A 57671-nucleotide genomic window follows, 5' to 3' on the forward strand; every position below is an offset into this window, starting at 1 on the left:
GCTGTCTCTTGATCACAAGTCTGACTCAAGAGATTTTGCTAAATCGTAGCCTTCCAGGATGGCTTGTAACTTAAGCCATCCTTGCCATAACACTTTCACAGATGCACGCCCTGTGCGCTTGGTATCTTTCCAGCCTCCTAACTTTGCCAGTTCCTGATACGCCCATGACATATTTGGAGCAGTTTCAGGCAATGGTGTTTTTATTCTCTTTAACCACAATAACTTCCATGCTTTGGGAGATAACAGTTGTTCACAACTTGGAGAATCAGGCTGCTCATTGGTGAACTTTAGTTGCAATATTCGCGTCGCAATAAAGCCATTAATCGTCACCAATCTTTCCATGTTATCTTGGCTTTGAAGGCGTAAACTTTCGATATCCGTACCATCACTTTTCCAGACTTTATGGTATTCCTCTACAAGCCAACGGTGCTCATAGTAGGTGATGATAGCTAAAGCGTCTTCTTTGCTGGTGACTGGTTCACTGGTTAATAGGTGCCAGCTTAAGCCGTTCTCAGCGTTTCCTCGCTCTGCACAGCCGACATAGTAAACTGGGAGGGAGTGTCCTTTCTTATTGTAAGGCGCTTTGAGTGTCACTGGCGCATAGGTGATATCCAGTGTTGCGCTTCGGGCTTTTCTTCCTCCTTTTTGTGCAATGTGGATGTGTTTGGTGCCTGCACTCATCAGCTCGCTTGCAAACGCATAGAGCTTATCCTCACCTTCTTCAATATGACGACTTTGCATCGAGCGTACGACGAATCGTTGCTGCTCGCTCAGTTTATACTGCAAGTATTCGTAGATGTCCGCTTCGCGGTCACACACCGATATCACGTTCGCCATTTGTCCTTGCAGCCGCTCTGCCATCGCTCGTGACGCTGACTCCCACTTGTAACTTTCTTTTTCTTCGTAAGAAGTCGTCGCGTGTTTTTCTCTTTTTCCAATCGTGTTGATATCACGACTCCAGCGAGACTGTTCAATTAATCCCACAACTTGCTTTGTGTCTGGCGCAAACAGTAATACGCTATGAGCTAACAAGCCTCGTTGTTTTGCTCCTCGTCCGACATGACCCAAATCATCTCGAATGGAGGAATGTTTATAAATTAGTGTGGTCGTGTCTTCTAATGCGAGTAATAAGTTATGACTTTTTGCTTGTTCAACCGTGGCTTTAAAGCCTGACTCTGCTATAGCCGTTGCGTCAATATTCTCGTTGCGAATAAAGCGGTAGGCACCTTCCATATCGGCGGGGGATTGAGTGATGTTCACAAGTGGTTTTCCTGGTTCATTTGCAAGCGTTGATGCTAACTTTACCAGACGCGCTGTTCTTCTTGGATCACCTAAGTCCGATTTACCGAATTGTTGTTTTGCCCAATGAGTATGTTCGTTAATCATAATGTGCCCTCAAACAAGATTTGAAGATCTGATCATGACATTGAGATTTAGTTCAAAAAAATCCCCGCTAATTTCTTAGCAGGGATTTGTGTATAAGAGACAGCTTACTAAGCGCCTTTTTGTTTATTTAGTTCTTTTATTTAGTCTTCGTGTTTGCTTTGCGTGCTCACTAAGCTCAGTTAAACCTAATTGGTCGTAACTTTTTTCCATCATTTCAAGCGCGGGATCCAAGTAACTGCTTTGTGAGTAGTGTTCAACAACAAACTTACCTCTATTAGCAGCAGCTAAATAAGCTTCACGCTCATAATAGTAAGTGGCTACTTTTAATTCATAACGTGCCATACGATTTAAAAGCCATACTAAACGACGCTTAGCTTCAGGCGCGTAATCACTTTTCGGAAAGCGTTTTACTAGTGTCGATAAATCGGTAAATGCAACACGTGTACGGTTAGCATCTCTATCAGCTCTATCTACACCAAAGTACTCTTGGAACGCATTTTTATCTGCTTTAATGTTTACTAAACCACGCATGTAATACATGTAATCTAGGTCTTTATGGTTTGGATTTAAGCGGATAAAGCGGTCAATGGTTGCAAGTGCTTGTTCAGTATTACCTGATTGGTAATGTGCATACACTAAGTCCATTTGTACTTGTTTAGAGAATGGGCCAAACGGGTAGCGAGAATCTATTGCACTCAAAAGTTCAATTGCGCGAGCATATAAACCAGAATCTAGTGTTTCTTTTGCGTCTTCATATAAAGCGTGTGCAGACTTATTCGGTACACGTTGAATGTCTTCTTGGTCTGGAGCAGACGAACAAGCGCCTAAACTAAGTACAGAAACTGAAAAAACAATGGCAAATGCACGTTTCCCTATTTTATTTATCATTTTATTTGTTACCTTCGATGTCTTCGGCTAGGCCAAGTCGGTAAAACCGAGTAAACTATGCGTATTATATTATGCTTTTATTAAAAGCGATTCTAACCCAGTCGAGCAAAGCTTGCACTGGTAAATTGGGTAAAGTTACTAATGTCAGAGCAAATTTCTCTTCAAGCCGACGTTCCAACCGAATTAGGTGGTAAACGTCTAGACCAAGTATTAGCACAATTGTTCCCTGATTATTCACGTTCTCGTATAAAAACGTGGATATTGGATGATAAAATCACCGTAGACGGTGAAATTTTCAACACTCCACGCGAAAAGCTACTAGGTGGTGAAGTTGTAAGTGTTGAAACAACAATTGAAGCACCACGCGAATACGAAGCACAAGATATCAAATTAAACATTGTTTATGAAGACGATGATATTTTGGTAATTAATAAACCAATGGGCCTAGTGGTTCACCCTGGTGCGGGTAATCCTAATGGAACAGTGCTAAACGCATTACTACATTACTACCCTGAAATAATTAACGTACCACGCGCGGGTATTGTGCATCGTTTAGATAAAGACACGACCGGTTTAATGGTTGTAGCTAAAACGATTCCAGCACAAACGCATTTAGTGACAGCGCTGCAAAAGCGTGAAAACTTTACGCGTGAATATGAAGCACTGTGTAATGGTACTATGACCGCAGGTGGTATGGTTGAAAAAGCAATTGGCCGCCATCCGACTCAGCGTACGCATATGGCAGTACATGAACTGGGTAAACCGGCAATTACACATTACCGTGTTGCTGAAAAATTCCGTGCTCATACTCGTTTACGCCTGCGCTTAGAAACAGGTCGTACGCATCAAATTCGCGTGCACATGGCACATTTAAATCACCCGCTAATTGGCGATCAATCTTATGGCGGCCGTCCGCGTCCACCTAAAGGTGCAACACCTGAGTTATTTGAGTTACTTCGTAGCTTTAGACGCCAAGCACTACATGCTGTAAAATTGAGTATTGCGCATCCAATCACGGGTGAAATGATGACATGGCAAGCACCTATCCCAGACGATATGGTTGCTATGACACTCGCATTACGTGAAGATACCAAAGCTAATCCTGATATCGATAGATAATGCACTTATTGTCAGCGACATGGCAAAACCTTCATAAAGTAGGAACGTTAAGTACTACTTGTGGAGGTGGTGTTTCAAAAATCCCATTTAAAAGTTTTAATTTGGGATTCCATGTTGGTGATAATCAAAATCATGTATCAAAAAACCGCTCATTATTAACAAACCTCCTACCTAAACCTGCCGTGTGGCTAAATCAAATTCATAGCTCTAATGTTGTTATTGTTGATGAACATTTTGATTTTGATGAGTTACACGATGCTGATGCGCTTTATACTCAGTTATTAAATCAGCCTTTGGCTATAATGACCGCCGATTGTTTACCTATTTTATTAGTCAGTGATGATGAAAAGGAAGTTGCAGCTATACATGGCGGCTGGCGAGGGCTTGAGCAGGGAATTATTAAAAATACATTAGAGTGCTTTAGTACAAAGTGTGAAAATATAAATGCGTGGCTAGGGCCTGCAATTGGGCCAACTCGATTTGAGGTTGGGGCTGAAGTGTTTGAGTTATTTCAAAAAAGGTCCCCTTTATTTATTCAAGCATTTACACTACAAACTAATGGTAAATATCTTGCTGATATCTATGGTATTGCGCGTACTTTACTTACCCAGCAAGGCGTTAAAAATATTACGGGTGGCGACTATTGCACAGTCTCTCAAAGTGACTTGTTTTTTTCTTATCGACGAGATGGACAAACTGGACGTATGGCTAGTTTGATCTGGCGCAAGTAATTCACATCTTTAATCATTATATTTCCCCCTACACCTTGAACAAACACCTAAACATACCCATTAATTAAGCAATTAGATTATTTAATAGGTAACACCATGCGTTTAGATAGATTTACAAGTAAATTTCAATCTGCGCTTTCTGATGCGCAATCGCTAGCCCTTGGTCGCGATCATCAATTTATTGAACCCGTACATTTAATGTATTCATTGCTAAAGCAAAGTGGCTCTAGTGTACGTGCATTATTTGCACAAACGGGTGTCAGCGCTGACGAACTCAACACCAAGCTTTCACAAGAAATAGAAAAATTATTTAAAGTAGAAGGTGTAGGTGGCGACGTCCAGCTATCAAACAATATGGCATCACTTATTAATCTATGTGATAAGTACGCGCAAAAACGCAAAGACAAATATATTTCAAGTGAATTATTTGTACTGGCGGCATGCGATGATAAAGGTCCACTTGGCGATATATTTAGGTCGTTAAATATTACCGCAACTAAAATTGAAACTGCAATTAAAGCGATTCGCGGCGGTCAAAAAGTTGATGACCCAAATGCTGAAGAAACACGTCAAGCGCTTGAAAAATTCACGATTGATCTAACTGAGCGAGCAGAGCAAGGTAAGCTTGACCCCGTTATTGGTCGCGATGACGAAATTCGCCGCACGATTCAGGTACTACAACGCCGCACTAAAAATAACCCTGTATTAATCGGTGAACCAGGTGTTGGTAAAACAGCAATCGCTGAGGGGTTAGCACAGCGTATTATTAATGGTGAAGTACCTGAAGGATTAAAAAATAAACGCGTACTATCACTTGATTTAGGGGCGTTAGTTGCGGGTGCTAAATACCGTGGCGAATTTGAAGAACGTTTAAAATCAGTATTAAACGAATTGGCTAAAGAAGAAGGCCAAGTCATTTTATTTATTGATGAAATACATACTATTGTAGGTGCAGGAAAAAGTGACGGTGCCATGGATGCAGGCAATATGTTAAAGCCAGCATTAGCACGCGGTGAATTACACTGTGTTGGCGCAACCACGCTTGATGAATACCGTAAATATATAGAAAAAGACGCAGCTCTTGAGCGTCGATTCCAAAAGGTACTTATTGAAGAGCCATCTGTTGAAGATACCATTGCAATATTACGTGGCTTAAAAGAGCGATATGAGTTACATCATTCAGTAGAAATTACTGACCCCGCGATTGTTGCTGCGGCGCAGTTATCTCATCGTTACATTAGTGACCGTCAATTACCCGATAAAGCGATTGATTTAATAGATGAAGCGGGTTCTTCAATTCGATTACAAATTGATTCAAAACCAGAGTCATTAGATAAACTCGAACGTCGTATTATCCAATTAAAACTTGAAGATAACGCACTAGCGAAAGAAAAAGACGAAGCAAGTCAAAAACGCAGAGCTGAAATGCAAGAGTTGATCACCGACCTTGATGGGCAATATCGTGAGCTAGACGAGATATGGAATGCTGAAAAAGCATCACTTCAAGGCACGCAAGTAATTAAAGCCGAGCTTGAACAAGCAAGATTAGATTTAGATGTAGCGCGAAGAGCAAGTGATTTACAGCGTATGTCAGAGCTGCAATATGGGCGAATTCCAGAGCTTGAACGAAAACTTGATTTAGCCTCACAAGCCGAAATGCAAGAAATGACCCTGCTTAAAAACCAAGTAGGTGAGGATGAAATTGCTGAAATACTGTCTCGCTGGACAGGTATTCCTGTTGCAAGAATGCTACAAGGTGAGCGTGAAAAGCTGCTGCAAATGGAAGATAAGTTACACAGTAAAGTAATAGGGCAAGATGAAGCGGTTGTTGCTGTTTCTAACGCAATACGACGCTCACGTGCCGGGCTTGCAGATCCTAATCGTCCTATTGGTTCTTTCTTATTTTTAGGTCCAACTGGTGTGGGTAAAACAGAGCTGACAAAAGCACTGGCTGGTTTTATGTTTGATACCGAAGATGCCATGGTGCGTATTGACATGTCTGAGTTCATGGAAAAGCATTCAGTTGCACGTTTAGTAGGGGCACCTCCAGGTTACGTGGGCTACGAAGAGGGCGGTTATTTAACCGAGGCAGTACGTCGTAAACCTTACTCAGTGATATTGCTTGATGAAATAGAAAAGGCGCATCCTGATGTGTTTAATATTTTACTGCAAGTATTAGATGATGGCCGATTAACTGACGGGCAGGGTAGAACCGTTGATTTTAAAAATACTGTTATTATCATGACCTCAAATTTAGGCTCAGATATTATCCAAGAGCAAGCGGGTAATAATGATTACACGACCCTTAAAGCTAAAGTAATGGAAGTATTAATTAATGAGTTTAGGCCTGAATTTATTAACCGTATAGACGAGACTGTCGTGTTCCACCCGTTAGCAAACGAGCATATAAAAGAAATAGCTGATATTCAGTTAATGAAATTACGTGAGCGTTTAACTGAGATGGGATATCTGCTTGAAATAAGCGATGCTGCTCTTGAGCGAATTGCAGCAAGTGGGTTTGATCCTGTGTACGGTGCACGTCCGCTTAAGCGTGCTATTCAACAAACGATTGAAAACCCGCTGGCACAAAAGTTACTTAATGGAGACTACTTACCAGGTTGCGTGATCGTTATTGATGCAAATGACGACTCTCTGGTATTTTCCAAGCGTTAATTGTAAATAATTAAACTCAAAAGCCGCTAAAATAGCGGCTTTTTTATGTTTGTTAAACTTTAAAAGTTAGTAATAAATCGTTCACCCTACGTGAACCTTCAACAAGTTCAGCTGCTCCTTTTGCCACATTAAAGCTTAAGCTTAAGTTGTTATCTCCAAAGTCTTTAATTTGCGAAACATTATTACTAATATCATTACTAACCATTTGTTGCTCTTCTGCAGCAGATGATATTTGTATTGCTAAATGAGATATTTCACTGATTTGGATAAAAATCCCCTCTAATTCAACTTGAGTTTTATCGGTTGTCAGCACACAATTATCGGCTTGTGCTTTAGTGCTTTGCATTACTTTAGACCAGCTAAATAAAGTATCTTGTATTTCTTTAATAGAACTGTGGATTTGTGTTGTAGCATTTTGAGTACGTGACGAAAGGGTCCTTACCTCGTCGGCGACTACAGCAAAGCCTCGACCATGTTCTCCCGCTCTAGCTGCTTCAATCGCTGCATTAAGAGCAAGTAAGTTAGTTTGATCGGCAATTCCCTCTATTTCACTCATTACCTTGCCAATCTTATCTGCTTCAGAGGCTAAGCTGGTGGCTGTGGTTGCAGCCTTTTCTACTTGAAAAGCTAAATCAGATACCATTTTACTATTATCTGCAATATGGTCTTTTATCTCAGAGCAACTTTGATGAGTGTTATTCACTTTATCAGCTGTTTGAGCCGTGTTTACTGATATTTCACCAATGGTAGAGCTCATTTGAGTCATCGCTGATGCAATTTGTTCTAAACGCTCACCTTGCGAAGAAATGCCTTTTTCAGTAAGTGCTGATTGTTTATCTAGATCAGTCGCGATGCCATTAAAGCTTAATGTGGAATCTTTCATACGGCCAAGAACCGTGCGCAATTTTGCGTTTAGCATTTGCTCTCTATAATCACTTACGCTATGCGGTGTGTGGCCGCTGTAAATATAGCGAGAGATTGAATCGGCTCTTGCTTTTTGTTCGCGTAATATTTTAGGGGTAACAATCAGTTCATCATAATTTAGCGCAATAACCAAAACGCAAATAAGTAGGCTAATTACAGCTATAGAGATTGATCCCGTAACAGCAATAAAAATCAGCCAAAGTAATAGGCATATAAAAGTAATGCCTTGTCTTATTGTGGTGTGTTCTCGCAGATTAAATGATGACTTGTTGGTATTTATTTTGTTGTAAAGAGCGTGTGCACGTTGCTTAAGGTGAGAGCTTGCTTTAGTTCTTACTGATTGATAACCAACAAGTCGGTTATGCTCAAAAATAGGAGTTACAAAGGCATCTACCCAATAATAACGGCCATCTTTACAGCGGTTTTTAACCATGCCGCGCCACGAGTGTTCTTGTTTTAATGTTGCCCACATTTCTTTAAAGGCCGCTTTTGGCATATCAGGGTGACGAACAATATTATGATGCTGACCGATAAGCTCTTGTACGCTATAACCTGCTACAGAGCAAAACTCTTGATTGACGTATGTTATTACACCCTTGAGGTCGGTAGTAGAAACAAGCTCTTGTGACTCATCAAAGTATACTTCTTCATTTTTTAAGCTTTTATCATTGTGCATTATGTTTATTATCATCCTTTATTGTTGCTGTCATTATATTGGTTACACACTACAAAGCAAAAAATAGCGTCTTTCCTTTTATGCTCATAAGGCAAATAATTGTTTTTATTGATCTAGATCAAATTTAAATATCGAGTAGCTAAGTTGAACTCATTTTAAATAAGTTCCGGTCTATTATTTTAGGCTTATATTTTGCGTATTTAATTTATACTTAAATACGCATTTAAAGCATTTGTATAATGCCCAGAGCAATGGCAATATTACGACTTAATATAATGATGTTGGTCATATTGAGCGCATGTATAGAGTGGGTAAATAATTATTAACTTAGAAAAATTATATTGTTCTAGCAATTTATACCAGTTGCATTAAATAAGTGACCAATTATAGCGCTAAGAAAATAGCACAATAACAAGGCGAAAATTATGACATGTAGTTGTTCTATATGAATAATTTTTAACGCAGTGAGTGCGCTATTTAATGCGATAGAATGATCATATTTTCAATAAAATTGGTATTAATCTTGAGTCTAAGTAATTAGCCCCCATAACCTTATGATTAAGCCACGTGGCCCGAGGAAAGATTTTTTGACAACACATGATTTAGCTAACGCACTTGAAGCGTTATCAGTAAATGAGCACCAACATGCAGTTAAAGGCATTAAACGTGGCATAGAGCGAGAGTCGCTAAGAATACAAGATAATGGTGCAATATCACCTCAAGGTCACCCAAAAGGTGTGGGCAGTGCGTTAACTAACGGCCATATTACAACTGATTTTTCTGAGTCTTTACTTGAATTTATTACTCCAGTTAGTGAATCGTCAACGCAAACGCTTAAGCAATTAAAAGACCTTCAAAAGTTCACTCTAGAAAAAATGGGCGATGAACTACTTTGGCCCATTAGCATGCCGTGTTTTATTGAGCACCAAGACGATATAGTGTTAGCTCAATTTGGTAGTTCAAATACTGGTCAAATGAAAACACTATACCGTGAAGGATTAAAAAATCGCTACGGTAGTATGATGCAAGCAATTGCAGGTGTTCACTTTAATATTTCATTCCCAGATACGCTTTGGCAGTCACTTCATTCTTTACAAAAAAGCAATGCAAGCCTTCAAGATTTTATTTCAGAAGGCTACTTATCGCTTATTCGTAACTTTAAACGCGAACTATGGCTAATAAGTTACATGTTCGGCGCATCGCCAGCATTGTGTAACTCATTTTTGCAAGGTCGAAAAACTGACTTACCATTTAAAAAACTAGGTAAAGGCACGCTTTACTTAGAAGTTGGTACAGCACTGCGTTTAGGTAATTTAGGTTATACAAATAGCGCTCAGTCGTCACTACGCGTAATGTATAACTCGTTAGATGAATATGTAGCGGGCCTTAAAAAAGCAATCAACACACCATCAGAAATTTATGGTGATCTTGATGACTACAAGAGTGAAAACCCTAAGCAGTTAAATAAAAATATTCTGCAGATTGAAAACGAATTTTACTCGCCAATTCGTCCTAAGCGTAATGCGAAAAGTGGCGAAACGCCAACGGATGCATTGCTTCGAGCAGGCATTGAATACGTAGAAATTCGCGCATTAGACGTTAACCCGTTTAGCGAAGTTGGTATTGATATTGAGCAAATTCACTTTTTAGATGTGTTTTTAACGTATTGTTTATTAAAAGATTCAGCTCCAATGGATTGGAAAGAACAAGCACGTAGTACTGAAAATCTCGACACAGTAGTAAACCAAGGTCGAGAAGAAGGGCTAATGCTTAACTTTAATAACACACAGCGTAGCCTTCAGTCGTGGGGCGATGAAATATTTACCCAGCTTACAGATGTCGCTAAATGGATGGATAATGCTTATGGTGTTAACTATTACTCAGATACTATAAAGCGCATGGCAACGTGGATACATAATCCAGAGCTTACTTACTCTGGACGTTACGTGTCACAATTAAAAGAGTCTGGTTTAGACAACGGCCACTTTGCACTAGCATTGGCTAGTGAATATAAGCAAAGCCACGCAGATACTGACTACAGCGAGTTTTTAAAGCCTTGGCTGGAACAACAAGTTGTAGAGTCTAACGAAGCACAAGCTGCAATTGAGCAAGCAGATACCCAGTCATTTACCGCGTTTTTAGATGCGTATTTTGACGGTAAATAACCTTGGTATTTAGCAACATTTAAGCAAAAAAAAACGCAGCCTAAGTTGGCTGCGTAAATATATTCAGGGATGAATTAATGCTGTACTGCTGCATTCATTGAGTCAGACCCACACTTTATAAAAAAGTTCTGTGAGATCTTAGAAAAATGAAAAAAAATGCAATTATCCTATCTCTCGCCATTACTTTAGCCGGTTGTGCTACAGCACCTCCAAAGCAGCCTAACGATTTATGTAAAATCTTTGAAGAAAAGCCAGATTGGTATTTCGACGCAAAAGATGCACAAGAAAAATGGGGTTCTCCCAAGCATGTACTCATGAGTATGATGTACCAAGAAAGCTCATTTAAGCATGATGCCGCTCCGCCTATGGAGTACTTCTTATGGATAATTCCTACCGGTCGCGCAAGTGATGCCTATGGTTACTCGCAAGCTAAAACACCAACATGGTCTGATTATATTCGTGAAACAGGCAACAACGGTGCTGATAGAGATGACTTTGACGATGCAATCGACTTTATGGCGTGGTTTGTTTATAAAACGCATAAAGTAAATAAAATATCTAAATGGGATGCTTACGCACAATACCTTAATTATCATGAAGGTTGGGGTGGGTATAAGCGTGGCACGTACAAAAAGAAAAAGTGGCTAATGGGTGTTGCGAACAAAGTTAAGCACAGAGCAAGCCGTTATGGTGCGCAATTAAAACACTGCGAAGAAGAGCTTGATAAAGGTTGGTTTGAACGTCTTATATTTGGCTAGATAGTTATTAATGGATATAAAAAAGGAGCCAATTGGCTCCTTTTTTATTTAGCGAGAACGCTTATTCGGCAGTATCTTCACTTGTTTTATCATATTTTCTTTTACTTCGAGTACTTCAATAGGATATCCCGCGATACGCAGACTAATATTTGCATCAGGAATATTCTCCAAATATTCAACAATTAAACCACTCAGAGTTTTAGGTCCATCGAGCGGGAAATCCCAACCCATTTCTTTATTTAAATCGCGTACGTTAGCGCCGCCATCCACAATACATGAGCCATCAGTTTGTGTTTCTACTTCTTCGCTCGGCGTACGAGTTTGCGTAGTTGTAAAATCGCCAACAACTTCTTCTAAAATATCTTCTAGGGTCACTAGGCCTTGGATGTCGCCATACTCATCTACCACTAAGCCTATGCGTTCTTTAGATTGCTGAAACTTTAATAGCTGAGTATTTAGTGATGTCCCTTCAGGGATAAAGTAAATTTCACGTACAGCTCGTAGCAAAGATGGTTTATCAAATTGCTCTTTTGTAAGTAGACGAAGCGCATCACGTGAGTGAATAAAGCCTACTGCATCATCTATATTATCGCGATACAACAACACACGAGTATGTTGCGCATGGGTAAGCTGGCGACTAATTAGCTTCCAATCGTCATTAATATCAATGGCCACAATTTCGTTTCGTGGGATCATAATATCTTCAACGGTTACTTGTTCTAAATCTAAAATTGAAGTCAGCATACTTTGATGACGAGCAGGAATAAGTGCGCCTGACTCATTGAGTACTGTTTTTAATTCTTCTTTACTCATGCTGTGTTCGTCGATTTGAGCAGCACTAATACCAAATAACCGCAGTATACCGTTTGTCATCCAGTTAATAACCACGACAAAAGGGAACAGAATTTTTAGTAATCCCTTAAGTATTATTGAACTTGGAAAAGCAACTTTTTCAGGGTAGAGGGCAGCAAGGGTTTTAGGTGTTACTTCTGCAAATATAAGCACAACTAGAGTTAACACGCCCGTTGCTATAGCAATACCTAGGTCACCGTAAAGGCGAATACCTATAATGGTTGCAACTTGGGCTGCTGCTATATTAACAAGATTATTACCGATTAAAATTAAACCGATGAGCCTATCTGGACGGCTAAGTAATTTACTGACTCGTTTAGCTGCACGATGATCCTCTTTAGCGAGGTGTCGCAGGCGTATACGATTGATTGACATAATTCCGGTTTCTGAACCAGAAAAATAAGCAGAAAAAAGCACCAAAAAACCTAAAATGATAAATAGGGTACTTGTCGATATGTCGTCCAACGATGGATCCTTTTCTTATAAATCAATGCGTATTAAGCTAGAGTGAGCAAGCAGAGTCAAGTTAAAACTTATTTAGTATCACTTCTTGTATGAAACGGCTGCCAAAATAAGCGAGTGTGAGGACAAATGCAGCGACCATGATTGTAATAACCACCGGTTTACCGCGCCAACCCTTTTTCATATGACCAATAGCAACAACGGCAAAAATAGCCCACGCAACTAACGATAATATTGTTTTATGAATGAACTCTTTAGCGAACATTCCATCAAGAAATACAAACCCTGAAAGTAATGCAAATGTGAGTAATATAGTGCCTAAATTAAGAAGTTGGTAAAGCTGGCGCTCCACAACCATTAAAGGCGGAAGATGGCTATGCACAATTGCTAAATCTTTACGTTTTAAACGTTTATCAATAAAGTAAAACTGTACACCATATAAAGTAGCGATAATTAAAATACAGTAGGCTAACAAAGATAAAGAGATGTGCGTTACTAAACCCACCTCAATATTAATACTTTGCAATAAAATATGATGAGGAATAAATAAACTGGCAATGGTTAGTAAGGCACCAAAACCATAAACAACGGGCAACAATAAAGTTGCAGGGAATTTTAGCGAGACAGCCGTCACCGAGACCACAATCACCCAGCACGTCAAAAGAGCGACGTTTACGATACTTAAATCTTGACCGTCGGCTCTAAAAACAGAGTTAACTAACAGCAGCATGTGCGCCACTATAGCAACCGTGCTTAAAATAACAGTTACTTTTTGGCTTGGGCCTTGTTGATGAAACAGGCGTGAAAGCACGTGAGACGTTGCTAACACATAAAATAAACTGGCAATAATAGTTAAACTAATAATCAGCATTGTGCTTGGGCCACTTAATTTGAGACAAAATAAACCTTGTTGTTATATAGCCATTGTATTTTATAGCAAAGCAAATGCATAGACCTTAAAAAAAGAAACTCATCAAGGTGCACTTGAACACTATATTGTAAGACGCCATATACGGTATACTACTTTTAATTGAAACTTAATAAGTCAATCTAGGTTAATTGAAAAATCAAATTAATCGTAAAATTTAAATGGATTGATATAAACGTCTTATCGGAACCGTTACATGTTTGAGAACCTCCAAGAACGATTAGGTAAAACCTTAAAAAATATCAGTGGCCGTGGCCGTCTGACGGAAGACAACATAAAAGACACACTTCGCGAAGTGCGTATGGCATTTTTAGAAGCCGATGTGGCATTGCCTGTTGTTCGCGACTTTGTAAAACAAGTTAAAGAACGCGCAGTTGGGGTTGAAGTTACAAAAAGCTTAAGCCCAGGCCAAGTATTTATAAAAATAGTGCGTGAAGAACTAGAAAAAGCAATGGGCGAGGCTAATGAAGAGCTAAGTCTAAATGCGCAACCGCCAGCCGTTGTAATGGTAGCGGGTCTACAAGGTGCGGGTAAAACCACCAGTGTAGCTAAGCTTGCTAAGTTTTTAAAAGAGCGAAAAAAGAAATCAGTACTTGTAGTAAGTGCCGATGTTTATCGTCCTGCGGCGATTAAACAGCTAGAAACGCTTGCAGCAGAAGTTGATGTTGATTTCTTCCCAAGTGATATTTCGCAAAAGCCAGTTGATATTGCAACCGCTGCAATTTCTCATGCTAAAAAGAAATTTATAGATGTAGTACTTGTTGATACTGCAGGTCGTCTACATGTTGATAGCAACATGATGGATGAAATTAAAGATCTTCATAAAGCAATCAACCCAATTGAAACCTTGTTTGTTGTTGATGCAATGACAGGTCAAGATGCGGCGAATACAGCTAAAGCATTCGACGAAGCATTACCACTTACCGGTGTTATATTAACAAAAACCGATGGTGATGCGCGTGGTGGTGCTGCTTTATCTATACGTCACATCACTGGCAAGCCTATTAAGTTTATGGGTGTGGGTGAGCGCACTGACGCACTTGAACCTTTCCACCCAGACCGTATAGCGTCGCGTATTTTAGGCATGGGTGACGTACTTTCATTAATCGAAGAAGTCGAGATGAAAGTAGATAAAGAGCAAGCTGCTAGAGTTGCTGAAAAAGTATTTAAAGGCGCAGGTTTTACTCTTGATGATTTTGCTGACCAATTAAAGCAAATGAAAAGCATGGGTGGCATGATGTCAATGCTTGATAAGCTCCCTGGTATGTCTAACTTACCAGATGCTGTTAAAGGTCAAATGGGTGATAAAACATTTATCCAAATGGAAGCTATTATTAGCTCTATGACTAAAAAAGAGCGTGCACGCCCAGAAATCATTAAAGGTTCGCGTAAAAAACGCATAGCAGCTGGCTCTGGTACACAAGTGCAAGAGATTAATAAGTTGCTTAAGCAGTTTACGCAAATGCAAAAAATGATGAAAAAAATGAAAGGTAAAGGCGGCATGACTAAAATGATGCGCGGTATGAAAGGCATGTTACCACCTGGAATGATGGGCGGCGGCGGTCCTAAATTTTAAAAAGTACCATTAAGTTACTTTTTAAAATAATAGCGAATCATATTTAAAGGAGCAAATAGCTCCTTTTTTGTTGAATAAATTATGCATGTAATACACCTTTAACTCTTATTTGTCGTTGAGATCACGGTTTAACCTACTAAACTGCCTTTTTGGTTCACTTCTTACTTGCGTTATTGCCAAAAACTCGTACAATTCCCCAGCTCCCCATTCTGGGGAGTAAATCTTATTAATGAAAACAGTCAATCTTTATAGAGGACGGTATGGTAACTATTCGTTTGCAACGTGGTGGCGCTAAAAAACGCCCTTTCTATCAAATTGTGGTTGCGGATAGCCGTTTCTCGCGTGACGGTCGCTTCATCGAGAAAGTAGGCTTTTTTAACCCAATTGCTTCAGGTCAAGAAGAAAAAATTCGTTTAGATTTACCACGTGTTGAACACTGGGTAGGTCAGGGCGCATCTCTTTCAGATCGCGTAGCTAAGTTAGTAAAAGACGCTCGTAAAGCGGCTTAATAGGCGTAAGTGTAACCATGAGTCAAGAGAACACCTCATCAATAATTGTCGTAGGAAAGCTCGGTGCCCCATATGGTATAAAGGGCTGGCTTAAGGTACATTCATTTACTGATGATCCCGTAGGGATCTTCGATTTCAGCCCGTGGTTGATAGGGCAGCAAGGTAAATGGCAGTCCTTAGAAGTGGTCGACTGGCGTCGCCACAACAAAGGCTTTATCGCTAAATTTGCGCAGGTAAACGACCGAGACGAAGCAATGGCTTATACCCATGCAGAAATTTCAATGGATGCAGCGCATTTACCAGAACTCCCGCAAGGTGAGTTCTATTGGCGAGATCTCATTGGCATGTCTGTTGTAACCGATAAAGGTTATAGCTTAGGCATTGTTGATGACCTGATGGAGACAGGATCAAATGACGTACTGGTTGTTAAAGCAAACAGTAAAGACGCATTTGGTCAAGCTGAGCGTTTGATTCCTTTTTTAACTGATTCAGTTATTAAAGAAGTTAAATACGACGCAAGAGAAATTACCGTAGACTGGGATCCTGGTTTTTAATGACGCAAACTAGTTCATTATGGGTAGGGGTGATAAGCCTTTTTCCAGACATGTTTGACGCTATTACAGACCAAGGTGTTACCGGTCGCGCAGTAAAAAATGGCTTAATTGATTTTAACTGCTGGAATCCGCGAGACTACGCTTTAGATAAGCATAGAACCGTAGATGACCGTCCTTACGGGGGCGGACCTGGTATGTTAATGATGGTTGAGCCATTAAAAAAAGCGATTGCCGAAGCTAAAAAAGCAGCTGGTGATGGTGCTAAAGTAATTTATATGTCCCCGCAAGGGCGCAAACTTGATCAGCAAGGTGCTAGCGAACTCGCTAACTCTAAAAAACTGATTTTGATTGCCGGTCGCTATGAAGGTATAGATGAGAGAATAATAGAGTCATATGTTGACGAAGAATGGTCAATTGGTGATTTTATTTTGAGTGGTGGTGAACTACCTGCCATGACATTAATTGACGCAGTAGCGCGATTAGTGCCAGGTGTGTTAGGTCATAACCAGTCAGCGGAACAAGATTCATTTTCAGATGGCTTGTTAGATTGTCCACACTATACACGACCAGAAACATTGGACGACAAACAGGTTCCTGCTGTATTACTCAGTGGTAACCACCAAGAGATAGCAAAATGGCGGCTTATGCAGTCATTAGGCAGAACTTGGTTACGACGTCCTGACTTGTTGCATAACCTAGCTCTGACTGAGGAGCAAGCGGTATTACTCGCGAAATTTCAGCAAGAGTACCAAAAAGCTTGTGGCTAGAAGACAGTTACACCTAGGAAAGTGAGAAACATAATGGCAAAAGTAAACCAAAATATTATTAAAGCGCTTGAAGATGAGCAGCTTAAAACAGACGTACCTGCATTTGGCCCTGGTGATACAGTGGTTGTACAGGTAAAAGTAAAAGAAGGTGCTAAAGAGCGTCTACAGGCCTTTGAAGGTGTTGTAATCGCTAAGCGTAATCGTGGTCTTCACTCAGCATTCACAGTTCGTAAAATCTCGAACGGTGAAGGCGTTGAGCGTGTATTCCAAACGCACAGCCCTCTTATTGATAGCGTAACAGTTAAGCGTCGCGGTGCAGTTCGCCGTGCTAAGCTTTACTATCTACGTGAGCGTTCTGGTAAATCTGCACGTATTAGAGAAAAACTTAACTAATACGCGCTGTTTATCAACGCAAAAAAACGGGTTGCATCCTTCGGGTTGCAACCCGTTTTGGTTTTAGAATATTATTTTCTCAATTCTCAATTCTCAATTCCTCATTAGTAAAATTTCCTCTTTAGCCTTTTCTCAGTTAGCTGATCCTGTTAGTATTTATCGTATTGATTAGTTTACTTTTATGTAAATTTATATTTACGTTATTTGGTTTTTTAAGGTGGGACGAACGTGGCTGACATAAGTGATTTAGCACAGCTAAGAGAAGGTATAGATGAATGCGATGCACAACTTGTTGCCTTACTCGCTAAACGTAATGGTATTACGCAAAGAATTGGTGAGATAAAACAACAAACAGGCGCGCCTTTACATGCACCTTCCCGTGAAGCAGAGCTATTAGCGGCAAGACGACAAGAAGCAATAAATCAAAATGTAAGCCCAGATCTCGTTGAAGATATACTAAGACGTATGATGCGAGAAGCCTATCAAAACCAACAAGCAAAACTTGCATGCGCAGCGCCAGAGCTTTCGCCAATTGTGATTGTGGGTGGTCAAGGTGCCATGGGCCAGTTATTTGCACAGCAGTTTATTCGCTCAGGTTACGAAGTTAAAATCTTAGATAAAGATCAGCAAAACGATGCTAAAAGTATTTTAAAAGGTGCCAAGCTGGTAATGATTAGCGTACCTATTAATGCATTGGACGCTGTAGTTGCTAAGTTACCTAAACTAGATGAAGACTGTTTACTAGTTGATATTACATCGGTAAAGCAATCGCCTATTAAAGCACTAAAAGCTGCGCACAGTGGCCCTGTGGTTGGTTTGCACCCTATGTTTGGGCCTGATATATCACACTGGGTAAAACAAACAGTTGTTGTATGTGAAGGACGAGAGCACCAAGCGGCAAAAGGTTTGTTACAGCAGTTACAAGTATGGGGTTGTCAGCTTGTTGAGCTTGATGCTAAAAAGCATGATGAAGCAATGCAAATTATTCAGGTAATGCGCCATTTAACGACATTTGTGTACGGACAATTTTTAGCAAAACAAAGTCATACACTAGAAGAATTACGTAGCTGCTCGTCACCTATATATCAATTAGAACTGATGATGGTAGGGCGTTTATTTGCGCAGTCGCCTGAGCTTTACTCAGATATTATGCTAGCACAATTCGATGATGTAGAAACCTTACTTGCACAGTACCAAGATACCTTCGCAAGTACATTAGCAAAATTAAAAGCGGGAGATAAAGCAGCGCTTATTGATTCTTTTGCGCAGGCTAAAGTTTACTTTTCTGACTCGACAGAACACTTTTTAACGCAAAGTAGAAGCTTATTAAATAAAGCGAATGATTCAAAAGTTTTAGATTAATATTTGTTATACCGTTTGCTTAAGTATGGGGATTTAATTCGTTAAATTGCTAAAATATTTATGCAGACTGGTACTAGTTAACGAAAAAGGGCCGATATCGGCCCTTTTTTGATTTGTAAAATTGCTTATTAAGTATTAACGCTTACTGCCTGTAGTGACTCGCTTTGGTAGCATCCTAAAATACGTACATATTGGGTGTGCTCTTTAAGTTCTTCTAGCGCTTCTTTTACTTGGCTTTCAGCTAAGTTTGCTTCTAGGTCAACATAAAAAACTTCTTCCCACGGATTGCCCGGAGTAGGGCGAGATTCAAGTTTTACTAAATTAATCTTATGCTGCTTAAAAATCATTAACGCATCGGCTAGTGAGCCCGCTTGTTGTTTTGTCGACATGATCAAACTAGTTTTAGTTGGAATTTGGTTAGACACTTGTAGAGGCTTACGTGCAACAACAATAAAGCGGCTATGGTTTTCGCTTTGATTAGCTAGGTTTGATTTAATAACCTCAAGCCCGACGTTTTTCCCCGCTTGTGCAGAGCCAATTGCAGCACTGTATGGTGTGTTCAGAGCTGATTGTAGCGCGCTTGATGTTGAGTCACATGTTTCGTGTTGTAAATCACCTAAGCCCTGTAAAAAGCGGCTGCACTGCGCAAATGGTTGTGGGTGTGCAAATATTTTTGTTAGTTGACTAAGTTCAGTATCAGGGTTGGCGAGTAAGCAATGCTCTACACTGTGAGTTACTTCTCCAACAATAGACACTTGCGCGTGCTGTAATAAGTCAAACACCTCGTTAATACTGCCAGAGCTTGTGTTTTCAATGGGTAATAAACCAAAATCAGCTTGTCCGTTTTCTACTTTACCTGTTATTTCGTCAAACGATGTACAGCCAATTTCAACTAATTTACCCGGGCGGCGGCTAAAATATTTATGGCATGCTAGTTGGCTATAAGAACCCTGACCACCTAAGTAAGTTACACGGTGTGTTTCACTAAGGGCATCTGGATTCAGGTTTTTTTGTAGCATTGCTTGTTGGTGTAAAACTGAGTCTTCCAAAATAGTTTGAAAAACATTATTCACGTAGTAAGCATCTAAACCTAGTGATTTACCATAACCAATCAGTTTCTCTAAAAGTGCGAGTTCACGTGCTTCATCGCGAATTGGCTTGTTGTTGGCGATTTTATATTCAACCACACCGTGGCTAATACGACGACGTTTAGCTAATAATACGAGTAAGTCGGAGTCTATTTCATTTATATCGTGTCTTAGTGCATTTAATACATCATTTGTCATTTTGGTATCCTCATTCCAAAAGTAAGCTGTTATTACACAGCAAAAACAAAAAAGCCTCCCGGTTGGGAGGCTTTACTATTCGATTGATTTTATCTCACAAACAGGGAAGCCTCTTCTATATAAAGAAGCTAAAAAACGAAAAAAAAGTGCGAGAGATAAATATGTTCATGCAGTTAATGTATGGAGAGTTGCTACCAATGTCAATAAAGATCTAAATAAGCTTAGAGTACTATTTATTTCCCTATATTAGTTTTTATAGAAAGTTTACAAATAATTTATATATATGAATGCGGATCTGGTATATTTCGTTAACTGGTTCAAATAATAACAATTATTAATAATTAAGGTTGACCCGTGGTTTACAGACGCCCTCCATCGCGTTTTGGATTGAATTCTTTAAGTGTAAAACTATCGCTACTCATATCCGCTATTTGCTTAATAGCTGGGGTATGTGCGGCTGCCTTAATGCTTAAATCTGAAGAGAAGCAACTCGTTTTTGAAGAACACGAAGTTTTAAAAAGCTCGACAGACTTATTAGTGAAGCAATTTAATGAGCGCATTAAAACAAAAGTAAATATTGCTCAACAAGCTAATAACGTAGTAACACAACAACTTTTTCAACCCAATTCACCAATTAATTTAAGCAATAAATCACAGTTACAATTTAATAGTGACGGTACGATTCGCAGTGCCTCGGCTGATGGTTTATCAGCAGCATTTTTACCACAGCAAAATTACTCTCCTTTTTATAAACGCCTATTTAATGATTCTGAGATGCTGTGGCGTATAATTTCTCCTACACTGGTACACGACTTTTTTAACTTTTATCTAATAACAGATGATGATTTTATTCGTGTTTCTCCCCCTAATTGGGCATTAAACGCACCTGCCGACTTTAGAGCAACGAATGGCTCAACTTATAAATCGATTAAAAGCACGCTTGAAACAGTAAGAGAGCCTGCATGGTCAAAAGTCTATTACGATACAGTATGGCGCAAATGGGTTATTAGCTTACTAGTGCCAGTTTATGTCGATAATGAGTTTTTAGGTGTGACAGGGAGCGATATTTCCCTCAACAAACTTATTTCATTTTTACCTGTCGGTGATAAAGAAAAACACCTACTTGTGTTTGATAGTAAAGGGCAATTGTTAGCACACCCAGATTTAAATCCGACCTTACTAGCCGACTATGGTAGTGATAATAAAGCACTCGCTACTAACGAATTTGTAAACCCAGCGCTGCAGTCGATTATTGATGATGTAATTGCGGTGAAATTACCTGAATACGCAAATTCGTTTGAAAAAAATGACGAAGCTCATATTATCAATATTCGTAAGATTGATGACTTAGATTGGTACATAGGGGTATATAAAAAGCGTTCATCGACGTTATCTGCATTACAAGATTTAAAACTGAAGTTTTTTGGTCTCTTTATTTTATACGCAATATTAGTTGCCTTATTGCTGCATCAAGCGCTTTATCAACTAGTCCTTCGCCGTTTACATACTTTGGTTTATGCAGTTACAAGTTTTGGCAAAGGTCAATTAACTACAGAATTTCCACCAGAAAACAAAGATGAAATTGGTACGCTTAATGGCTCATTTAGAGACATGACGGTAGAAATTCGCAAACTTATCGATGGCTTAAACCAGAGAATTACAGAAAAAGAAATTGCTGAAAAAGCAGCTAACCGTTTATCTAAAGCGGTAGCATTCTCGGGCACTGGCGTTGTGATCACCGATGAGAATTTTGTAATTGAATACGTGAATCCAAAAATGCTCGAAATGACAGGCTACCCAGAAAGTCATTTTAATAGAGCACCATTACTTAATATTATTGCCTCAGAAATGTCTATTTTAGTTGAAGATATAGACATAGATCTACGCAGCCGTAATTACTGGCGCGGTGATACATTAATTCAAGGCTTGAATAAAGAGCCAATTTGGGTGTCTTTAAGTGTTTCGCCAATTCGTGAAGAGGGCGGTGAAATAACCAGCTATGTAGCATCTGCACAAGATATTTCGTTTGTAAAAGAAAGCCAGCGTAAAATGGAGCAGCTTGCTTACTTTGACACCCTTACGGGCCTTGCCAACAGAACGTTTTTTAGAATGCAATTGCGTAAATCAATGGCATTAGCAGAACGAGGGCACTATGCATTTGCATTGTTTTACTTTGATTTAGACGAATTTAAACGTATTAACGATACATTAGGTCACGATGCCGGCGATCAATTATTAATTGAAGTGGCAAACAGACTTAAAAAACGTTTACGAGCCGAGGACACCATAGCGCGCTTAGGTGGTGATGAATTTGCAGTATTACTCAGTGGTATAGAAAGCCAAGCTCACGCGACTGATGTTGCCAATACAATTCAAAAAACACTGAATGTGCCTATAAAACTAGGTAGTAATGAAGTTATTGTGAGCGCGAGTATTGGTATTACAATGGCTCCGTACGATAGCCTAGAAGAAGATCAGTTATTAAAACATGCTGACTTAGCAATGTATGAGGCAAAAGCAAAAGGGCGTAATACATTCCATTTTTATAGCCAAGAATTGAACGCAGCTGCTAATGAGCGTTTATTTATTGAAAATGAGCTACGTATAGGACTAAAAGAAAAACAGTTTGTAGTTTACTACCAACCTCAAGTTGATAGTCGTACTCATCAGGTCATTGGCTATGAAGCGTTATTAAGATGGTTCCACCCAACTGAAGGCGCAATCCCTCCAGATAAATTTATTCCTATTGCAGAAGCGACAGGCCTTATAGTTGAATTAGGCGAATGGGTGCTTCAAGAGTCTTGTGATTTTGCCGTAAGATTAACAAAGCAAGGCTTAGAAAATAATATATCGATAAACTTATCGGCTCGCCAGTTCAAAGACTCAAGCTTAGTCTCAACACTGAGTAAAATGATAATTAGGACGGGTGTTTCGGCTAAGCGCCTTCACTTAGAGCTGACTGAAAGTATGCTAATGGGAAATGTAGAAGCTGCAATTACACAACTCCACGAGCTTAAAGCCTTAGGTATATCTATTTCTATTGATGATTTTGGTACTGGCTATTCGTCACTCAGTTACTTAAAACGATTCCCGGTTGATATATTGAAAATTGACCGTTCATTTGTAAAAGATATCCCTGAGGATACAAATGATATGGAAATCACTGCCGCTATTATTGCCATGGCGCAAAAGTTAAAGCTAGACGTGGTCGCAGAAGGGGTTGAGACAATAGAGCAGATGCAGTTTTTACAAAATAATAATTGTTTCATTGTACAAGGCTATTATTTTAGTAAACCAATTGCTGAGCACGAACTACCAAAATTGTATGAAAGGTTAAATGAACTCTCAAATAGCGAAGTAAGTAGTTAATAAAATTGCGGGTTAACCACCCGCAATTTTAACTTTAAATTTTAACGCTTCTAAAATGGCTTTTAGTTTATCGCGGTCATCACCTTGCACTTCAATAATGCCTTCTTTTACTGCGCCGCCTTGGCCCATTTTGCTTTTTATAGTTTTAGCTAACTTTTTTAAATCATGATCTTTTGGATCAATGCCTACAACTAACATTACGCCTTTGCCTTTACGTCCTTTTGTTTGACGCTCAATGCGAATAAAACCATCTTTAAAAAGCTTAGCTTCTAACTCTTTTTCTGGTTTTGGCTGGTCAATACGCCCCGTACTTGTTGAATATACTAAGTGACTATCACTCATACCTTACCTTTATGGATAAAAATTAATTAAATATTGGCGTAAATGATAGCAAATTTGAAGTTGTGTGTTTTTCTTTTTGCTAAATACTTTTAACAGGTTATATTTAGTTCAAAGGAAATATTATTGGAGTTTAATATGAGTTTAACTAAGAATGAATCAGTCGATGGCACTACATTAACAATACAAATCAAAGGTAAATTTGACTTTAATTTAGTGCAATCTTTTCGCCAAGCTTATGCCCAAATGAGCGAAAAAACAGTAAAGGTTATTATCGATTTAAGAGAGACTGACTACATGGATAGCTCAGCACTTGGCATGTTACTTAACATGAAAAAAACCATTGATAGCCAAGTGAAAACTATTGAAATAAGCAATTGCCAACCACAGCTTAGAAAAATTCTACAAATTTCACGTTTTGATAAAAAGTTTGATATTAGCTAATGATACATGTGTTAATTGTGGATGATCAGGCGCTCAATCGCATTTTACTAAGTAAAATGCTTGAGCAAGAGGGTTATAAAATATCAGTGGCTTATAACGGGCTAGATGCACTTAATGTACTTAAAAGAGAGCAAATAGACGTTGTTTTACTTGATGTTTTAATGCCTGTAATGGATGGTTTTGAAGCTGCTGAAAAAATAAAGCAGCAGTATAGTGAAGTCTACTTACCGATTATTTTTATAACCTCCTTAGAAGATCAAGCAAGTTTTGAGCGCTGCCTCGAAGTGGGTGGCGATGACTTTATTCATAAACCATTTGAAAAAGTTATTCTGCATGCAAAAATTAAAGCACATATTCGCACCAGAGAGCTGAGTAAAAAAGCAAACCAACAAAAGAAACTACTTGAATATCATCATAATCAAATTGAACGTGAACACGAAATAATTGAGCATATTTTTAATAACTCATTAGAAAACCAAGGTAAGTTTAAAGAGTATTTAGATTTTAATTTATCACCTGCCTCTATGTTTAACGGCGATATGTTTTTAGTAGCGCAAAGCCCAATCGGTAATTTGTATTGCATGTTGGGCGATTTTACGGGGCACGGCCTAGCTGCGGCTATTGGTGCATTACCAACTTCTCGTGTGTTTTATACTATGGTACAAAAAGGCATGGCGGTTAACGATATTGCCAGCGAGCTAAATACACTACTGTACAACCTCCTACCTGGGCATATGTTTTGTGCTGCAACCATTATAGAGCTTAGTGCATCAGGTAAAAGTGTTTCTGCATGGATGGGCGGCCTTCCAGATGCGTACCTAATAGATAAAGACGGTAATGTAAAACAAACATTAGAATCGCAGCATATGGCGCTGGGGATTTTAGATGAACAAGAATTTGAATATGAAGTTATCCATTTTGAAACAAATAGTAATACACGCCTAGTATTAGCAACCGACGGTATTATAGAAACAGCAAACAAAGAGGATATATTTTTTGGGGAAGAGCGTTTTTTACAAACCTTAAAAAGTAAATCGATGATTAGTAGTGAAGACATAGTTGCTAATGTTACTAAGTTTGCAGATGGTACTAAGCAGCAAGACGATTTAAGCATTGTTTTACTAAACTGCCTGCCTTTAATTCCTGAGGAACAAGAGCGAGAAGCATTTTCTACTTTGGCTTTTAATTTGTCTTTGAGCTTAAACTCAGAGCAAATAAAAAAAACAGACCCCGTTTACGACGTCGTTAATATTTTAAGCAGTGTTGAGGGTCTAAATACTCATCGTTCTAATATATTTTTACTGTTGTCTGAGGCTTATAACAATGCGCTTGATCATGGTGTATTAGGACTTAACTCAGAAATTAAAAAACAAGAGGACGGCTTTTTTCGATATTACGAGTTGAGAGAGGCAGCCCTTGCTAAACTTACAGATGCCATGATTATTATTGATATGCGCTATTGCCCCGACACGCTCAGTTTATACTTTATTATTTGTGATTCAGGTCGAGGGTTTAGTAGTAAGCACGATGAGTTGGCAAAGGCTAATAACGAATTTGGCAGAGGGGTGTCTTTATTAGAAGAAATAGCCGAAAAAGTCACTTATAACGCCAGTGGTAACCAAGTTGAAATGTGCTACAAGTTGAGCTAGCTCTGTAAAAATATCCATGCTATTATTCTCGAAACTTTAGATGTATGGATGGCCAAATGATTTCTTCTTACTTAAAACAAGCACAACTTAGTGCTAATCCAGCTTTGATTTCAACAGAGCTTGAAAAGCTTGATCTACATTTAGCAAACACTGCTTTGCCTGATGTGTGTTGGGAGTATCAAATACCTGAGCTTGGCGAGGGCGGTGCATGTAGTTTATTTGGTTACTTACAAGATGAGCCATTCAAATTAACTGACTATATTAAAAATGATGAGCAAACACAGTTTAAGCTGGCTACTTTACAAAGTATTGTAAGCTACATTGAGCAGCAAACGGGCGTTGATTGGTATGGTATTTATCAATCAACTAATACCCCTGAAGGTAATCAACTATTAAAATTGGCTTATCATGGAGCGCCTAGTCGTCCGTTGTTTCCTTTAACGCAAGCATTTGCGGCTGGCAGTAACAACGTACAGGTTGCGCTATCTCACAAGGGCCGCATTATTAATAACGTTGAGGCGTATTTATCACAAGGTGGTGAATACTACACATGCGATCCTAAAGTTAAATCAGAAACCTGCCTACCTTTATTTAATGCACAAAATGAATGCGTTGGTATTGTAGATGCAGAAGCCTTTAAAAATGATTTTTTTGATGAAAAGACACTTGCCGTTTTAATTGCATGTTGTATTAAAATTCCTCACTTTCTAGTGTAAATAACGCTAGTCAATATGATGTGCTTTTATGTTAAGCTTAACTTAACAGCTAACCCCTAAATAACGATAAGAGATAGCCAATGTTCTCAGTATTAAAACCATTACCAACAGATCCTATTCTTGGCCTTATGGCGGCCTATAAACAAGATACAAACCCTAATAAAATTGATTTAGGTGTAGGTGTCTACAAAGATGAGCAAGGCAATACACCGGTTCTTAAAGCGGTTAAAAAAGCTGAAGCGTTTCGTCTTGAAAACGAAATGAGCAAATCTTACATTGGGTTAGCGGGTAATTTAGATTACTGCCAAAAAATGGAGCAGTTACTATTAGGTGAGCATCAAGTATTACTAGCTAACCGCGTACGTACTGCGCAAGCTCCTGGTGGTACGGGTGCACTTCGTGTTGCAGCTGAATTTATTAAGCGTTGTAATACAGACGCGACTGTTTGGGTAACTAACCCAACATGGGCTAACCATATTAGCTTGTTTGAAGCTGCAGGCTTAACAGTAAAAGAATACCCATATTACGATTACGAAAATAAAGATTTATTGTTTGATGAAATGATCAACACACTTAAACAAGTGCCTAAAGGTGATGTGGTTTTACTGCATGCATGTTGTCATAACCCAAGCGGTATGGATTTAAACGAAACACAGTGGAACACGGTTGCCGAACTGGCAAAAGAAGTTGGCTTTACACCACTTGTTGATATTGCATACCAAGGCTTTGGTGCTTCACTTGAAGAAGATGCACGTGGCTTACGTATTTTAGCCGATGCAGTAGAAGAGCTAATTATTTGTTCTTCATGTTCTAAAAACTTTGGCTTATACCGCGAGCGTATTGGTGCATGTTCACTAATTGCAAAAGACAGCGCAACAGCAGATATTTCAAACTCTGTAATGCTAAGCGTTGTACGTAGTATTTACTCAATGCCGCCAGCGCATGGTGCTGACATTGTTAATACTATTTTAAGCAGTACAGAGCTTACACAATTGTGGCATTCTGAGCTTGATGAAATGCGTAGTCGTATAAATGGCTTACGTAGCTTAATTAAAGAAAGCTTAGCAACTAAAGATATTGCTCAAGACTTCTCATTTATTGAACGCCAAAACGGTATGTTTTCTTTCTTAGGTATTAATAAAGAGCAAATTGCTCGCCTACAAAAAGAATACGGCATTTACATAGTTGGCTCTAGCCGCGTAAATGTTGCAGGTGTTAGTCATTCAAATATTGAATACTTTTCAAATGCTGTAGCTGACGTTTGTAAATAAACGCAGTTAATATAAAAAACCGCACATCATTACTAATGATGTGCGGTTTTTTATTATCTAAATTTAAACAATTAGCAGCAACCTTTAACCGATAGCAGGAATAAGCCCCGCCATTTGCATAAACTGCGCAGCAATAATAGTTATGCCACATATAGCTGCTATACCAAGCCCAACATTCCCACTTTTAACTTGGTAGCCTGTTTTATTTGATGTTGTACGCTGTTTATAAACCATTGCTACAGGCAAAAATATTGCCAGTACAACAAGTGCTATTGCTGCGTACCCTAAGGCCATAATAAAGCCTTGAGGATAAAACAATGCAAAGCCAAGTGGCGGAATAAACGTAATTAAAGCCGTTTTAATTCGGTCTGTTTTATTGTCACCCTTTTTAAATGCATCAGCAAAAAAATCAAATAACCCTAAACTCACCCCTAAAAATGATGTCGCAAGTGCTAAATCAGCAAATAACTTAACGGCCGTTGCCACACTTGGGTTATGCGCAATACTTGCCACGCTAGATACAAACCCATTAAGACCTTGGCTGTTGAGTAAATCAGCTTGGCTCATAATACCTTGGCTAAGTAGTTGCCAAAAAATATAAATGACTAAAGGTAGGGCGGCTCCAGCAATCATTACTTTGCGCAGTACTTTTATTTCAACACCAACATATTTAACAATAGAGGGGATAGATCCATGAAAGCCAAACGAAGTAAATATAACCGGTATAGCTGAAAGGATTAACCCTTGCTCCACAGGCATCTCTAATAAATGCTTACCTTGCACATAAGGGGTAAGCATGTAAAACAAACTAGCTAATACAATAATTTTTATTGTAAATAACACTCTGTTTAGTTTATCTACCTTGCTAGTGCCTAGCGTTACTACACTTGCAATAATAACAGCGAGGATTACAGAGCCAAACTGTGGGGCTATATTTACATTAAAGCCTATATTTATACGCGCTTGGAGTTGTGCACCACCACCTGCAATATAAGCAGCGCATAAAGCGTAAAATAAAAAAACCATCGAAAAATTCGCAATATATTGTCCGCGTTTTCCAAGCCATAATTTAGCCAATGTATTTAATGTAGCATCGCGTGGTGCATATTGGTGTAGCTCTAACATGAGTAGTGCGGTGTAGGTCATTAGTAACCAGCTAGCAATTATTAATGCAAGTGCAGTACTAAACCCAAGCCCGGCAGATGCAATTGGCAATGCCAACATACCCGCACCAATAGTGGTGCCTGCAACAATTAACATGCTTCCAGTTGTTTTATTTTTAAGCACTTAATTACCTTAATTATTATTAATATTGATGCACCATATAACTAGTTGCTCAAATCTCAAATAGTTTTGTAATAAAAGAGCGGTATTAAAATGTAACTTACAATTTACAACTGTATTTATTAAGGACTTTAGTGTTTAAAAAGTACTAAAACACAGTAGTGAGCGTATAATTTATTCTTTGTTTTATTCATTCATATAAAGCGTAGGGATGGCACGTGCCAGTTAAAGTATCGTATTTTTTAATGGTTCTTATATGGTCTACTACACCACTGGGTATAGTGTGGAGTAGTGAAACTGTATCGCCAACACTTGCTGTGTTAATGCGGATGCTGGTGGGACTATTGTTAGGTGGCTTAATTGTTGCTATTACAAATATTAGAGTGCCTTGGAGCAAAAATGCATGCTTACTTTATTTTTATTCGAGTATAGGTATTTTTGGCGGTATGTTGTTGAGCTATATGGCAGCTAAAACAGTCCCTTCTGGTATTATTTCGCTTATGTTTGGCCTTGCACCTATTTTGTCGGGGTTGCTTGCTCAGCAATTATTAAATGAACCTAAATTTAGCCCGATTAAATTAGTTGCGTTAGCGTGCGCCTTAATCGGCTTATATTTTGTTAGTTATAACCAAGTACAAAACTCGCAAACTCAAGGGCTCGGGTTGCTTTATGTGTTTATGGCTGTCTGCTTTTTTAGTTTAAGTGGTGTGATGATCAAGCGTGTACAGATTGCGATTCATCCTATGGCAACAACATTTGGTGCCTTAGTTTTTGTAACCCCACTCTTTTTTATTGCTTGGTGGTTATTAGATGGTGAGTTGCATATACAAAACTGGAGTGCAAAATCATTGTGGGCTATTGGTTATCTAGGAATATTTGGATCTTTAGTAGGGGCTTTGGCGTATTTTCATGTGCTGCAAAACCTAAATGCAAGCACGGTATCACTTACTACACTTATAACTCCTAGCTTTGCGTTAGGTTTGGGAGCTTGGCTAAATAATGAGTCATTAAGCCAAGAACTAATAATTGGTGCGGTTATTATTTTAATTAGTCTAGGTTTTTTCCAATTTGGTGATAAGTTTTTAAAGCGAAAGAAAGTAAACACAAATTAGCTTTACTACATTTTTTCTATTTGAATAATTAAACGACGGTTTTTGTCTCGGCTTAAAATGTTATCGTTATTATCAACAAAGCGTTTTTCGCCTAAGCCGGTTGTTTGTACTTTTGCTTCATCAACACCCAAGCTCACCATATAATCTTTTATAGTTTTGGCGCGCTTGCGCGATAAATCTAAGTTATTCCAGCGTCCGCCATAACTATCTGTGTATGAGTCAATACTAATGGACTCTATGCTTGCATCATTTTTTAAATACTCAGCAATCTTATCAAGACGTTGTTGCGAGGATTTAGTTAATTTACTGCTGTTAGATTGATAGTTCATTATAGTAAACGAAATATCTTCAAAGCTGTAAGGGAGTAGCTCATCACGGCATTGTAAAAAAGCCCAGTAAGCTTGTTTAAAGTTTACGCTCGATATACCAACGGCAATTTTATCGGCACTGTTTTGCCAGTCTTGATAATAAAAAGTAGGGTAGTAGCCTTTTTCAAGCTCGGTAAGCATTTCCCATGCGGTTTTATTGCCTAGCTCGCCATCAAACTTTTTAAGTAATTTCATATTTGCAATATCGCGAGCGGGCAACCCTGCACGCCATGTAGGTGGCACTGCTTTTAAACCTGCAATTGCGTAGTTATCTGGGCGTACAACCATATCTAAATTAAATGTTAAGTTTTTATTTTTACTTGCTGAAGCTTTAAATATAGCTTCACCGTAATAAGGAACCTCATGATTTAACTGGCATTGTAAGCGCGTTGTTTTAACGACTTCCCAGTTGGAGTTGTCTTGGGTTGCTGTGTATTGGCGCATAGCAGCTTGCGAGTGAGCACTGCAAAGCACCGCACTTATACTAAGGCTAATAAATAACAACTTATACTTCATGGTGCTCTCCAGCTATCCGGGAATGCCAATAATTTGGCAAATTAACGACTGCAATGATTAGTTTGTTCTCTGTATAACTAACTTATAAGTTAAAGCAAGTTATGTGCCTACAATTTTAAAGCAATAAATACTTAAATCCCCTAGCCTAGGGGGCATCAATTTTGACATAATAGTCAGCTTACACGTATAAACAAAGAAGACTATGGCAAATACTGAGCAAACACCTTTCGCAAAACGCTTTCGTGGATTTTTTCCTGTTGTTATTGATGTTGAAACTGCAGGTTTTAACAAAGAAACAGATGCCTTGTTAGAAATAGCAGCCTCTGTTTTAAAAATGGATGACGAAGGACTGCTCAGCATAGATCATACTGTTCATTTTCATGTTCAGCCATTCGAAGGCGCTAATATAGAACAAGCAGCCATCGACTTTAACGGTATAGACCCGTTTTCACCATTACGTGGCGCAGTACCTGAAGATGAAGTAATTAAAGAAATATGTAAAGTAGTACGCAAAGCGCAAAAGGCTGCTGGGTGCCAACGCTCAGTTATTGTGGCGCATAATGCCGCATTCGATCATGGCTTTTTAAATGCAGCAATAGAGCGTAATAACATTAAGCGTACGCCATTTCACCCGTTCGTAAGCTTTGATACAACATCTTTAGCAGGTTTAGCGTTAGGGCAAACTGTATTAGCAAAAGCATGTAGAGCGGCTGGTATAGAGTTTGATAACAGCCAAGCGCACTCAGCACTTTACGACACAGAACGTACAGCTGAGCTTTATTGTTTAATAGTAAACCGCTGGCAGCAATTAGGTGGTTGGCCATTAGCGCCACTAGATGACGCTGATGCTGAAGTTGAAACTGAAAATGACGAAGAAACTAAAACGTCTGAGTAATTTTACCCTCAGTTAGCTTAACTAGGTGGGGCGGATAAATACGCGAAAATTGTTTAGAATCTTTCGCTATTTTAAGCTCCACACCAGGGTGCATTAATTCATTTACTTTTAAACGGCTACTGGCAAGTAATTGCACTATTTTTTGCTTAATAAGTAGTTTTTGACGATGAATATGCGCAGAGCGTATTTTTATATGCTTTTCATTTTCAGTTATTTTATTCATGAATTGCTGGCGCTGAGCAGCCCCCGCAATTTTACTCGCTTTTTCGCGAGCCTGTTGTAAAGCGGTTACTTTAGTCGCAAGTACTTTTTCAAAATCGGTGATTTGTATTTGCTTTTGGCGAAGCTCAAACCAGAGCTGCGCTAAAAATACGCGTGTTTTAGTACCGGCTGGCGCGCCTAGTTCACCCGTTTCAATGCGCATAGCATCTAAAATATTACCGCCAATAATTTTACCTCGCGGGTCATTTGCTTTACCTACACGTATTAATCGCCTAGCACTTAAATCACAATGCAGAGCTTGGCGTTCAATAAATAAATCTTGTTCGGATTTAATGTTGCAGTACTGGGCATAACCAATCGAAATAGTTCGCTGAGCGGTTATACAGCACGTAAATGCTTCCTCGCCTTCACGTTTTCGGCCAATTGCGCCAAGCATTATGGTTACCGCACTTTTACTTTCAACAGTTCCTGATTCTACAAAACCAAGTACCGTAATATCACCGTTGGCTTTTACACGCATGCCGTCTTTAATATCACCAGTAATAATTACGCTACCATCAAAATCAACATGGCCAGTACTTACATCTACGTTATCAAAGCATAAAACGTCATCTACACGCATACCACGGGGTAGGGCAACGGGCACACCTTTGCAGTCGGCAATAAGCATATTAGGATTATTAGGATCTACTTTTGTACCTTCGAAAGGCTGGAGTTGGTGATCTTTACCTGGTTTTGCACTAATTGAATCGCCAAATACCGTATAGCCTTCTTCTCCAGGTGTAGCTGCAATACGCTGCATTAAGGGAGTGCCAGGTTTTACGGTGATAATAGCGCCAAGGTTTTTCATATCAACCTTACCGCCTTCTTTAGCTTGTGGGCTAAGTACTCGGTCTTGAGCTGTTGAGCATAAACGTACAAATTTGGCATCGCTGCCTTCTTTTGGATTGCGCCCATGTGCAATTATGGCACTGTAAGAGCTTCCTGCTGGTTGCTCAAACTGCTGGCCTAAAAAGGTATCAAGCGCACGAGGGCTTATTCCTTTTTTAACACCTGCATCAGCAAGTGCTTTTTGCGCGCCTTCCATAGACAAAAGTGCGCCACCTTTAGCGGTAGTTAATGTTGCTTCTGCGACCATGTTTTTTTCATCAATATTAATGATAAGCGACGCATCTACAGCTTTAGCAACGACAAGCGATACTTCCTGATAGTTTTTAGTTGGCGCAAAAAGCTTTCCAATATTGGCAATGACAGCTTCGTACTCACTAAACTCAGATTGCTCTAGCATTTGCGTTAACTGAGTACTTGTAACAGGAAAACCACTATCAATAGGGTGACTTTCTAAAGAGACAAACCCTGTACTTTTATCAAATGAAAAAACCGACATTTATTAATTCCCTACTCTATGCCTGTTATTATTTTTATTTTTTACAACTAAAGGTTTAGAAATAGCAAAAACCTTAACTCCTCATTTGAACACAGGTTAAACACATTGTTAAGTAAATGTTTATATAGGCTTGCATGAACTAAATTTTGGTTACTTAACACGCGATTGGCACATACAATTAAAATAAAGCGTTACTAGGCCTTGAGTATCAGTACTTTACTCAGTTATACTGTTTGCACGCTCTGAATTGAGTTACTAATTCAGGGGCTGATTAGGATTCGACGGAATTCAAGAAGCCCAAGGTGCATGTCGAGGTGCGGTTTGCCTCGTTAAACAGCCGCAACCTAAAGTAATCGCAAACGACGATAACTACTCTCTAGCAGCTTAGGCTGGCTAGCGCTCCTTCCATGTATTCTTGTGGACTGGATTTTGGAGTGTCACCCTAACACCTGATCGCGACGGAAACCCTGGCCGGGGTTGAAGCGCTAAAACTAAGCGGCCTCGCCTTTATTTACCGTGTTTGTCCGGGACTTAAAGGTTAATTAAATGACAATACTAAACATGTAGTACCGACGGTCGAGGCTTTTCGGACGGGGGTTCAAATCCCCCCAGCTCCACCAATAAAGGTTTTTGAACTCGTTATTCGAAAACCATAAGAAACCCGCAAATTTGTTAATCCAAATTTGCGGGTTTTTTTATGGAATTTATAAAGTAAAAGTAAAGTTTAAAAATGTCTTATAGCGCGTAGCTTCATTTTTATTGCAATCACAAGCAGGCTAAATAATGACAGCATACTTATTAACAACGTTAGATTAAGTATAGGGTTACTTGGCTCGTAGGTAGCGACAGGAGAGTTGTTTGTAGTTTGCGAGTTTTGATGTTGCCTAATATAGCTTTGGCTGATCCAATCTACCGCGTTTATCCATTGTACTTTGGCGGGATCAGTGTTGTTTAGCATCCCTATTGCGTGCTTATCGTTATCTAAGCTTTTTGAAAGTTGTATCAGTTGCTGCCAAAATTCATTTTTAGGGCCTAGGTCGTCTATTTCTTGTAGGTGCAGTTGTAATTTATCACCCCCCATCGTTTTTATATCAGCTTGTCCTGTACTTTGCGCGTAGCTATTTATTAGTGATGAAAGGCGACTAAAGTGCTCATTACTTTTTTGCTGTGTAGGGTTAGTTGTTCGCTCGTTTGTTACTTTTTGTGTTGGTTGATTTAGGCTATTTTGATCAATCAAATATTGTTTATAGTTTTGGTAACTTAAGTTGTTTGTAGTTGTGTTATTTGTAGTTTCATTATTTAGAGTGCCAAAGTTGTTTTTAAGTGCATTAACACTGAGCACTACGCCTATTATGGTAATAATACAAAGTGCGCAATAGCAAAAGTACAATGCGCTTTTTAAAGTGTTACGCAGTAGTTTATATTTATTATAACTTTGCTTAATAGCTGCAGCTGTATTAGGGGCTTCGTCTGTATCTAGGCGTTCGTTTTGTATTGAAATACTTTTGCCGTTAGTACTTTCACTAATGTGTTTATCTGTATTTTTACTGTGCTCAGTGAGTGCTATTTGATTATTTTGAGATTGAGATTGAGAAGTTACAGAAATGAGCTGAGGTTCTACTTTAGTAATCAAACCTAGCTTTTTAAGTGAGGATTCTGTTTTAACAGCATCAATACTCGATAAGTCTTTTTTTAAAGCGTAAGCTTTTCCATCAAATAACTGAATAACAATATTATGAGGAATATTAAGAAGTTGGCTGAGTTGTTCTTGGGCAGAGGTAAGGTCAGTATTTTGATATAACTGACCATTAAAAACAATTTTAAATGTAGCGCTCACGTTAGTACCTTGCTTGTGTAATTCCATTTTTGGAATTTTATTTTTATTATTTGATACACAAAGCTAACTTAACAGATAAAGGGTATGCTTTCTAATGATTTGCGATTAAAAAAGCCTTAACAAACAGCGTTAAGGCTTTGGCGTGTAGCTGTTACTTTATCGTTTAGCGAGTGATTTTACAGATTGCTTTTGATCACTTGCTGGTTGGGTTGCTTTGTCTATTAATGTTTCAAGTGGTTTATTTCGAACGCACATAAGTACTTTGTTCATTGCTTGGCATGTGCCTGTCGCTTTTTTATCATGGCTTGTGTAGCTGCAATCTTCATTAATGGCTTTTGCTTCACATGCTTCCCAAGGCGCATTTGAGCCGTGGCCTGCATGACTTAGCGCTGAGCATGAGGCAGCAAGTAAAAAGCCAGTGGTTAGTGCTTTTATCACGTTAAATATTTTCATTAATATCTCAGTTAATTATTTGGCCAGAATGCGAGTTATCTTGCGGTAGCACCTTTAAAACAACCAATAAACATGTTTTCAGATACATCGGCTGCATGGTAGTGGTATCCGCGTGTATCGTCGGTGTGGCCTCTACATTCGTCTAAATCAGTGGGTTCTAATCCATCTTCGTTAAGCATGCCAAATATACCAAATCCATCGAGTGCATAACCCATCATGGCGGCATGACCGTCTGATTGAATTTGTGTTTGGCTACAACCTGCTTCACCGTGGTAGTGATAGCCTGCTACTAAGTTAATATGGCCAGCGCAATCATCAAAGGCTGCAATAGTGTATGCGCCTAAAATAGCCTCAACAGGCGCGGGTGCAGCAAGTACAACACCATTGAGAGCAACACCCACATTAGCGTTACCAATACTGCTATTTTGAGTGGTTGCAACAGGCGTTATTGGAATTAAAAATGATTCTGATATACCGCCATCAACATAATCAATAGAGCATTCTACGCAGTGGTTTTGGTATTGTTCTTCTACGTTTGGACGTGCAGCGCCATCACACGATTCTTGTGTGTCGGTTACATTTACAAGGCCTGTACCTTCGTCGTATAGCTGCCAATGACTATCGTTATATAATGTAGGTAGATTTAAAATAAAGTCTCCGGTTATATCGTAAACCTCACCGGTGCCATCAAACCAAATACCGGCTTCGTCTGCTGTTGAGGTGATATTTTGAGGGCAAAATACACCAATCTCGTAATTTGAAGGCGCACCTGCAATATCAATTTTGTAGCATGAGGCTTCATCGCCATTACTTAGCGTACATGTTTGAGTGGTAATTGATGAAATGAGCGCATCGCTTTCAAAGTTAAAAGGGTCAACTTCTACAACAAAATCGGTTGAAGTATCTGTTGTAGTTCCCTCATCGGTGGTTGTTTCAGTTACGACGGTACTTTCAGCATCGCTACCGTTACAGGCGGCTAAACTCAGTGCAAGTATACACACTGCAAGCGGTGTCAAAATTGGTGTGTTAAATCTTCTCATCAAAAATATCCGGTAATGAAGTTGAATGTATAATATTTGTTAAATGTGCAAACAAAGTGCAAAAACAACGCAACATAGTACATAGCACGAGATAGAAGCTGATAAAGTTGCTATAAATTTGTTTAGTACCTTTTTTACTATTTAAATACTGCGACTTAAAAGTACTTAAATAGGCAGTGGAGTTTTATGGATTTTTTATTTCCCGACAGCATGTCTTTATTTTTGTTTTTATTGTTAATGGTCACCGCTGGCTTTACTTCTTTTATATCTGCTGCATTTGGTGCTGGTGGCGGATTAATGCTGCTTGTTGTTATGGCGTCGTTTATGCCAATGGCAGTTGTTGTGCCTGTGCATGGTTTAGTACAGCTTGGCTCTAATGCAAATAGGTTTTTACTCAGCTTTAAGCATATTGATAAAAGCATGTTTGTATATTTTGCGTTAGGCGGCTTAGTAGGGGCGGGGTTATCAAGTTTTGTTATTGATGATATATCGCTTGATGCTATGAAGTTAGTGGTCGCTATTTTTGTTATTTATTTACTGTGGGGTAAAACGCCACCTATAAAATTAACCTCTAAGGTGTGGCGTATGGTCGCCGGTGGAATAACTACTTTTATTTCTATGTTTGTGGGGGCAAGTGGCCCATTAGTTGGTAGCTGTTTATATATAAATAATTACGAGAAGTTAAAATTTACGGCAACGTTTTCGAGCATTATGAGTGTGCAGCATTTATTAAAAGCGATAATTTATGGCGCTGTTGGCTTTAGTTTTTGGCAATGGATACCGCTTGTAATTGCCATGGTAATAAGTGGCGCTGTAGGAACTTGGTTCGGAATTAAATTACTTAAAAGGATGTCTGGGGATAAATTTAAGCATATTTTTAGGATAGTTTTAACGTTATTAACGCTACAACTTGGTTGGCAAGGTATAAAAATATTACTCCACTAATTTGCTTAGTGGAGTAAATTTAATTTTATTAAACATAAATTATTTAAGAGGATTAAATAATTCATTGCGCCAAAAAGTTACTGATATAGAGCGACTATACTGTAATTTTTTGCCTTATCGATGAATTGCATATTCTTTGTAATAATTGTTCATATGTTTAATTAAATTGGTATTAAAGCTTATTTAACAGCGGCTTTAATTGGCTTGTCGCCATCAAACAACTTAAAAATGCGGTTACTAATAAATGAGTTGGTCGCAATATGTAATAATGCATTGGCTACGTTTTCGCGGCTAATTTTAGCTTCTGAACGATCACTTGGTTGCTGCGTAGTTACTTGCATTGAAGCACTATCGTCAGTCAATGTACCAGGGCGAACAATGGTATAATTTAAACCACTATTTATTAGGTGCTCGTCAGCCATGTGCTTAGCAACTAAGTAAGGTTTTAAATCACCTTGAATCGAATCTGGATCGTCAGCACCAATCGAACTGACCATAATAAAGTGGTTAACGCCGTGCTCTTTAGCGAATGTAGCTGCTTTTGTTGCAGCCCATAAATCAATGAGTACAGTTTTATCATCGCCTGTACTTCCACCAGAACCAGCAGCAAAAATCACTTGGTCACAGCCTTTCATTGCATCACCAAAATCGCCTTCAAGATCTTGCTCAACAATAGTTAAAAAAGAGCTGTTTAAATCGCTTAACTTATTTTTGTCACGCACTAATGCCACAACATTTTGCTCATTTTCTAAAAGTAGCTCAGTTGTCATTTTACCTATTTGTCCGCTTGCGCCAATAATTAGGGTCTTACTCATAATTAACTCCTTCCAATAAATAGTAAAAGTAATGTGCTTACAAACAGACCTTGGGGTAGGGGATTATTTTTAAAGGGTAAAAAAGAGTTTAAATGAGCTAATTTCAAAAAATACTTTAATTAAAATTCAATACTTAACTGAGTATTAAAATTAGCTGCTTTTGGTGTGTTTTTTTAGACCTTTTTATTCAACCATTATACTCACTTCGGTCACATAACTACGGCGGTATAGACTAATACGGACTTTACGTTCTTGGTAATTATAAAACAAAGTGCGATATGTACTATTGCCATTTGTTTTTGAAGGTTCACCTAATTTTTGCTGATAAAAGCGAGTGATATCAGAAATTGAATCTGTTAAATAACCAGTACGTACCATTGGGTATTCGCTTGCTACATCCATCGTTGTAACAAATTCTTCAGGAAGTGGGATTTCAGTGACGTTTTGGCTAAGTGCATTAAACGATAGAGTGCATAGCAATATTATTAAAAATGCTAAAGTTTTCATTAGAGTCCTTTGAGTAATAAATTCCTTTTATTGGTACTTATTTTACCTCAATAAGCACCGAAGTCATTTAAATTTTATTACGAATTAAATCTCGCACTATAAACCGGGCAGGGTGAATAGCTTGGCTTACACGTTCGCTTAATGGACGGGGTTCATTATTTAAACAACTTACGAGATGGTCTGCACTTAGCGGTGCGCTACACAATGCGCGTGCACCAAAACCGGTAAAAATATGTAGGCCTTGTTGTGGTTTATTAAGTTTCTCATATTGATAGCGTTTACCTAAACGTAGATTAGCAAAGGCCATTATGTAATCACTTTGCTCGCACCATTGCCCAGCCATTGGTAGGTGATCTATAAATGTGCAGCGAACAGCCGCTTTTGCCGAGTTTATATTGCCAAGGGTGGAGGCAAATTCACTTTGTTGATAAAAGCTAAGTAGTTGCTCTTGGTTTAATTGGTTGTCGAGCGCTGTAACTTGGCGGCTTTTAGTGTTTTTTTCAAATGTGGCACCCATACAGTGATGATCTAAATAAGCCGGGGTAAAATACCCTTTATGGCATAGCACTGTTTTAAGTTTGCGTGATTGCTCACTTGCCTCAATATGTGAAACCTGACCGCGTACGCCCACTATAGGTAGCGCTTTTGTTTGCTCAAATGCATCGCTGTGCTCGCCTGCACAAATAATTACATCGCTAAACGGGCCTAGCTGCTCATCATTCGTTAATAAAAACCAACCGCTATCAGTTTTTTTAAGCTGCTTTATATTGCAGTTAAATAGGCTTTTAAATGGGCTTATGCTATTTGCAGCGCTTAGCATAGCGTTTACTAATTGTGGCGGGTTAACCCAGCCGCCTTGTTCAAAAAACACGCCTGAATAACCTGTCGTTACGCCGGCTATTTCATCGCCTCGCTCTGCGGTTACGTTACGCATTAGCTGGGTTGGCCACAGTTGCTTTTGTGCTAAGTTTTCGTGCTTATCAGCGAGAGGTTTTTTCACTGCGTGTTGTAATACGCCGCACCAAGCGTAATCAAAGCTAAAGCCGTTTTTGAGTAACTGGTTATACAAACGTTTTGCGTATAAAAAGCTATGTGCAAACAATTCACTGTGTGGCGAGTTTTTAGCTTGTAGGTGAGGGTAAATAGCGCCTTGCACATTGTGCGACGCCCCCATTGCAGGCTTTTCATCTTGGCAGAATAATTGGCTGGTTATGCCTCGTTTAGCCAAACTGTATAAAATACAGCTACTGGCAATACCACCGCCAATGACCGCTACATTTTTTAAAGTACTGCTATCTTGATTAAAATAAGCGGGGGTTGATTGAGCGTTATTAACATGTTTAAGTTGGCCAGTAAGCATATCTTCTTTTTGATTAAAATCCTTGGCTTTTTTAGTACTAAAGCCAGCCTCTATTAATCCTTGTTGAACAAAGTCAGCGGAAGTAAAAGTCGATAAGGTTGCATTAGCCCTTGATATATCAGCCATGGAGTTAAATAAACTTTGCTGCCACATATCAGGATTTTTACTTGGCTCAAGCCCATTTAAATACCAAGCATCAACAATTCCTGTTTGCGGATAGCTCATTGCTTGTATTGATTCAAGCGCATCACCAAAGTATAAATCGAGAACAACACTACCATTATTAAATTCGAGCCGGTGGCATCCTTCTAAATTAATTGGGTAGTTTACTGTTAATTGCTCACTAAAATAACTTAAGGTAGGCCAAGCGGTTAATGCTTGTTTTAAGTCAGTTAATGTTAAGGGATACTTTTCAAACGAAATATAGTGTAGGCGTTTTACGCTTTTTTCACATTCATTTTGAACTTGCATCCGCTCAAGGTGGTCTTTAAAGCGTTGCCACGTATTTAAAAAGTTTAAACCGGTGCCAAAACCGGTTTCGGCAATAACAAAATGTGATTGGTCATGATTTTGTAATCGTACATCTATATTATTTTGCTCATAGTACACATAATGCGATTGAGCTAAGCCATCGTCATTAGAAAAATAAATATCACCGGAGTCATTAGTCAAAGGTGTACCTAAATTATTAATGTGACTATGTGCGTTCTTAATCATAATTTTTTAAATTTATAGATATATTTTTAATTATTTTACGGGTTTTCTTTGTAATAGTCTGGCGTTATTTATAAGCTAGCAGTTCAGAGTACAAGTGTACGCTAGAAAGCTGACCACTTAGGTGATTAAATTCGCGTAAAATAGAATGCAATTAAGTATTAAGCTAAGGGAATTACCCATGAGAAGAGCTGTAATTACAGGTATCGGTGTTGTATCAAGCATTGGTAACAACAAAGAAGAAGTATTAGAATCGTTAAAAACGGGCAAAAGCGGTATCGCTTTTAACCAAGAATTTGCCGATTATAAGTTACGTAGTAACGTATCGGGTAAAATTGATATTGACGTTAAAGCACATGTTGACCGCAAAGCAATGCGCTTTATGGGTGATGCTGCTGCATATTCTTATATTTCGATGACTCAAGCAATTGAAGACTCAGGTTTGTCTGACGACCAAGTATCAAATGAGCGCACGGGTATTATTGTTGGCTCTGGCGGTGGTTCGTCTAAATGGCAGGTAGAAGCTGCTGATATTTTACGTGAAAAAGGCGTAAAACGTGTAGGGCCTTATATGGTTCCACGTACTATGGCGAGCACTACATCTGCTTGTTTAGCAACACCTTTTAAAATTAAAGGTGTTAACTACTCAATTAGCTCTGCATGTGCAACATCTGCGCATTGTATTGGTAATGCAGTAGAACAAATTCAATTAGGTAAGCAAGATGTTGTATTTGCTGGTGGCGGTGAAGAACTACACTGGACATTGGCAATGGAATTTGACGCTATGGGCGCACTTTCTACTAAGTACAACGAAACACCAGAAAAAGCGTCTCGTACATACGATGCAAATCGCGATGGTTTTGTTATATCTGGCGGCGGCGGTATTGTTGTAGTTGAAGAACTTGAACATGCACTTGCACGTGGCGCGCACATTTACGCTGAAATTGTTGGTTACGGTGCAACATCAGATGGCTACGACATGGTTGCTCCATCTGGCGAAGGTGCAGCACGTTGTATGCGCCAAGCTATGCAAGATGTAGACAGTATTGATTACTTAAACACGCATGGTACATCTACACCTGTAGGCGACGTTAAAGAGCTTGGTGCGATTCAAGAAGTGTTTGGTGGTAAGTCACCAATGATCAGCGCAACTAAAGCAATGACGGGTCATGCCCTAGGTGCTGCAGGTGTTCACGAAGCTATCTTTTCATTATTAATGCTAGAGCACAGCTTTGTAGCGCCTTCAATTAATATTGATGAGCTAGATGAGCAAGCGGCAGGTTTAGATATTATTACTGAACGTCGTGATGTTGAGTTAAATACTGTAATGTCTAATAGCTTTGGCTTTGGTGGCACAAACGCGACTTTAGTTATGAGTAAGTACAAAGGTTAATTTGAGCTTATAAGCCCTAAATATGTAAACACATATCTGGGCTAAACTGCTTAAAACAAAAAAGGAAAGCCGAGGCTTTCCTTTTTTATTATCGAAAGTTAAATTAACCTTCGTTATGTTCTTTACGCGCTTGCTCAATTTCGTCAGCAATTTCTTGCGCTTTCTGCTTGGTTTTTTCAGTTAACTCGCCAGCAGCTTCTTTGCTTTTAATCCATGCATCAACCGCAATCTCTTTGCCGTCGTCGTACATGTCTAAGCCCATTGTTTTACTTTGCTCTAATAGCTCGTTTAAAGACTCATCATTTTTAAGATCGTTAGTTGTCTCTTTAACGTCGTTCCATGCATCACCAAGCTTTTCTTGCATTTGTGCGCTTTTATCTTTTGCATCTTCTTTTACTTCGTTGGCATCTTCACAACCAGTTAATGTAATTAAAGTGCCTAATAAAGCTAAACCTGCTAATTTATTCATGTGCTATCTCCTTTAGAGACTGATAATTAATTCGAGGCAGACTATACAACAATGAAAATGAACGCCCCCGTAACAAAACGATTAAATTTTAAATTAATGAGTGAGCACGATTGGCCTCAATTATTTGAACTCGACCAAGACCCCGCCGTAATGCAGTATTTAACGCGAGGTGTACCTACCTCTTTAGAGCAAATAAAAAATGAGGGAGTGCCTCGTATGCTCGCATATAGAAATGAGCTAAAAGGCTGGGGGCTGTGGAGTATCACTATAAAGCAAACCAATATATTTATTGGCTGGGTATTAATAAGACCTATGGATTTCTTTAGTGATGCACCAAATTACAGCGATATTGAAATAGGTTGGCGCTTTAAACAAGCGAGTTGGGGGCATGGTTATGCAACCGAGGCGGCTTTAGCATTATGTGATGAACTCATTAAGCAAGATGACGTTAAGGCGATAAGCGCAACTGCACTAAAAGATAATACGGCCTCTATAACAATAATGAAAAAGTTAGGCCTGCAATTTATAAATAATTATACACATACAGATGAGCAAGGCGACTTACCCGCGGTACTTTATTCAAAAAACGTTTGAAGATGATTAAATATCAACAGTATAAAGATTGACCTGTCCTTAAATGACGTGCATTAATATGGGCAACAAAAATAATAAATTAAGGATGTTGTATGGGATTGTTTTTTTCACCACGTAAATTAATCGTCAAAAGTGTACTGGTTTTACAGTTCACTACTTTTAGTGTTTTGGCGCAGCCTTTAGCGCAAAGCGCGGTCGCAATGCCTGACTCGTTCAGTGCCGATGCTGCTAAAAGTATATTAGAGCAAGGCGGTAATGCTGTTGATGCGGCTATTACGGCACAATTTGTACTTGCAGTGACGCTTCCTGAAGCCGGAAATATTGGCGGCGGGGGATTTATGCTTATTCAAAAAGATGGCAAAGGCGATTTTATAGATTATCGCGAGACAGCACCAACAGCGGCTCATCGTGATATGTATTTAGATGAGCAAGGTAATGTTATTGCAAACAAATCAATATATGGCATTCACGCAAGCGGTGTACCTGGCAGTGTAGCGGGTATGTGGCTTGCCCATCAAAAGCATGGCACTTTAAAGTGGGAAACACTAGTACAGCCTGCTGTAACGTTGGCTGAGCAAGGGTTTGTAGTTCCGCCTAAGTTAGCAAAAGGTGTTAGCCATTATATAGCCCATCTAAAAGAGCAAAAAATAAATGTAAACTTTGAAAAATATTTTGCTGATGTAAAAGCCAATAAAGTCTTTAAGCAACCCGAGCTAGCGGCAACGCTAAAGCGTATTCGTGATAACGGTCAAGATGGATTTTATAAAGGCGAGACTGCAAATATTATTGCTAAATTTATGCATCTACATGGTGGTATTATTAATCAAGATGATTTAAAAAATTATACCGCTAAATCACGTACGCCCATTAAAGCGAGTTGGAATGGTTATGAAGTACTTACTTCGCCACCGCCGAGTTCAGGTGGTATTGCTATTTTACAGTGGCTCAAAATGTATGAGTTACAAAAACCAAATGCAGGCTTAGCGCATAACTCGACTCAGTATGTGCACTTACTTTCTGAAATAGGTAAACGTGTATTTGCAGATAGAGCAGAGTATTTAGGCGACCCTGATTTTTTTGATGTTCCAGTAAACGCGTTAACTAATATTAACTACCTCAAAGAGCGCAGTAATGGCATTTCGTTAACCGCTATCTCGACTACCGAAAATATTAAACCGGGCCTTAAAGAAAGTGAGCAAACTACGCACTTTTCAATCGTTGATAAAATGGGTAACGCTGTCGCAAATACCACCACAATAAACTTAGGGTTTGGTAGCGGTGTCGTTGTTGAAGGTGCAGGGTTTATTTTAAATGATGAAATGGACGACTTTAGTGCCAAACCAGGCGTTATGAATGTGTTTGGTGCAATAGGCGGTAAAGCTAACGAAATACAGCCGCACAAGCGTATGTTGAGTTCTATGACGCCTACAATACTCCTTAAAGACAACACCGTTAAAATGGTGACAGGCTCGCCTGGTGGCACAACCATTATTAGCTCTGTGTACGAATCTATCTTAAATGCGATAGAGTTTGATATGAGTGCAGAGCAGGTTGTAAATAGCCCTCGTTTTCATCATCAATTGTGGCCTAAAAATATAATTAGAACGCACATAGGTTTAGCCGATAGTGTAAAAGCAGAGCTTACAAAAATGGGTTACACCATAGACGAGAGACACTTTGGTGACTTACACGTTATTATTAATAAAAATGGGCAATTAGATGCCGCTTCTGAAGCATCAGGGCGCGGTAAATCAATTGTTTTTTAAATAAAAAAACACCGCGCTAAAAAGCGCGGTGTTTAAAATAATAAAAGCTTATTGAGTATCAATTAAATCTTCAACACCCACTATTAGCCATGGAGCATCGTCTGAAATTAGACGCTCTAAGTGCCAAATTTCTAAAATAGGCTGTTCTTTTTTATCGCCTAAATCACGGTACTTACCTTTAAAGCGAACACTAACCTGCCACGATTGCGCATTTGTATCTGCACGCACAAGTTCGGCATCAATAAACATTACTTCAGTGTCTACGCTCTGTATAGCTTCACGTTCAGCTTTAAACTCGGCAACAAGCGCAGGGCTTAAGTATTCAGCCATTGTGGTGTAATCGGCATTATTCCATGCAGTTTGTAGCGTATGGTAATGACTACGGGCACCTTGCAAAAAGCCATTAACGTCAAAGTTAGGTGGTAAATTAAAAGGGACACTTTCATCTTGTGGGGCGCTGTTAGAAAAGCCTGTACTTGTTGGTTGCTCGATAGGTGCTTGTTTAAAAATATTTTTCTGAGCACTTGTACCTGCACTGGCATTTGCAAGTTGTGGGGCACGATTAGCACGTAAAAAGCCTGTTACTAGCTTAAATAAAATAAATAGTCCGCCAGCTAATAAAATCATTTCTAATAGCTGAAAACCTTCAAAATCGTCGCCTAACATTGCTGCAATTAAGCCACCCGCTAAAAGACCACCCAAAACGCCAGCCATAATGCCTTTTTTATTTGATGTGGCTTTAGGTGCTGCTGTTGGGGTTGTTGTATCTGCTTTTTGTTTTTGTGCTGTTTGTTGTGTTGCAGGAGATTGTCCACGTTTGCTACTGCCAAACTTTTTACGTGCGTGTGCATCAAAACTGGCAGTACATAATAATGCCAATAATGAAAAAATAACGATGATGTTCTTCATGAAATTCCCTAATTAAAATCGAGCCGCGATTATAATTTACTTTCTTAAGGAGTTTAATTAATTACTTTAAAAATCAGAGGTTTTGAGTATAAAAGAAAAAGTTTATTGGTGGGTATATAATCAAAAAACCGCTTAGTAGGGACTAAGCGGTAAATTTGTTTATTTTAAAGCCAACGAATAGCGCCAGTAACGCGTTCGTTATAAGTATTTAGAGGTGCTCCAACACTTGCCACTAAAATAGTATCTGCTTGTGAGCCTCGGTTAATATGACCTTCAAAGCGCTCGTCTTTGAAATTATCATCGCCAAAACCAAATGATTTATTTTCAGAAGGCACTATAAATACCGTCATAGGACCAAAGTCAGACTCAAATATCAAATGTAGCCCTTTTTCGCCTTTAAAATCACAAAACATAGCATAAGTTACATCACCAGGAAGCTCATCAAGATGACCACCTAATACTGCAAGCTTGTCGTTAACGCTTTGTAGGCTAATGGGCTCTTTTTTATCAAGCGCACTAATTTCGTAGTACACATGGGCAAGCGCATGCTCACCCGCTTCGTGTGCAATATTTTGCTCTGTACTAAAAAAGAAGGCACTAATAGCCACTACAAAAGATGCAGCTAATGCAAGATGCACGCGGTCAAGCTTAAAACGCGAGCGGGCATCAACTACATTTTTTCCTGTTGCTTGCTCTTCTTGTAGTGCTTTTTCTTTTAACGATGTGTTTAAAAGAATGCGGTCTGCAAGGTTTTCAGGCACAGGTATATCTAAAGAGTCTTGAATAAATTTATCAAAATCTTTCATATCGTTAATAAAACTTTGTCGCTCTGGGTTATTGTTAGCAAACTCCATGAGCTCCTTGTCAATGTCGTTTGGCTGCGCAATAGTGCGGCGACGAAACTCAAGTTCATCCATTATTTTGATGCCCCTTTAAGTTGTTCATCATCACGGCTTAAAGCCTCTTTAAGTTGATTTCGGGCACGGTATAAACGAGTCATTACCGTGTTTTTATTTAAATTAAGTATGCCTGCGATCTCTTCGCCAGAGCAGCCCATTACAACTTGTAGTAATAATGGCTCTCGGTATTCATCAGATAGCAGGGCAATCTGGCGTTGGATAACCGTTTGCTCCATTTCATCATCTAATGAGTGGCTGGTTTCATCAACAAGCGTATCGTTTTCTACGTCGCTGTAATCAAACTGTTTACGTTCAAATCGGCGCGCATTTTCTCTTCGTAATATAGTAAGCAGCCAAGGTTTAGCTGCCTTTTGATCAAGTAAAGAGTCGAGAGAACGCCATGCGCGTAAAAACGTTTCTTGTACTAAATCATCTGCTATGTGCGGATCACGGCATAACCAATAAGCAAAGCGATAAAGCTCTTTATTGTAAACGTGGACCAAGGCTTCATAACGCTTTTGTTTCTCTGCCATATCGATTAAGACCTGATTGTTTGATTTTTTCTTTCCAAGCATAAGTACTTTTTTAATTAAAAATTATTATTTATTGCAAAAAAAGACCTGAGTATCGTAGTTATTAATCATAAAGGTCTTTTAATACAGCTTGTTGCGACTTTGATGCTTGAGTTTGATAGTTCTCAAGAATTTTAATAATAGCATTAAGATCCGTGTTTGCGCCTTTATTACTATAAAGTTGTGCCTGCAATTGGCTAATGAGGCCATTAAGCTCGCTGCTGTTTACGCGGACGCAAAGCTCATCAATAGCGCCAACATTTTTGTGAGTCACCTTTACAGAAAAACTATTTAATGCGGTGTAAAAAGCTTTCACATCGTTCGTTTTAGCGAGCGTTTTAAGCTCATTTAAGCTCGGCTGAAAAATATCACGGTTGTTTGGTTGTAATTTCTCAGTCGTATTTTTAGTAGAACGGGTCATTAAGTAAAAAATTACAGTACCAATCCATAAAATATACCCTAAAGCGGCAACAACTATTAACCAAAGAGGAGTATCACTTTTAGTTTCAATACGTTGTGTGCCTGTCGCTTCATTCGAAATATTTTCAATAGCAGGTAAATTGTTTGGGTTTGATTGTGGGTTTGCCACGGCGGTATTAGGTGCGGTACTACTTGGCGTTACCGTTATAGTGCGCTTTGGCAATGTAGCTACGCTAATACGGTTCATTTTAGTATTAAACCAAGGCAGCTGTATTTCAGGTAAAGTGTAAGTACCTGGTTTTTGCGGCAGTAATGCATACGATGCAGTTTGCTGCGATACAACGCGTCCGTCACGTACTGCATTGTTATTTTCTTTTTTATCAGGGTAGCTGCGTATGCCATCAATGGTAGGCATAGAGATTTCAGGTAATTGCTCTTTTGTAACCCCAAGCGCAGTAAGTGTAATAGTACGTGTTATAGGCGTACCGACTTCTACGGTGTTGTCGTTAGGTTGCCATTCTTCATCAAGACTAACCAGCTCGCTTGGTAACCATGCACCTTTATAATCACTCGGAATTGGTTTGATTTCTACTTGCTGATCGTCGCCAAGAGCTGATACTTCTAATTGACGATAATTTTGTTGTACTCGTCCTTGAAAAGCGGGGCCTGCAATAGTGTACGCACCGCTTTTTTGTGGCTGAATCAAATACTCGCGAGTAATAACAAGGTAGCGTTTACCATCAACAAGCTCATAGCTTTCAGTTTGTTTACCCAATTGGGTTAGCTGAGCATCTTCCATACTTGGTGTGCTTAAGCTGCCATCAAGCAGCTCTTTCGCAAGGTAAAGCTTAATAGTGTAAACACCGGCTTCTTGCACAAATAATGAATTACTTGAGAGCGACGTTTTTAAAAATATTTCGTTATTTTTATCTGCATCAACTGAGCGTTTTGCCACTTTTAATTTAATAGGCTGTGAGGTTAACCCTGCAACGCTAAATGCAGGAATAGTGTAATCGCCCTCTGCACGGGTCATTAATTTAACTGACCACGTGGTTTGTTTATTAATGCTGCCATTAATAATGTTGGTACGAGAGCTTAAGCTTGTTGGGCCTACCACAAAGTCTTTTAACAGCGATGAGGTGTCTGGTTGCTCGCCTTTAACTGTATCGTCTACGGATATATTAAGCATAAAAAATTCACCCGCTAAAACAGGGTTTTTATCTACGCTGGCTTCTAATTTGGTGGCAGCCCACGAAGGCATCGCACTTAATAGCAATAAACAGCAAAATAATCGCATTACCATGATTTTTCGACTCCTGTAGGGCGACGTTTATATTGTCTTTTTTGGGCTTCTAATTGCATTTTATTCCGTAATAAAATAGCCGGATCGTCCGGGACTTTTCTAAGTAGTTGATTAAGCTGTTGTGCTTTTTCTTTTTCTTCATTAGTGAGCTCACTTGCTTGAGCTTGCATAGCTTGTTGCTGAGCATTTTGTTTTTGCTCATCAGTAGCAGGTTGCTCACTCATTGTTTGTGGCTTACTTTGTTGCTGCTCGTCTTGAGGCTGGTCAGCGTCTTTATTTTGCCCTTGCTCACTTTGTGGCTGAGCTTGCATATCAGGTTCATTTTGCTTGTCTGATTGCTCGCCAGGCTCACCTTGTTGATCTTTTGATTGTTCAGACTCTTTATCTGATTCTTTATCAGATTTTTCATCGCTTGAGCTTTGACTTTCGTTTTCGCCTTTTTCAGAATCGCTTTTATCACCATTTTGTTGCTTATCCTGTTTTGACTCATCAGAATTTTGCCCTTGGTTTTGATCATCTTTTTTCTGGCTATCATCTTGGTCTTGAGAGTCGTCGCCGTCACTTGGCTGATCTTGCTGGTTTTGTTGCTCTTGTTGATTGAGTAATTGTTCAACTAAAGCTTGGTTGTCAGCTGCTTGTGTAAAGTCGTCTTGTAAGGTTTGGGCTTGTTTGTAGGCTTCAATGGCGTCCTCAAGCTTGCCAGCTTTGGCGAGGGCATTACCGTAGTTGTATAAACCGGTAGCCGACTTATCATTACTAAACTCATTAAGTGCAGCATCAAAATTACCTTGCTGGTAAAGCGCCGCGCCTTTTAACTCACTCGATTGCGCCTGTGTTGCTGCATCGTATTCTTTATTTTTGTAAGCCTCTAATGCACGTTGATCTGCATTTTGCAAAAGAGTAGGAAGCCCTACGGCATACGCATTTTGCTGCGGTAAAAAGCTAAAGGCTAAAAAAGCCCCCAGCAAGGCAGCGCGTCTAAATAAATACAAGCCAAATGGCAGTAATAACAAGAGTCCGTATATACCTGCATCTATTCGCCAAAGTGCGTGGCTTTGTTTTTCGTCTTTCAATAATTCACTCTGTGCATTTGGGGCAAACGTATTTATGTCGTTATTACTAGGCTGGTAACTAGCAAATTTACCACCACTGCTCGATGCTAAATTTTTAAGCTGACTGGCATTGAGAGTAGGTACTACAATTTGGCCGTATCTGTCTTTCAAAAAACCACCTTCAGGTAACTTAATTGGAGCGCCTTGAGCGGTACCCACGCCATATATATTTAATCTATATTGGGTGTTACTGGTAAAGCTACTCACGTCGCTTTGTTCTTGCTGGTCAATACCGTCGGTCACTAAAATAATGTCGCCATCAATATAACCCGCTTGCGTTAATAGCTCTTTGGCCATATCAAGACCGGCTAAAACGTTTGAGCCTTTGTCTGGCATTATTTCAGGGCTTAAGCTTGGAATTAAATTACTAAGTGTTGTGGCGTCGTTTGTTAGTGGCGATATTATATAGGCCGTGCCTGCGTAAGCTACAAGCGCGGTATCACCTTCTTTAAACAGCTCAATCATATCAAGCGCTTTAAAGCGTGATTGCATTAAACGATTTGGTAAAATATCGGTGCTGTACATTGAGTACGACATATCCATAACAATTACACGGGCACTTTTACTTTGAAATACAGGAACTTGTTTTTTCTCAAAGCTAGGCCCAGCACTAAATAAAATGCCAAGGCTGCAAAACAAAGCAACTAACCAAAGTGGCTGGCTGGCTTTAGTGTTTGCTTCGCTCATTATAAATTGTGCTAAATGCGGTGCAATTAGCTGCTCACTAGTCGTTTTTTTATGCTTAATTAAGGCGACAAAAAATAATGCCACAGCAGGTATGAGTAACCATAAAAGAGCGGGGCGAATAAATTCAAAATCCATTAGTTTGGCTCCTTTAATGCACGCAGTGTACTCAGCATTACTTTTAAGCTAATAAGTAAAATAGCGATAAGTAACGGGTAGTAAAATAATGAGCTTTGTGGGCGAAATGTTTGTTCATCAGCGCTAATAGGTTCAAGTTTATCAAGCTCTGCGTAAATTTGTTGAAGGCCTGCTACATCTTTGGCTCTAAAGTATAATCCGCCAGTTTGCTCGGCAATCTTTTTAAGTAAGCTTTCATCTAAATTACTGCCACTAGAGCCACCCATATTAAAGAGGCTAAAGCCGCGCGGATTATCTGAGCCAACGCCAATGGTGTACACTTTAATACCTTCTTCGCGAGCTAGCAGTAGTGCATCTTCTGGGTTTAAATTACCAGCGGTATTTTGTCCGTCGGTTAATAGCACCACAATACGGTTACTTTCATCTTTATTGGCAAAGCGTTTTACCGAAAGACCCAATGCATCACCAATGGCTGTTGCGCGTCCTACTAAACCAATTTGCGCTTCACTGAGCATTTTACTTACTGTTTTAACGTCGCGCGTGAGGGGGGTTTGTAAAAATGCGGTGTCGCCAAATAATATCAGCCCAAGCCTGTCGCCTTGACGCTGCTCTATAAAATCACTGAGTACGGCTTTTACCATGGTCAGGCGGTCAACATATTGGCCATTGTAAGCCATGTCTTGTTCGGTCATCGAGCCTGATAAGTCAACTGCTAACATTATATCGCGCCCTTCATTTGGTAATGAGATTGGCTCATCTAACCATGTTGGATTGGCAGCGGCAGTAACAAGTAATAGCCAAATTATCCATTCGAAAGGATTTAAACGTTGTGCGTGTGGCTCAATGCTTTGGCTGGTTAAATTGTGCTTTGCAAAACTGGGTATACGTAAACGTGTACTGGCATTACTTGCCGCGGGTTTTAATAGTAAAAGTAATAAAGGCAAGGGCAGTGATAAAAATAACCATGGCCAGCTAAATTCAAACATTTACTGACTCCTTTATTTTAAATTGCTTAATACCTTGGCGAAATTTTTCGCACAGTGTTGTATCTTTTTGGCTGGGGTTATACAAGCTTAGTATTTCTTGTTCTGTAAAGCTCAAACCGGTAAGCGTATTAAGTGTTGTGCACCATTTAGAGGTAGATTGCGCAGCAAGGCGCTTGTCGTAATATTCAATCACTAAACGTTTTAAAATAATATGCAGTTGCTGAAGATTTTGCTCACTTTGGCTCAATTGTATTGCGTAGCGTTTAGGCTTTTTAAATTTATGTTTTTTGTAAAATATATAAATAGCTGCGCACAGTGCTAAAAACAGCAGTGCAATAATAACCCACCAAGCAGGGGCGAGTGGCCACCAATTAACTTGGCTTGGCGCTATTATATCGTGCAGGCCATCGAGTGGATTGGTTTGCATGGTTATTTTCTCACTAATTGCAGCTCAAGCGGTGTTGCTGCATTGAATGATATTAAATTAAGACCCGATTTAGTTAAGCGATTAAAGCGCGTACTAAATGCTTGCTCAGCATTTTTAGCAAAGCGTTCTCTAAAGCTGTTATCCATTAATGGTAGGGCAAAGTCTTGACCATTTGCATTAACGGTGACTGCTTGCTTAAACGCAGGTAACTGATGCTCAAATGGATCGCTTATGTGGCAACCAATCAGCTCGCAGTGGCGGCTTAATATTTCGAGTTGCTTAAAGCTGGCATCATCCAGAGCATTAAAATCAGACACTAAATACACTAAGCTGCCTGGTTTTGCTAAATGGTTAAGGCGCTTTAGGTTATCGCTAAAGTTGTTAGGGGCTGTTTTATCAATGTTGTTGAGTGCTTGCTGGTGGTTGTCGCATAAATTATGACAAAGCTTAAGGACGGCTTTTTCACGGGCGCTGGGCTTTAGCTCCAAATGCGAGTGCTGATTAAACACAATACCGCCAATTCTATCGCCGCGCTGACACGCCGACCATGCAACAAGAGCGCTTATATGCGCAGCTTGCACCGACTTTAACAGTAACTTTGAGCCAAACAGCATTGAGTTTGAAAAATCAGTGAACACAAACACAGGGCGTTCTTTTTCTTCTTGAAAGAGCTTTGTGTGAGTCTCGCCGGTACGCGCAGTAACTCGCCAATCAATAGAGCGAATATCGTCACCTTGCTGATAATGTCGGACTTCGGCAAATTCCATTCCTCGGCCTTTGTGCGGTGCAAGGTATTGCCCTGTTAAGGTGTTTTTTATTTTCACCTTAGGGGCAAGTTCAAGCAATTGCGCTTTGGCTTTGTAATACATCAGCTCTTTGAGTGCTAAATTAACACCGTGGCTATGGCTCTGTTTGAGCCATGCTTGGGATTCTAATTGTTTTTGCATAACTTATGGTACGGCTACAAGTTCAACTATACGGCTTATTACTTGATCTTTAGTAATGCCATCGGCTTGGGCTTCGTAACTTAAAATAATGCGGTGACGCAGTACGTTATGCACAACAGCTTGAATGTCATCAGGTGCTACAAAGTCACGGCCTTGAAGCCATGCATGAGCACGAGCACATTTATCAAGTGCTATTGTTGCACGCGGACTTGCACCAAACTCAATCCAGCTACCTAGTTGCGCATCTAATTTAGCGCCTTCACGGGTGGCAATAATAAGTTGTACTAAATATTGCTCAAGTGGCTCTGCTAGATAAAGGCCTAATATTTCTTTACGAGCTGCAAATAAATCGCTTTGACTAATTTTTTGCATTACTGGTTGTTGCTCGTTAAGCGCTTCGCCACGTGTTAAACGTAGTATATCAAGCTCATGCTCAGCGCCAGGGTAGCCAATACTTAGGTGCAGTAAAAAGCGATCCAGCTGGGCTTCTGGTAACGGGTAAGTCCCTTCTTGCTCTAGCGGGTTTTGTGTTGCCATAACTAAAAACAGTTCGCTAAGCGGATAAGTGTTTTTACCCACGGTCACTTGGCGCTCTGCCATGGCTTCTAATAGTGCTGATTGCACTTTGGCTGGTGCACGGTTAATTTCGTCAGCTAAAATTAGGTTGTGAAAAAGAGGGCCTTTTTCAAATACAAACTCGCTAGTTTGTTGGCGGTAAATATCGGTACCTGTTACATCAGCCGGTAATAAGTCTGGCGTAAACTGTACGCGCTGAAACGATCCTTCAATACCTTTAGCAAGTGCATTAACTGCACGTGTTTTTGCAAGCCCAGGAGGGCCTTCTACTAATAAGTGACCATCAGCTAAAATAGCAATAAGTAGCGCTTGTGTAAGCTCTGGCTGGCCAATGATTTGTGTATCTAAGTACGTTTTTAATTGTGAAAATGCGTTAGCTGCCATAATAAGTGGACTGTCCTCGTCAGCTGGGTTTGTACCTAATAGTGTTAGGTGATAAATACTGACCTATTTATAAGGTTTATAATTGGGTAACTCAAGAGTTAGACTGTATTTTTTAAAATAGTTCGTTATTTTTTAACGATTTTAAGCGTACCACAAAACTTTGTAAATGCGTCTAAAAAAGCCTATTGTGATAGTCGTAATTAAACACTATTTATATAAATTTGTGTTTATCTATTGGCTTTAGTACACGGGTTGTTTAGAATCGAGGAAAACAAACAGGTCAGACCTGTCAGCGGGAGAGCATAAATGTCTGAGCAAAACATACTAAAAACACCAAAGGGCGACCGTATTGCCATAGTTAGCGGCTTACGTACACCTTTTGCAAAGCAAGCAACAGCGTTTCACCATGTACCTGCACTTGATATGGGTAAATTGGTGGTTAACGAAATGCTTGAACGATTAAATTTCAACAAGTCAGAAATTGATCAACTTGTATTTGGTCAAGTAGTACAAATGCCAGAAGCGCCAAATATTGCACGTGAAATTGTATTGGGCACAGGTATGCCGGTATCGGTTGATGCATATTCTGTATCGCGCGCATGTGCTACCAGCTTTCAGGCTATTGCTAATGTAGCTGAGTCTATTATGGCGGGATCTGTAAGTGTAGGTATTGCAGGCGGCGCAGATTCGTCATCAGTATTGCCAATTGGTGTTAGTAAAAAGCTAGCAGGCAGCTTAGTTGATTTAAATAAAGCGCGTACGCTTGGTCAACGCTTAAAAATATTTTCAAAACTGCGTTTAAAAGATTTATTACCAGTGCCTCCTGCAGTTGCAGAGTACTCAACAGGCCTTTCAATGGGGCAAACTGCTGAGCAAATGGCTAAAACACATAATATTAGCCGTGAAGATCAAGATGCGTTAGCGCATCGTTCTCACTCACTTGCAACGCAAGCATGGGCTGATGGAAAGTTAAAAGATGAAGTAATGACGGCGCATTTACCGCCATATAAAAGCTTTATTTCAGAAGATAACAACATTCGTAAAAACTCAACGGTTGAAGGCTACGCCAAGCTTAAACCTGTTTTTGACCGTCAGCACGGTACTGTTACCGCCGCAAATGCAACACCATTAACTGATGGTGCAGCGGCCGTACTTATGATGAGCGAAAGCAAAGCAAAAGCACTAGGCTACGAAATACTAGGTTACGTACGTAGCTTTGCATTTTCGGCAATTGGCGTAGAAAAAGACATGTTAATGGGCCCAGCTCATTCAACGCCTATTGCACTAGATAGAGCGGGTATTACGCTTGCTGATTTAGATTTAATTGAAATGCACGAAGCGTTTGCATCGCAAACACTTGCCAATATGAAAATGTTTGCTTCAGACAAATTTGCACAAGAGCATTTAGGTCGCAGCAAAGCAATTGGCGAAATTAACATGGATAAGTTTAACGTTAACGGCGGCTCTTTAGCATATGGTCACCCATTTGCAGCGACAGGTGCACGCTTAATTACGCAAAGCTTACACGAGCTTAAACGTCGTGGTGGCGGTTTAGCATTAACAACAGCGTGTGCTGCTGGTGGTTTAGGTGCAGCCTTTGTATTGGAGAGCGCGTAATGACAGATTCAGTATTTAATTTAGCGGTAGATGAAAATAAAATCGCCGTGGTAACGATTGATGTGCCGGGTGAGAAAATGAATACCCTGCGCAGCAGTTTTGCCGATGATTTAAAAGCGTTACTAGAAGACGCTAAGTCGCAAAATGTAAAAGGCATGGTATTTATAAGCGGAAAAAGCGATAACTTTATTGCTGGCGCCGATGTAAAAATGCTCGATAGCGTTCAAAAGCGTGAAGATGCTTTAGCTATTAGCGAGCTATGTCATCAAGCGTTTTTTGATATGACAAAATTGCCATACACAACAGTAAGTGCGATTCATGGCGCTGCATTAGGTGGTGGTTTAGAGTTTGCTTTAGCATGTGATTACCGTGTTGGTACCGACAGTGATTTAACAAAAATTGGCTTACCAGAAGTGCAACTTGGTTTACTTCCTGGTGGCGGCGGCACCCAACGCTTAACTAAAATTGTTGGTATTCAAAAAGCACTAGAGTGGATGCTAACAGGTAAACAGATTCGCCCTACGCAAGCTAAAAAAGCAGGTGTGCTTGATGACTGTGTACCGCACAGTGTGCTGCTAAAAGTTGCAAAAGAATTTGCGACTAAGAAAAAGCCACAAGCAAAAGAGCCAAAGCTCGACAATATTAGTAAATTACTAGAGTCAAACCCGTTTGGTCGTAACTTTATCTTTAAAAAAGCAAAAGAAAACGTACTTAAAAAAACGGGCGGGCACTACCCAGCACCACTCGCTATTATTAAAGCAGTGCGAGCTAGTGTAGAACTTGATGAGCTAAAAGCGTATAAAACAGAAGCTGAAAGCTTTGCAACACTTGTAATGAGTGACGAATCGAAAGCGCTTCGCGGTATTTTCTTTGCAACCACTGAAATGAAAAAAGAGTGGCGCAATGATGACGCACCCGCAATAAGCAAAACTGCTGTTTTAGGTGGTGGACTAATGGGCGCAGGCATTGCGCACGTAAGTGCTGTTAAAGCTAAAGTACCGGTACGTATTAAAGATGTAGCAGAGCAGGGCATTAGTAATGCAATGAGCTACACCTATAAAATTTTAGATAAGCGTCTTAAGCGTCGTATTATGTCTAAAGCTGATGTGCAGTTAACGATGAACCGTATTACAGGTACAACTGACTACAGTGGCTTTAAACACATTGATTTAGTAATAGAAGCGGTGTTTGAAGACCTTGCACTTAAGCAAGGTATGGTTGCA

The 57671-nt window shown here is 39.4% G+C and carries 50 protein-coding genes, 1 other RNA gene and 1 other annotated feature (1 of these 52 running past the window's edge); of the genes, 25 read left to right on the forward strand and 26 right to left on the reverse strand.

The window, feature by feature from the left end:
* Positions 1–12 precede the first annotated feature (12 nt).
* Positions 13–1386, reverse strand: coding sequence for an IS4 family transposase (locus GQR45_RS08170; RefSeq protein WP_096058041.1), 1374 nt, complete (start codon positions 1384–1386; stop codon positions 13–15).
* 123 nt (positions 1387–1509) lie between these two features.
* Positions 1510–2274, reverse strand: a complete 765-nt coding sequence (locus tag GQR45_RS08175; protein WP_007581382.1) for an outer membrane protein assembly factor BamD — start codon at positions 2272–2274, stop codon at positions 1510–1512.
* A gap of 141 nt (positions 2275–2415) precedes the next feature.
* Between GQR45_RS08175 and rluD the strand changes: the two genes are divergently transcribed.
* From rluD to clpB, 3 genes are all read left to right on the forward strand, one after another.
* Positions 2416–3393, forward strand: a complete 978-nt coding sequence (gene rluD, locus GQR45_RS08180; RefSeq protein ID WP_007581384.1) for a 23S rRNA pseudouridine(1911/1915/1917) synthase RluD — start codon at positions 2416–2418, stop codon at positions 3391–3393.
* On the forward strand, positions 3393–4124 hold the full coding sequence (gene pgeF, locus GQR45_RS08185; RefSeq protein WP_165725654.1) for a peptidoglycan editing factor PgeF: 732 nt from the start codon (positions 3393–3395) through the stop codon (positions 4122–4124). The genes rluD and pgeF overlap by 1 nt, the downstream gene beginning before the upstream one ends.
* A gap of 96 nt (positions 4125–4220) precedes the next feature.
* On the forward strand, positions 4221–6797 hold the full coding sequence (gene clpB / locus GQR45_RS08190; RefSeq protein WP_165725655.1) for an ATP-dependent chaperone ClpB: 2577 nt from the start codon (positions 4221–4223) through the stop codon (positions 6795–6797).
* Between the two features lie 52 nt (positions 6798–6849).
* On the opposite strand, the gene GQR45_RS08195 is transcribed toward clpB, so the two are convergent.
* Positions 6850–8397 carry a PAS domain-containing methyl-accepting chemotaxis protein gene (locus GQR45_RS08195; RefSeq protein ID WP_165725656.1) on the reverse strand — a complete coding sequence of 516 codons (1548 nt, stop codon included), beginning with the start codon at positions 8395–8397 and terminating at the stop codon, positions 6850–6852.
* A gap of 587 nt (positions 8398–8984) precedes the next feature.
* Between GQR45_RS08195 and gshA the strand changes: the two genes are divergently transcribed.
* Positions 8985–10562, forward strand: a complete 1578-nt coding sequence (gene gshA / locus GQR45_RS08200; protein ID WP_165725657.1) for a glutamate--cysteine ligase — start codon at positions 8985–8987, stop codon at positions 10560–10562.
* A 146-nt stretch (positions 10563–10708) separates the two neighbouring features.
* On the forward strand, positions 10709–11320 hold the full coding sequence (locus GQR45_RS08205) for a transglycosylase SLT domain-containing protein (protein WP_010554629.1): 612 nt from the start codon (positions 10709–10711) through the stop codon (positions 11318–11320).
* Between the two features lie 48 nt (positions 11321–11368).
* Here GQR45_RS08205 and GQR45_RS08210 read toward each other — a convergent pair whose 3' ends face one another.
* Together GQR45_RS08210 and ccsA are read right to left on the reverse strand one after the other, a co-directional pair.
* Positions 11369–12637: a CNNM domain-containing protein gene (locus GQR45_RS08210; RefSeq protein ID WP_024593584.1), complete on the reverse strand. Its 1269-nt coding sequence runs from the start codon at positions 12635–12637 to the stop codon at positions 11369–11371.
* A 61-nt stretch (positions 12638–12698) separates the two neighbouring features.
* Positions 12699–13505, reverse strand: coding sequence for a cytochrome c biogenesis protein CcsA (gene ccsA / locus GQR45_RS08215; protein ID WP_024593585.1), 807 nt, complete (start codon positions 13503–13505; stop codon positions 12699–12701).
* Between the two features lie 253 nt (positions 13506–13758).
* On the opposite strand from ccsA, the gene ffh reads away from it, so the two are divergent.
* From ffh to tyrA, 6 genes are all read left to right on the forward strand, one after another.
* Complete coding sequence (ffh, locus tag GQR45_RS08220; RefSeq protein ID WP_007581399.1) at positions 13759–15138, forward strand: signal recognition particle protein; 1380 nt, start codon at positions 13759–13761, stop codon at positions 15136–15138.
* A 260-nt stretch (positions 15139–15398) separates the two neighbouring features.
* Positions 15399–15647 carry a 30S ribosomal protein S16 gene (gene rpsP / locus GQR45_RS08225; RefSeq protein WP_002962192.1) on the forward strand — a complete coding sequence of 83 codons (249 nt, stop codon included), beginning with the start codon at positions 15399–15401 and terminating at the stop codon, positions 15645–15647.
* 17 nt (positions 15648–15664) lie between these two features.
* On the forward strand, positions 15665–16201 hold the full coding sequence (rimM, locus tag GQR45_RS08230) for a ribosome maturation factor RimM (protein ID WP_010554631.1): 537 nt from the start codon (positions 15665–15667) through the stop codon (positions 16199–16201).
* The gene (trmD, locus tag GQR45_RS08235; protein WP_007581405.1) at positions 16201–16968 is read left to right on the forward strand and encodes a tRNA (guanosine(37)-N1)-methyltransferase TrmD; all 768 of its coding nucleotides are present in this window, start codon (positions 16201–16203) and stop codon (positions 16966–16968) included. The genes rimM and trmD overlap by 1 nt, the downstream gene beginning before the upstream one ends.
* A gap of 33 nt (positions 16969–17001) precedes the next feature.
* Positions 17002–17361 carry a 50S ribosomal protein L19 gene (rplS, locus tag GQR45_RS08240; RefSeq protein ID WP_007581406.1) on the forward strand — a complete coding sequence of 120 codons (360 nt, stop codon included), beginning with the start codon at positions 17002–17004 and terminating at the stop codon, positions 17359–17361.
* Positions 17362–17589: 228 nt separating this feature from the next.
* Entirely contained in the window at positions 17590–18723 is a 1134-nt protein-coding gene (tyrA, locus tag GQR45_RS08245) for a bifunctional chorismate mutase/prephenate dehydrogenase (protein ID WP_165725658.1), read from the forward strand.
* A 128-nt stretch (positions 18724–18851) separates the two neighbouring features.
* On the opposite strand, the gene GQR45_RS08250 is transcribed toward tyrA, so the two are convergent.
* A complete protein-coding gene (locus GQR45_RS08250; RefSeq protein ID WP_007581410.1) occupies positions 18852–20009 on the reverse strand; it encodes a chorismate mutase in 1158 nt (385 codons plus the stop codon).
* A 44-nt stretch (positions 20010–20053) separates the two neighbouring features.
* Positions 20054–20171, reverse strand: a sequence feature (Phe leader region).
* Between the two features lie 192 nt (positions 20172–20363).
* On the opposite strand from GQR45_RS08250, the gene GQR45_RS08255 reads away from it, so the two are divergent.
* A complete protein-coding gene (locus GQR45_RS08255; RefSeq protein WP_021032079.1) occupies positions 20364–23378 on the forward strand; it encodes an EAL domain-containing protein in 3015 nt (1004 codons plus the stop codon).
* 12 nt (positions 23379–23390) lie between these two features.
* On the opposite strand, the gene GQR45_RS08260 is transcribed toward GQR45_RS08255, so the two are convergent.
* Positions 23391–23720: a translation initiation factor gene (locus GQR45_RS08260; protein ID WP_007581414.1), complete on the reverse strand. Its 330-nt coding sequence runs from the start codon at positions 23718–23720 to the stop codon at positions 23391–23393.
* A 135-nt stretch (positions 23721–23855) separates the two neighbouring features.
* On the opposite strand from GQR45_RS08260, the gene GQR45_RS08265 reads away from it, so the two are divergent.
* The 4 genes from GQR45_RS08265 (at position 23856) to GQR45_RS08280 (ending at position 27797) form a co-directional block, all read left to right on the forward strand.
* A complete protein-coding gene (locus tag GQR45_RS08265; protein WP_002962948.1) occupies positions 23856–24161 on the forward strand; it encodes an STAS domain-containing protein in 306 nt (101 codons plus the stop codon).
* A complete protein-coding gene (locus GQR45_RS08270) occupies positions 24161–25810 on the forward strand; it encodes a SpoIIE family protein phosphatase (RefSeq protein WP_165725659.1) in 1650 nt (549 codons plus the stop codon). Before GQR45_RS08265 ends, GQR45_RS08270 begins: the two co-directional genes overlap by 1 nt.
* A 56-nt stretch (positions 25811–25866) precedes the next feature.
* Complete coding sequence (locus GQR45_RS08275; RefSeq protein WP_024593588.1) at positions 25867–26526, forward strand: GAF domain-containing protein; 660 nt, start codon at positions 25867–25869, stop codon at positions 26524–26526.
* A gap of 80 nt (positions 26527–26606) precedes the next feature.
* Positions 26607–27797, forward strand: coding sequence for an amino acid aminotransferase (locus tag GQR45_RS08280; RefSeq protein ID WP_010554636.1), 1191 nt, complete (start codon positions 26607–26609; stop codon positions 27795–27797).
* A gap of 84 nt (positions 27798–27881) precedes the next feature.
* Here GQR45_RS08280 and GQR45_RS08285 read toward each other — a convergent pair whose 3' ends face one another.
* The gene (locus tag GQR45_RS08285) at positions 27882–29084 is read right to left on the reverse strand and encodes an aromatic amino acid transport family protein (protein ID WP_165725660.1); all 1203 of its coding nucleotides are present in this window, start codon (positions 29082–29084) and stop codon (positions 27882–27884) included.
* A gap of 215 nt (positions 29085–29299) precedes the next feature.
* On the opposite strand from GQR45_RS08285, the gene GQR45_RS08290 reads away from it, so the two are divergent.
* Positions 29300–30193 carry a DMT family transporter gene (locus GQR45_RS08290; protein ID WP_101216606.1) on the forward strand — a complete coding sequence of 298 codons (894 nt, stop codon included), beginning with the start codon at positions 29300–29302 and terminating at the stop codon, positions 30191–30193.
* A gap of 5 nt (positions 30194–30198) precedes the next feature.
* On the opposite strand, the gene GQR45_RS08295 is transcribed toward GQR45_RS08290, so the two are convergent.
* A complete protein-coding gene (locus tag GQR45_RS08295; protein WP_165721335.1) occupies positions 30199–31077 on the reverse strand; it encodes an OmpA family protein in 879 nt (292 codons plus the stop codon).
* A 202-nt stretch (positions 31078–31279) separates the two neighbouring features.
* Between GQR45_RS08295 and rnt the strand changes: the two genes are divergently transcribed.
* On the forward strand, positions 31280–31972 hold the full coding sequence (rnt, locus tag GQR45_RS08300; protein WP_010554640.1) for a ribonuclease T: 693 nt from the start codon (positions 31280–31282) through the stop codon (positions 31970–31972).
* Here rnt and GQR45_RS08305 read toward each other — a convergent pair.
* The gene (locus GQR45_RS08305) at positions 31956–33581 is read right to left on the reverse strand and encodes a FapA family protein (protein WP_165725661.1); all 1626 of its coding nucleotides are present in this window, start codon (positions 33579–33581) and stop codon (positions 31956–31958) included. The two genes, rnt and GQR45_RS08305, sit on opposite strands and share 17 nt — an antisense overlap.
* Positions 33582–33844: 263 nt before the next feature.
* On the opposite strand from GQR45_RS08305, the gene ssrA reads away from it, so the two are divergent.
* Positions 33845–34201: a transfer-messenger RNA gene (ssrA, locus tag GQR45_RS08310) on the forward strand.
* Between the two features lie 104 nt (positions 34202–34305).
* On the opposite strand, the gene GQR45_RS08315 is transcribed toward ssrA, so the two are convergent.
* The 3 genes from GQR45_RS08315 to GQR45_RS08325 all read right to left on the reverse strand — a co-directional run bounded on the left by GQR45_RS08315 (position 34306) and on the right by GQR45_RS08325 (position 36911).
* On the reverse strand, positions 34306–35418 hold the full coding sequence (locus GQR45_RS08315; protein WP_346774196.1) for a hypothetical protein: 1113 nt from the start codon (positions 35416–35418) through the stop codon (positions 34306–34308).
* Between the two features lie 156 nt (positions 35419–35574).
* Positions 35575–35871: a hypothetical protein gene (locus GQR45_RS08320; protein ID WP_007581994.1), complete on the reverse strand. Its 297-nt coding sequence runs from the start codon at positions 35869–35871 to the stop codon at positions 35575–35577.
* 35 nt (positions 35872–35906) lie between these two features.
* Positions 35907–36911, reverse strand: coding sequence for a YHYH protein (locus tag GQR45_RS08325; RefSeq protein WP_165725663.1), 1005 nt, complete (start codon positions 36909–36911; stop codon positions 35907–35909).
* A gap of 186 nt (positions 36912–37097) precedes the next feature.
* On the opposite strand from GQR45_RS08325, the gene GQR45_RS08330 reads away from it, so the two are divergent.
* On the forward strand, positions 37098–37856 hold the full coding sequence (locus tag GQR45_RS08330) for a sulfite exporter TauE/SafE family protein (protein ID WP_165725664.1): 759 nt from the start codon (positions 37098–37100) through the stop codon (positions 37854–37856).
* A gap of 179 nt (positions 37857–38035) precedes the next feature.
* Here GQR45_RS08330 and GQR45_RS08335 read toward each other — a convergent pair whose 3' ends face one another.
* From GQR45_RS08335 to mnmC, 3 genes are all read right to left on the reverse strand, one after another.
* Positions 38036–38671 (reverse strand): NAD(P)-binding oxidoreductase, encoded by a 636-nt coding sequence (locus GQR45_RS08335; protein ID WP_007581997.1) that lies wholly within the window; start codon positions 38669–38671, stop codon positions 38036–38038.
* A gap of 183 nt (positions 38672–38854) precedes the next feature.
* Entirely contained in the window at positions 38855–39178 is a 324-nt protein-coding gene (locus GQR45_RS08340) for a hypothetical protein (protein WP_165725665.1), read from the reverse strand.
* A 67-nt stretch (positions 39179–39245) separates the two neighbouring features.
* Entirely contained in the window at positions 39246–41255 is a 2010-nt protein-coding gene (gene mnmC / locus GQR45_RS08345) for a bifunctional tRNA (5-methylaminomethyl-2-thiouridine)(34)-methyltransferase MnmD/FAD-dependent 5-carboxymethylaminomethyl-2-thiouridine(34) oxidoreductase MnmC (RefSeq protein ID WP_165725666.1), read from the reverse strand.
* A gap of 178 nt (positions 41256–41433) precedes the next feature.
* Here mnmC and fabB point away from each other — a divergent pair, with 178 nt between their 5' ends.
* Positions 41434–42645, forward strand: a complete 1212-nt coding sequence (gene fabB, locus GQR45_RS08350) for a beta-ketoacyl-ACP synthase I (RefSeq protein WP_007582000.1) — start codon at positions 41434–41436, stop codon at positions 42643–42645.
* Positions 42646–42748: 103 nt separating this feature from the next.
* Here fabB and GQR45_RS08355 read toward each other — a convergent pair whose 3' ends face one another.
* Entirely contained in the window at positions 42749–43114 is a 366-nt protein-coding gene (locus tag GQR45_RS08355) for a hypothetical protein (protein ID WP_008169794.1), read from the reverse strand.
* A 51-nt stretch (positions 43115–43165) separates the two neighbouring features.
* Between GQR45_RS08355 and GQR45_RS08360 the strand changes: the two genes are divergently transcribed.
* Both GQR45_RS08360 and ggt read left to right on the forward strand, forming a co-directional pair.
* Positions 43166–43708: a GNAT family N-acetyltransferase gene (locus tag GQR45_RS08360; protein WP_165725667.1), complete on the forward strand. Its 543-nt coding sequence runs from the start codon at positions 43166–43168 to the stop codon at positions 43706–43708.
* A gap of 92 nt (positions 43709–43800) precedes the next feature.
* Positions 43801–45474, forward strand: a complete 1674-nt coding sequence (gene ggt, locus GQR45_RS08365) for a gamma-glutamyltransferase (RefSeq protein WP_165725668.1) — start codon at positions 43801–43803, stop codon at positions 45472–45474.
* Positions 45475–45522: 48 nt separating this feature from the next.
* Here ggt and GQR45_RS08370 read toward each other — a convergent pair whose 3' ends face one another.
* The 9 genes from GQR45_RS08370 to GQR45_RS08410 all read right to left on the reverse strand — a co-directional run bounded on the left by GQR45_RS08370 (position 45523) and on the right by GQR45_RS08410 (position 54831).
* Positions 45523–46383, reverse strand: a complete 861-nt coding sequence (locus GQR45_RS08370; protein ID WP_165725669.1) for a TIM44-like domain-containing protein — start codon at positions 46381–46383, stop codon at positions 45523–45525.
* Positions 46384–46547: 164 nt separating this feature from the next.
* Positions 46548–47300, reverse strand: coding sequence for a DUF3379 family protein (locus GQR45_RS08375; RefSeq protein ID WP_007582005.1), 753 nt, complete (start codon positions 47298–47300; stop codon positions 46548–46550).
* Entirely contained in the window at positions 47300–47857 is a 558-nt protein-coding gene (locus tag GQR45_RS08380) for a sigma-70 family RNA polymerase sigma factor (protein WP_032827217.1), read from the reverse strand. The genes GQR45_RS08375 and GQR45_RS08380 overlap by 1 nt, the downstream gene beginning before the upstream one ends.
* A gap of 61 nt (positions 47858–47918) precedes the next feature.
* Positions 47919–49577, reverse strand: a complete 1659-nt coding sequence (locus GQR45_RS08385; protein ID WP_165725670.1) for a BatD family protein — start codon at positions 49575–49577, stop codon at positions 47919–47921.
* Positions 49571–51511 carry a VWA domain-containing protein gene (locus tag GQR45_RS08390; protein WP_165725671.1) on the reverse strand — a complete coding sequence of 647 codons (1941 nt, stop codon included), beginning with the start codon at positions 51509–51511 and terminating at the stop codon, positions 49571–49573. The genes GQR45_RS08385 and GQR45_RS08390 overlap by 7 nt, the downstream gene beginning before the upstream one ends.
* Positions 51511–52497, reverse strand: coding sequence for a VWA domain-containing protein (locus tag GQR45_RS08395; RefSeq protein WP_165725672.1), 987 nt, complete (start codon positions 52495–52497; stop codon positions 51511–51513). The genes GQR45_RS08390 and GQR45_RS08395 overlap by 1 nt, the downstream gene beginning before the upstream one ends.
* Positions 52490–52924, reverse strand: a complete 435-nt coding sequence (locus tag GQR45_RS08400) for a DUF4381 domain-containing protein (protein ID WP_165725673.1) — start codon at positions 52922–52924, stop codon at positions 52490–52492. The genes GQR45_RS08395 and GQR45_RS08400 overlap by 8 nt, the downstream gene beginning before the upstream one ends.
* 2 nt (positions 52925–52926) lie before the next feature.
* The gene (locus tag GQR45_RS08405; protein ID WP_010554656.1) at positions 52927–53871 is read right to left on the reverse strand and encodes a DUF58 domain-containing protein; all 945 of its coding nucleotides are present in this window, start codon (positions 53869–53871) and stop codon (positions 52927–52929) included.
* A 3-nt stretch (positions 53872–53874) separates the two neighbouring features.
* Entirely contained in the window at positions 53875–54831 is a 957-nt protein-coding gene (locus GQR45_RS08410) for a MoxR family ATPase (protein ID WP_004335627.1), read from the reverse strand.
* 306 nt (positions 54832–55137) lie between these two features.
* Between GQR45_RS08410 and fadI the strand changes: the two genes are divergently transcribed.
* On the forward strand, positions 55138–56448 hold the full coding sequence (fadI, locus tag GQR45_RS08415) for an acetyl-CoA C-acyltransferase FadI (RefSeq protein WP_004335629.1): 1311 nt from the start codon (positions 55138–55140) through the stop codon (positions 56446–56448).
* Positions 56448–57671 carry the 5' portion of a fatty acid oxidation complex subunit alpha FadJ gene (fadJ, locus tag GQR45_RS08420; protein WP_165725674.1) on the forward strand. The gene runs 984 nt beyond the window's last position, so only the first 1224 of its 2208 coding nucleotides appear in the window; it begins with the start codon at positions 56448–56450; its stop codon lies off the right edge, out of view. Before fadI ends, fadJ begins: the two co-directional genes overlap by 1 nt.

Source organism: Pseudoalteromonas sp. SA25 (genome assembly GCF_011378705.1).
Taxonomy (GTDB): domain Bacteria; phylum Pseudomonadota; class Gammaproteobacteria; order Enterobacterales; family Alteromonadaceae; genus Pseudoalteromonas; species Pseudoalteromonas arctica.

Excerpts from the sequence above, each read along its gene's own strand:
- ggt (WP_165725668.1), top strand. The coding sequence starts at position 43,801 with ATGGGATTGTTTTTTTCACCACGTAAATTAATCGTCAAAAGTGTACTG.
- GQR45_RS08360 (WP_165725667.1), top strand. The coding sequence starts at position 43,166 with ATGAAAATGAACGCCCCCGTAACAAAACGATTAAATTTTAAATTAATG.
- GQR45_RS08400 (WP_165725673.1), bottom strand. The coding sequence starts at position 52,924 with ATGCAAACCAATCCACTCGATGGCCTGCACGATATAATAGCGCCAAGC.
- GQR45_RS08175 (WP_007581382.1), bottom strand. The coding sequence starts at position 2,274 with ATGATAAATAAAATAGGGAAACGTGCATTTGCCATTGTTTTTTCAGTT.
- GQR45_RS08250 (WP_007581410.1), bottom strand. The coding sequence starts at position 20,009 with ATGACAAATGATGTATTAAATGCACTAAGACACGATATAAATGAAATA.
- GQR45_RS08395 (WP_165725672.1), bottom strand. The coding sequence starts at position 52,497 with ATGTTTGAATTTAGCTGGCCATGGTTATTTTTATCACTGCCCTTGCCT.
- rplS (WP_007581406.1), top strand. The coding sequence starts at position 17,002 with ATGGCAAAAGTAAACCAAAATATTATTAAAGCGCTTGAAGATGAGCAG.
- GQR45_RS08340 (WP_165725665.1), bottom strand. The coding sequence starts at position 39,178 with ATGAAAACTTTAGCATTTTTAATAATATTGCTATGCACTCTATCGTTT.
- GQR45_RS08385 (WP_165725670.1), bottom strand. The coding sequence starts at position 49,577 with ATGGTAATGCGATTATTTTGCTGTTTATTGCTATTAAGTGCGATGCCT.
- GQR45_RS08305 (WP_165725661.1), bottom strand. The coding sequence starts at position 33,581 with ATGTCGGTTTTTTCATTTGATAAAAGTACAGGGTTTGTCTCTTTAGAA.
- GQR45_RS08270 (WP_165725659.1), top strand. The coding sequence starts at position 24,161 with ATGATACATGTGTTAATTGTGGATGATCAGGCGCTCAATCGCATTTTA.
- GQR45_RS08370 (WP_165725669.1), bottom strand. The coding sequence starts at position 46,383 with ATGAAGAACATCATCGTTATTTTTTCATTATTGGCATTATTATGTACT.
- GQR45_RS08390 (WP_165725671.1), bottom strand. The coding sequence starts at position 51,511 with ATGGATTTTGAATTTATTCGCCCCGCTCTTTTATGGTTACTCATACCT.
- GQR45_RS08275 (WP_024593588.1), top strand. The coding sequence starts at position 25,867 with ATGATTTCTTCTTACTTAAAACAAGCACAACTTAGTGCTAATCCAGCT.
- GQR45_RS08410 (WP_004335627.1), bottom strand. The coding sequence starts at position 54,831 with ATGGCAGCTAACGCATTTTCACAATTAAAAACGTACTTAGATACACAA.
- GQR45_RS08320 (WP_007581994.1), bottom strand. The coding sequence starts at position 35,871 with ATGAAAATATTTAACGTGATAAAAGCACTAACCACTGGCTTTTTACTT.
- GQR45_RS08325 (WP_165725663.1), bottom strand. The coding sequence starts at position 36,911 with ATGAGAAGATTTAACACACCAATTTTGACACCGCTTGCAGTGTGTATA.
- pgeF (WP_165725654.1), top strand. The coding sequence starts at position 3,393 with ATGCACTTATTGTCAGCGACATGGCAAAACCTTCATAAAGTAGGAACG.
- clpB (WP_165725655.1), top strand. The coding sequence starts at position 4,221 with ATGCGTTTAGATAGATTTACAAGTAAATTTCAATCTGCGCTTTCTGAT.
- ccsA (WP_024593585.1), bottom strand. The coding sequence starts at position 13,505 with ATGCTGATTATTAGTTTAACTATTATTGCCAGTTTATTTTATGTGTTA.
- GQR45_RS08375 (WP_007582005.1), bottom strand. The coding sequence starts at position 47,300 with ATGGATGAACTTGAGTTTCGTCGCCGCACTATTGCGCAGCCAAACGAC.
- GQR45_RS08195 (WP_165725656.1), bottom strand. The coding sequence starts at position 8,397 with ATGCACAATGATAAAAGCTTAAAAAATGAAGAAGTATACTTTGATGAG.
- fabB (WP_007582000.1), top strand. The coding sequence starts at position 41,434 with ATGAGAAGAGCTGTAATTACAGGTATCGGTGTTGTATCAAGCATTGGT.
- GQR45_RS08355 (WP_008169794.1), bottom strand. The coding sequence starts at position 43,114 with ATGAATAAATTAGCAGGTTTAGCTTTATTAGGCACTTTAATTACATTA.
- GQR45_RS08280 (WP_010554636.1), top strand. The coding sequence starts at position 26,607 with ATGTTCTCAGTATTAAAACCATTACCAACAGATCCTATTCTTGGCCTT.
- GQR45_RS08260 (WP_007581414.1), bottom strand. The coding sequence starts at position 23,720 with ATGAGTGATAGTCACTTAGTATATTCAACAAGTACGGGGCGTATTGAC.
- ffh (WP_007581399.1), top strand. The coding sequence starts at position 13,759 with ATGTTTGAGAACCTCCAAGAACGATTAGGTAAAACCTTAAAAAATATC.
- rimM (WP_010554631.1), top strand. The coding sequence starts at position 15,665 with ATGAGTCAAGAGAACACCTCATCAATAATTGTCGTAGGAAAGCTCGGT.
- GQR45_RS08170 (WP_096058041.1), bottom strand. The coding sequence starts at position 1,386 with ATGATTAACGAACATACTCATTGGGCAAAACAACAATTCGGTAAATCG.
- rluD (WP_007581384.1), top strand. The coding sequence starts at position 2,416 with ATGTCAGAGCAAATTTCTCTTCAAGCCGACGTTCCAACCGAATTAGGT.
- GQR45_RS08205 (WP_010554629.1), top strand. The coding sequence starts at position 10,709 with ATGAAAAAAAATGCAATTATCCTATCTCTCGCCATTACTTTAGCCGGT.
- rpsP (WP_002962192.1), top strand. The coding sequence starts at position 15,399 with ATGGTAACTATTCGTTTGCAACGTGGTGGCGCTAAAAAACGCCCTTTC.
- mnmC (WP_165725666.1), bottom strand. The coding sequence starts at position 41,255 with ATGATTAAGAACGCACATAGTCACATTAATAATTTAGGTACACCTTTG.
- GQR45_RS08295 (WP_165721335.1), bottom strand. The coding sequence starts at position 31,077 with ATGAAGTATAAGTTGTTATTTATTAGCCTTAGTATAAGTGCGGTGCTT.
- rnt (WP_010554640.1), top strand. The coding sequence starts at position 31,280 with ATGGCAAATACTGAGCAAACACCTTTCGCAAAACGCTTTCGTGGATTT.
- trmD (WP_007581405.1), top strand. The coding sequence starts at position 16,201 with ATGACGCAAACTAGTTCATTATGGGTAGGGGTGATAAGCCTTTTTCCA.
- GQR45_RS08405 (WP_010554656.1), bottom strand. The coding sequence starts at position 53,871 with ATGCAAAAACAATTAGAATCCCAAGCATGGCTCAAACAGAGCCATAGC.
- GQR45_RS08380 (WP_032827217.1), bottom strand. The coding sequence starts at position 47,857 with ATGCTTGGAAAGAAAAAATCAAACAATCAGGTCTTAATCGATATGGCA.
- GQR45_RS08335 (WP_007581997.1), bottom strand. The coding sequence starts at position 38,671 with ATGAGTAAGACCCTAATTATTGGCGCAAGCGGACAAATAGGTAAAATG.
- GQR45_RS08265 (WP_002962948.1), top strand. The coding sequence starts at position 23,856 with ATGAGTTTAACTAAGAATGAATCAGTCGATGGCACTACATTAACAATA.
- fadI (WP_004335629.1), top strand. The coding sequence starts at position 55,138 with ATGTCTGAGCAAAACATACTAAAAACACCAAAGGGCGACCGTATTGCC.
- GQR45_RS08330 (WP_165725664.1), top strand. The coding sequence starts at position 37,098 with ATGGATTTTTTATTTCCCGACAGCATGTCTTTATTTTTGTTTTTATTG.